Annotated in this window: 55 protein-coding genes and 1 riboswitch (2 of these 56 cut by a window edge); of the genes, 25 read left to right on the top strand and 30 right to left on the bottom strand. The window is 66.7% G+C overall.

Annotated features, from left to right (window positions below):
• The 3 genes from istA to MLP_RS07480 form a co-directional block, all read right to left on the bottom strand.
• Positions 1–1,583, bottom strand: partial view of an IS21 family transposase gene (istA, locus tag MLP_RS07490; RefSeq protein ID WP_041791596.1) — the 5' portion only. The gene continues 37 nt to the left of window position 1, outside the view; the window shows 1,583 of its 1,620 coding nt (coding positions 1–1,583); the start codon lies at positions 1,581–1,583; its stop codon lies off the left edge, out of view.
• Positions 1,584–2,005: 422 nt separating this feature from the next.
• Positions 2,006–2,851 carry an aminoglycoside adenylyltransferase domain-containing protein gene (locus MLP_RS07485; RefSeq protein WP_013862438.1) on the bottom strand — a complete coding sequence of 282 codons (846 nt, stop codon included), beginning with the start codon at positions 2,849–2,851 and terminating at the stop codon, positions 2,006–2,008.
• A 28-nt stretch (positions 2,852–2,879) separates the two neighbouring features.
• Entirely contained in the window at positions 2,880–3,731 is an 852-nt protein-coding gene (locus MLP_RS07480; protein WP_013862437.1) for a serine/threonine-protein kinase, read from the bottom strand.
• A gap of 32 nt (positions 3,732–3,763) precedes the next feature.
• Between MLP_RS07480 and MLP_RS07475 the strand changes: the two genes are divergently transcribed.
• Both MLP_RS07475 and MLP_RS07470 read left to right on the top strand, forming a co-directional pair.
• On the top strand, positions 3,764–4,627 hold the full coding sequence (locus MLP_RS07475) for an alpha/beta fold hydrolase (protein WP_013862436.1): 864 nt from the start codon (positions 3,764–3,766) through the stop codon (positions 4,625–4,627).
• Between the two features lie 102 nt (positions 4,628–4,729).
• Positions 4,730–5,440 carry a DUF899 domain-containing protein gene (locus tag MLP_RS07470; RefSeq protein ID WP_013862435.1) on the top strand — a complete coding sequence of 237 codons (711 nt, stop codon included), beginning with the start codon at positions 4,730–4,732 and terminating at the stop codon, positions 5,438–5,440.
• Positions 5,441–5,492: 52 nt separating this feature from the next.
• Here MLP_RS07470 and MLP_RS07465 read toward each other — a convergent pair whose 3' ends face one another.
• The 5 genes from MLP_RS07465 to dxr form a co-directional block, all read right to left on the bottom strand.
• Positions 5,493–6,590: an aminotransferase class V-fold PLP-dependent enzyme gene (locus tag MLP_RS07465; RefSeq protein WP_013862434.1), complete on the bottom strand. Its 1,098-nt coding sequence runs from the start codon at positions 6,588–6,590 to the stop codon at positions 5,493–5,495.
• A gap of 47 nt (positions 6,591–6,637) precedes the next feature.
• The gene (locus MLP_RS07460; RefSeq protein ID WP_013862433.1) at positions 6,638–8,473 is read right to left on the bottom strand and encodes a CAP domain-containing protein; all 1,836 of its coding nucleotides are present in this window, start codon (positions 8,471–8,473) and stop codon (positions 6,638–6,640) included.
• A gap of 127 nt (positions 8,474–8,600) precedes the next feature.
• Positions 8,601–8,723 carry a type II toxin-antitoxin system VapC family toxin gene (locus MLP_RS27910; RefSeq protein WP_156821078.1) on the bottom strand — a complete coding sequence of 41 codons (123 nt, stop codon included), beginning with the start codon at positions 8,721–8,723 and terminating at the stop codon, positions 8,601–8,603.
• Positions 8,724–8,890: 167 nt separating this feature from the next.
• Complete coding sequence (locus tag MLP_RS07455) at positions 8,891–10,189, bottom strand: M50 family metallopeptidase (RefSeq protein WP_013862431.1); 1,299 nt, start codon at positions 10,187–10,189, stop codon at positions 8,891–8,893.
• Positions 10,189–11,430, bottom strand: coding sequence for a 1-deoxy-D-xylulose-5-phosphate reductoisomerase (dxr, locus tag MLP_RS07450; protein ID WP_197536517.1), 1,242 nt, complete (start codon positions 11,428–11,430; stop codon positions 10,189–10,191). Before dxr ends, MLP_RS07455 begins: the two co-directional genes overlap by 1 nt.
• Positions 11,431–11,494: 64 nt before the next feature.
• On the opposite strand from dxr, the gene MLP_RS07445 reads away from it, so the two are divergent.
• On the top strand, positions 11,495–12,943 hold the full coding sequence (locus tag MLP_RS07445; protein ID WP_013862429.1) for a serine hydrolase domain-containing protein: 1,449 nt from the start codon (positions 11,495–11,497) through the stop codon (positions 12,941–12,943).
• Between the two features lie 2 nt (positions 12,944–12,945).
• Here the strand turns inward: MLP_RS07445 and ribH are convergent, their stop codons facing one another.
• The 5 genes from ribH to MLP_RS07420 all read right to left on the bottom strand — a co-directional run bounded on the left by ribH (position 12,946) and on the right by MLP_RS07420 (position 17,087).
• Positions 12,946–13,428 carry a 6,7-dimethyl-8-ribityllumazine synthase gene (ribH, locus tag MLP_RS07440; protein ID WP_013862428.1) on the bottom strand — a complete coding sequence of 161 codons (483 nt, stop codon included), beginning with the start codon at positions 13,426–13,428 and terminating at the stop codon, positions 12,946–12,948.
• Entirely contained in the window at positions 13,428–14,093 is a 666-nt protein-coding gene (ribB, locus tag MLP_RS07435; RefSeq protein WP_013862427.1) for a 3,4-dihydroxy-2-butanone-4-phosphate synthase, read from the bottom strand. Before ribB ends, ribH begins: the two co-directional genes overlap by 1 nt.
• Positions 14,086–14,688, bottom strand: coding sequence for a riboflavin synthase (locus MLP_RS07430; RefSeq protein ID WP_013862426.1), 603 nt, complete (start codon positions 14,686–14,688; stop codon positions 14,086–14,088). Before MLP_RS07430 ends, ribB begins: the two co-directional genes overlap by 8 nt.
• A gap of 10 nt (positions 14,689–14,698) precedes the next feature.
• On the bottom strand, positions 14,699–15,748 hold the full coding sequence (gene ribD, locus MLP_RS07425; RefSeq protein ID WP_013862425.1) for a bifunctional diaminohydroxyphosphoribosylaminopyrimidine deaminase/5-amino-6-(5-phosphoribosylamino)uracil reductase RibD: 1,050 nt from the start codon (positions 15,746–15,748) through the stop codon (positions 14,699–14,701).
• Positions 15,749–15,883: 135 nt separating this feature from the next.
• A riboswitch (FMN riboswitch) is annotated at positions 15,884–16,013 on the bottom strand.
• A gap of 75 nt (positions 16,014–16,088) precedes the next feature.
• Positions 16,089–17,087: a cation diffusion facilitator family transporter gene (locus MLP_RS07420; protein ID WP_013862424.1), complete on the bottom strand. Its 999-nt coding sequence runs from the start codon at positions 17,085–17,087 to the stop codon at positions 16,089–16,091.
• Between the two features lie 131 nt (positions 17,088–17,218).
• Between MLP_RS07420 and MLP_RS07415 the strand changes: the two genes are divergently transcribed.
• A complete protein-coding gene (locus tag MLP_RS07415) occupies positions 17,219–17,803 on the top strand; it encodes a hypothetical protein (protein WP_013862423.1) in 585 nt (194 codons plus the stop codon).
• A gap of 22 nt (positions 17,804–17,825) precedes the next feature.
• On the opposite strand, the gene malQ is transcribed toward MLP_RS07415, so the two are convergent.
• On the bottom strand, positions 17,826–19,925 hold the full coding sequence (gene malQ / locus MLP_RS07410; protein ID WP_013862422.1) for a 4-alpha-glucanotransferase: 2,100 nt from the start codon (positions 19,923–19,925) through the stop codon (positions 17,826–17,828).
• Between the two features lie 154 nt (positions 19,926–20,079).
• Positions 20,080–20,457: a hypothetical protein gene (locus MLP_RS07405; RefSeq protein WP_013862421.1), complete on the bottom strand. Its 378-nt coding sequence runs from the start codon at positions 20,455–20,457 to the stop codon at positions 20,080–20,082.
• Between the two features lie 153 nt (positions 20,458–20,610).
• Between MLP_RS07405 and MLP_RS26175 the strand changes: the two genes are divergently transcribed.
• Complete coding sequence (locus MLP_RS26175; RefSeq protein WP_013862419.1) at positions 20,611–21,324, top strand: GNAT family N-acetyltransferase; 714 nt, start codon at positions 20,611–20,613, stop codon at positions 21,322–21,324.
• Between the two features lie 42 nt (positions 21,325–21,366).
• Here MLP_RS26175 and MLP_RS07395 read toward each other — a convergent pair whose 3' ends face one another.
• Positions 21,367–22,479 (bottom strand): LacI family DNA-binding transcriptional regulator, encoded by a 1,113-nt coding sequence (locus tag MLP_RS07395; RefSeq protein WP_013862418.1) that lies wholly within the window; start codon positions 22,477–22,479, stop codon positions 21,367–21,369.
• A gap of 105 nt (positions 22,480–22,584) precedes the next feature.
• On the opposite strand from MLP_RS07395, the gene MLP_RS07390 reads away from it, so the two are divergent.
• The 9 genes from MLP_RS07390 (at position 22,585) to MLP_RS07355 (ending at position 33,525) form a co-directional block, all read left to right on the top strand.
• Positions 22,585–24,771, top strand: a complete 2,187-nt coding sequence (locus MLP_RS07390) for an alpha-galactosidase (RefSeq protein ID WP_049804490.1) — start codon at positions 22,585–22,587, stop codon at positions 24,769–24,771.
• Positions 24,772–24,823: 52 nt separating this feature from the next.
• Positions 24,824–26,092: an ABC transporter substrate-binding protein gene (locus tag MLP_RS07385; protein ID WP_013862416.1), complete on the top strand. Its 1,269-nt coding sequence runs from the start codon at positions 24,824–24,826 to the stop codon at positions 26,090–26,092.
• Positions 26,093–26,125: 33 nt separating this feature from the next.
• Positions 26,126–27,067 carry a carbohydrate ABC transporter permease gene (locus MLP_RS07380; protein ID WP_013862415.1) on the top strand — a complete coding sequence of 314 codons (942 nt, stop codon included), beginning with the start codon at positions 26,126–26,128 and terminating at the stop codon, positions 27,065–27,067.
• A gap of 4 nt (positions 27,068–27,071) precedes the next feature.
• Positions 27,072–27,914, top strand: a complete 843-nt coding sequence (locus tag MLP_RS07375) for a carbohydrate ABC transporter permease (protein ID WP_070100462.1) — start codon at positions 27,072–27,074, stop codon at positions 27,912–27,914.
• Positions 27,911–28,246, top strand: a complete 336-nt coding sequence (locus MLP_RS29435) for a GntR family transcriptional regulator (protein WP_013862413.1) — start codon at positions 27,911–27,913, stop codon at positions 28,244–28,246. The genes MLP_RS07375 and MLP_RS29435 overlap by 4 nt, the downstream gene beginning before the upstream one ends.
• A 38-nt stretch (positions 28,247–28,284) precedes the next feature.
• Positions 28,285–28,977 carry an L-ribulose-5-phosphate 4-epimerase gene (locus tag MLP_RS07370; RefSeq protein WP_013862412.1) on the top strand — a complete coding sequence of 231 codons (693 nt, stop codon included), beginning with the start codon at positions 28,285–28,287 and terminating at the stop codon, positions 28,975–28,977.
• Positions 28,974–30,473, top strand: coding sequence for an L-arabinose isomerase (araA, locus tag MLP_RS07365; RefSeq protein WP_013862411.1), 1,500 nt, complete (start codon positions 28,974–28,976; stop codon positions 30,471–30,473). The genes MLP_RS07370 and araA overlap by 4 nt, the downstream gene beginning before the upstream one ends.
• Positions 30,474–30,476: 3 nt before the next feature.
• Positions 30,477–32,063, top strand: coding sequence for a xylulokinase (locus tag MLP_RS07360; protein WP_013862410.1), 1,587 nt, complete (start codon positions 30,477–30,479; stop codon positions 32,061–32,063).
• Positions 32,064–32,232: 169 nt separating this feature from the next.
• Positions 32,233–33,525, top strand: a complete 1,293-nt coding sequence (locus tag MLP_RS07355; RefSeq protein WP_013862409.1) for an HNH endonuclease signature motif containing protein — start codon at positions 32,233–32,235, stop codon at positions 33,523–33,525.
• 29 nt (positions 33,526–33,554) lie between these two features.
• On the opposite strand, the gene MLP_RS07350 is transcribed toward MLP_RS07355, so the two are convergent.
• The gene (locus MLP_RS07350) at positions 33,555–35,684 is read right to left on the bottom strand and encodes a glycoside hydrolase family 36 protein (RefSeq protein WP_013862408.1); all 2,130 of its coding nucleotides are present in this window, start codon (positions 35,682–35,684) and stop codon (positions 33,555–33,557) included.
• Positions 35,681–36,730, bottom strand: coding sequence for a LacI family DNA-binding transcriptional regulator (locus MLP_RS07345; RefSeq protein ID WP_013862407.1), 1,050 nt, complete (start codon positions 36,728–36,730; stop codon positions 35,681–35,683). The genes MLP_RS07350 and MLP_RS07345 overlap by 4 nt, the downstream gene beginning before the upstream one ends.
• A gap of 226 nt (positions 36,731–36,956) precedes the next feature.
• Between MLP_RS07345 and MLP_RS07340 the strand changes: the two genes are divergently transcribed.
• A complete protein-coding gene (locus tag MLP_RS07340) occupies positions 36,957–38,300 on the top strand; it encodes an extracellular solute-binding protein (RefSeq protein ID WP_013862406.1) in 1,344 nt (447 codons plus the stop codon).
• Between the two features lie 198 nt (positions 38,301–38,498).
• Positions 38,499–40,016, top strand: a complete 1,518-nt coding sequence (locus tag MLP_RS07335; protein ID WP_013862405.1) for an alpha-amylase family protein — start codon at positions 38,499–38,501, stop codon at positions 40,014–40,016.
• 618 nt (positions 40,017–40,634) lie between these two features.
• Here the strand turns inward: MLP_RS07335 and rlmN are convergent.
• The 6 genes from rlmN to rpsB form a co-directional block, all read right to left on the bottom strand.
• Positions 40,635–41,735: a 23S rRNA (adenine(2503)-C(2))-methyltransferase RlmN gene (rlmN, locus tag MLP_RS07330; RefSeq protein WP_013862403.1), complete on the bottom strand. Its 1,101-nt coding sequence runs from the start codon at positions 41,733–41,735 to the stop codon at positions 40,635–40,637.
• Complete coding sequence (locus tag MLP_RS07325; RefSeq protein WP_013862402.1) at positions 41,732–42,619, bottom strand: phosphatidate cytidylyltransferase; 888 nt, start codon at positions 42,617–42,619, stop codon at positions 41,732–41,734. The genes rlmN and MLP_RS07325 overlap by 4 nt, the downstream gene beginning before the upstream one ends.
• A complete protein-coding gene (frr, locus tag MLP_RS07320) occupies positions 42,619–43,140 on the bottom strand; it encodes a ribosome recycling factor (RefSeq protein ID WP_407939009.1) in 522 nt (173 codons plus the stop codon). The genes MLP_RS07325 and frr overlap by 1 nt, the downstream gene beginning before the upstream one ends.
• A gap of 71 nt (positions 43,141–43,211) precedes the next feature.
• Complete coding sequence (pyrH, locus tag MLP_RS07315; RefSeq protein WP_013862400.1) at positions 43,212–43,931, bottom strand: UMP kinase; 720 nt, start codon at positions 43,929–43,931, stop codon at positions 43,212–43,214.
• 46 nt (positions 43,932–43,977) lie between these two features.
• Complete coding sequence (gene tsf, locus MLP_RS07310; RefSeq protein ID WP_013862399.1) at positions 43,978–44,796, bottom strand: translation elongation factor Ts; 819 nt, start codon at positions 44,794–44,796, stop codon at positions 43,978–43,980.
• A gap of 87 nt (positions 44,797–44,883) precedes the next feature.
• Positions 44,884–45,816, bottom strand: coding sequence for a 30S ribosomal protein S2 (rpsB, locus tag MLP_RS07305; protein WP_013862398.1), 933 nt, complete (start codon positions 45,814–45,816; stop codon positions 44,884–44,886).
• Between the two features lie 325 nt (positions 45,817–46,141).
• Here rpsB and MLP_RS26170 point away from each other — a divergent pair, with 325 nt between their 5' ends.
• Both MLP_RS26170 and MLP_RS07295 read left to right on the top strand, forming a co-directional pair.
• Positions 46,142–47,140 carry a M23 family metallopeptidase gene (locus MLP_RS26170; protein WP_013862397.1) on the top strand — a complete coding sequence of 333 codons (999 nt, stop codon included), beginning with the start codon at positions 46,142–46,144 and terminating at the stop codon, positions 47,138–47,140.
• A 69-nt stretch (positions 47,141–47,209) separates the two neighbouring features.
• Positions 47,210–47,758: a hypothetical protein gene (locus MLP_RS07295; RefSeq protein WP_156821075.1), complete on the top strand. Its 549-nt coding sequence runs from the start codon at positions 47,210–47,212 to the stop codon at positions 47,756–47,758.
• A 23-nt stretch (positions 47,759–47,781) separates the two neighbouring features.
• Here the strand turns inward: MLP_RS07295 and MLP_RS07290 are convergent, their stop codons facing one another.
• Entirely contained in the window at positions 47,782–48,708 is a 927-nt protein-coding gene (locus MLP_RS07290) for a tyrosine recombinase XerC (protein ID WP_013862395.1), read from the bottom strand.
• 49 nt (positions 48,709–48,757) lie between these two features.
• Between MLP_RS07290 and MLP_RS07285 the strand changes: the two genes are divergently transcribed.
• Together MLP_RS07285 and def are read left to right on the top strand one after the other, a co-directional pair.
• The gene (locus MLP_RS07285) at positions 48,758–49,822 is read left to right on the top strand and encodes a lactonase family protein (protein WP_013862394.1); all 1,065 of its coding nucleotides are present in this window, start codon (positions 48,758–48,760) and stop codon (positions 49,820–49,822) included.
• A gap of 2 nt (positions 49,823–49,824) precedes the next feature.
• Complete coding sequence (gene def / locus MLP_RS07280) at positions 49,825–50,427, top strand: peptide deformylase (RefSeq protein ID WP_041789827.1); 603 nt, start codon at positions 49,825–49,827, stop codon at positions 50,425–50,427.
• Positions 50,428–50,604: 177 nt separating this feature from the next.
• On the opposite strand, the gene MLP_RS07275 is transcribed toward def, so the two are convergent.
• Entirely contained in the window at positions 50,605–51,453 is an 849-nt protein-coding gene (locus tag MLP_RS07275; protein ID WP_013862392.1) for a TrmH family RNA methyltransferase, read from the bottom strand.
• A 75-nt stretch (positions 51,454–51,528) separates the two neighbouring features.
• On the opposite strand from MLP_RS07275, the gene MLP_RS07270 reads away from it, so the two are divergent.
• Positions 51,529–51,843 (top strand): GNAT family N-acetyltransferase, encoded by a 315-nt coding sequence (locus MLP_RS07270; RefSeq protein ID WP_013862391.1) that lies wholly within the window; start codon positions 51,529–51,531, stop codon positions 51,841–51,843.
• A gap of 195 nt (positions 51,844–52,038) precedes the next feature.
• Here the strand turns inward: MLP_RS07270 and MLP_RS07265 are convergent, their stop codons facing one another.
• The 3 genes from MLP_RS07265 to MLP_RS07255 form a co-directional block, all read right to left on the bottom strand.
• A complete protein-coding gene (locus MLP_RS07265) occupies positions 52,039–52,998 on the bottom strand; it encodes a phosphotransferase enzyme family protein (protein WP_156821073.1) in 960 nt (319 codons plus the stop codon).
• Positions 52,995–53,969, bottom strand: coding sequence for an acyltransferase domain-containing protein (locus MLP_RS07260; RefSeq protein ID WP_156821072.1), 975 nt, complete (start codon positions 53,967–53,969; stop codon positions 52,995–52,997). Before MLP_RS07260 ends, MLP_RS07265 begins: the two co-directional genes overlap by 4 nt.
• Before the next feature lie 154 nt (positions 53,970–54,123).
• Positions 54,124–54,783 (bottom strand): nucleoside/nucleotide kinase family protein, encoded by a 660-nt coding sequence (locus MLP_RS07255; RefSeq protein ID WP_013862388.1) that lies wholly within the window; start codon positions 54,781–54,783, stop codon positions 54,124–54,126.
• Between the two features lie 149 nt (positions 54,784–54,932).
• Here MLP_RS07255 and MLP_RS07250 point away from each other — a divergent pair, with 149 nt between their 5' ends.
• Positions 54,933–55,793 (top strand): phosphotransferase family protein, encoded by an 861-nt coding sequence (locus MLP_RS07250; protein ID WP_013862387.1) that lies wholly within the window; start codon positions 54,933–54,935, stop codon positions 55,791–55,793.
• A 269-nt stretch (positions 55,794–56,062) separates the two neighbouring features.
• Here MLP_RS07250 and MLP_RS07245 read toward each other — a convergent pair whose 3' ends face one another.
• Positions 56,063–56,272 (bottom strand): hypothetical protein, encoded by a 210-nt coding sequence (locus tag MLP_RS07245; protein WP_156821071.1) that lies wholly within the window; start codon positions 56,270–56,272, stop codon positions 56,063–56,065.
• Between the two features lie 138 nt (positions 56,273–56,410).
• Between MLP_RS07245 and MLP_RS27905 the strand changes: the two genes are divergently transcribed.
• The 3 genes in view from MLP_RS27905 to MLP_RS07230 are tightly spaced (at most 27 nt apart) and all read left to right on the top strand, a layout consistent with a single transcriptional unit that may run on beyond the window.
• Positions 56,411–56,803: a hypothetical protein gene (locus MLP_RS27905; RefSeq protein ID WP_156821070.1), complete on the top strand. Its 393-nt coding sequence runs from the start codon at positions 56,411–56,413 to the stop codon at positions 56,801–56,803.
• Positions 56,804–56,830: 27 nt separating this feature from the next.
• Positions 56,831–57,448, top strand: a complete 618-nt coding sequence (locus MLP_RS07235) for a SatD family protein (protein ID WP_013862383.1) — start codon at positions 56,831–56,833, stop codon at positions 57,446–57,448.
• Positions 57,445–57,451, top strand: the start of a protein-coding gene (locus tag MLP_RS07230) for a hypothetical protein (RefSeq protein ID WP_013862382.1). 560 nt of this gene lie beyond the right edge of the window; 7 of the gene's 567 nt are visible here — the first part of the coding sequence; its start codon is at positions 57,445–57,447; the stop codon falls past the right edge of the window. Before MLP_RS07235 ends, MLP_RS07230 begins: the two co-directional genes overlap by 4 nt.

The following is a 57,451-nucleotide window of genomic DNA, read 5'->3' as shown; positions in this document are numbered from 1 at the left end:
CTGGTCATCACCTGGCTGTTGGTGACGGGTTGGCCGAGTTGTGCCCAGCTGAGGGTGCCCTGGGCCAGGGAGTGCTGGTCGCCGGCACGACGCGCCGCCGACGGCTGGTCGGGTCGGGGGTGGCGGGCGTGGTGGTCGAGGATGGAGGCCAGGTCGGCCTCGGCGAACCGGCCGTGGACGGCGGCGTGGCCGAGTGCCCAGTCCACGTCGCGGGCGTCGAACAGGCGGGACAGATCGACGGCCTGGGCCATCTTGACCCGCATCTTGCCCGTGCCGGCAGCTGCTGCCTCGCGCAGCCACAGCACCGCCCCGTCGCCGAGGGCGAGGAACGCTGACTCCGCCGGGTTCTTCGCTTTCGGGGCCCGGTCCAGCGGCCCGGCCGGGGCGGGCGGGAAATGGCTGTCGTCGACCCGGGGGCTGCCGGGACGGGTGCGGTCGTGCCGGGCGATCTCGACCGGCCCCCGGGCCGGGTCGACATAGGTGATCACGACCTGCTCATCGACTCCGCCGACCCCATAGCCGCGGACCCACACCGTCTTGCCCAGCAGGCTGGTCCCGCCGAAAGGCTCCCCATCGGGGCCGGCCAGCCGGTAAGGCACCGAGTACTGGCCGCCCTCGAAAGTGACCATCGGCGTGTTCGCCGGCACGATCCGGGTCGTGCCGAACGCCACCGTGTAAGGGACAGCGGCGACCGGATGCAGCCGGGCCCGTTCCTCGGCCAACATCTCCACCGGTGGCCGCCGGGTGATCCGGTGCGGGCGGGCGTTGACTCCGGTCTGGAACACTCCACAGGCCTTCCGCAGCTCAGCGAACGAGGCGTACTCGGGCAGCAGGTTCGCCTCCGTCGGCACCAGATCAGCCTTGCTGACCCGCACACTGGCCTCGCTGCCACCCTTCGACGCCGGATCCGCCGGCACACAGGTGTGCACGGTCACCGCGTAATGAGCCGCCCACGCGACCAGCTGCGCGTTACGGACCGGGATCCCGGCGATGTGGTCGGTGGTGACGGTCTTCTCATTGTCGGTCAGCACATAGGTCGGCACCCCACCCACCAGCCGGAACGTCTGGTCCAACGCGGCGAACACGCTCGGCAGCGTCTTGTCCCGCAACGCCAGCACGACCCGGAAACGGGACCAGGCCAGCCACGCGCAGAACAACACCGTGGCGACCCCGGCGACCATCGGGCCCTGCCCATAGTCGTACTGCAGCCACATCCCCGGCTCCGGGACCCATGGCCGGTGGACCCGTAACCGGCCATCACGGTAGGCCTGCTTCGCCTCCGCGACCGCGCGTCGGGTGGTCCGTTCCGACCCGGCATAGCCCATCGCGACCAGCTTGTCATGGGCCACATCCGCGCGGACCTTCCCGCGGGAACGCTCGACCAGCTCCTCCAGCTTCGGCAAAAACTCATCAATCAGCTGCGGCCGAACCACACCGTCGGCGACCGCACCACCCGCGGCGCGGGCCTCCACATAGCGTTTCACCGTGTTCGGCGAACACCCCGCCAGCTCGGCGGCATCACGCAACGACCTGGTCAGGTCGTAGGCATCCAAAATCTTCATGATCTCCTCGGCAGACTTCAACTCATCCCTTCCTCGGGTAGCGATCGGGCGCATCAGCACCGCTCATCGCACCCGAGGAAGGAGCCCAAACCCGGCAACCCGGGCAGGCAGACGACATCGTGTCGGGCAGATCCCATGACCGTCAGCGTTCAGTTCTCATGGCCGCCAACGATCAACTTCTTGGCCGTCTCCGTTCAGTTTCTCGTGGCCGCTGACAACGATCGAAAGAACCGATCCCGAGGCAGATCACTACTGGGGGGCGATCCACTGGCAGTCCGATCACGTCGAACGTGGTCGCTCGCTCGAAGAGCAACCCGCCGATCCGGTGACGATCATCACGCCCAGACGCATCCTCTACACCGAGCATTGGCTGCGTCGGACCGGCTTCGCTCCGCGCCAGACCTGGCGTAGCTCCGACGCCTCAACCCCGCAAGACCCGATCGTCAGCCGAGGTTGAGCTGGGTCCGTGCGAAGTCACGGAAACTCATCAACTCATCCTCGGGCCAGTCGAGGCCAGCAGTCCGCCTCGATGACGGCTCGACCTCGCCGTTCGACCGGTAGGCCGCCCAGGCCAGCCGGACGAGATCGTGGTGGGCAGTCGGGAGGCTGCAAAGTGCCCAGCGGGCGGCCTCGTCCTTGCTGTGCACCTGGTGGTGCTTCTGCTGGCGCAATTGAAGCACCCGACAGATATTGAGGACACCGTAGAAAGGCGACTCCAAGAGATTGCTGTCAGCCAGCACCCACGCAGCATCCTCATCAACCGCAGCCAGGAAGGCGTCCCAAGCAACCTCACCAAAGGCGTCCTCGATAGGCGCACCGAGCAGACCGATCCCACGTTGACGTACGTGGGTCAGGTGGGCAGCGAGATCGGGATCGGTGCCGTTCGCCGCGAAGTCGACCTGATCGGCCAGAATCGCTTCTTCCCAGACGCCAGAGACATGGAGTTCGTACGGCAACGGAGCCTCCGGTGTACGGGCCGTGTCTGCCGTGATCACGCTCAACTCGAGATTGCCCACGGTCGGCCGGGTCCGCATGTGGCGCACCAGCGCCCCCGCCAAGTCCCGGCGGCTCTCGACCGGCAGCGGCTGACCGTTCACAACCAGCAGATCGAGATCACTCTTGGGACGGAAGTACGACCCCATCGCGAGCGATCCATGCAGGTAGACGCCGACAAGATCGTCGCCCAACTCGGCCGCGAGCAGGGCAACAGTGGAACGAACGAACCCGGCGATGTCCTCGTCACAGGTCGGCCAGTCCTGAGCTCTGCCCGGGGGCTCCTCGATCGGCATCCGCGTACCGTAACAAGCTGGCTAGGGCTCAGCGTCGCGCCGCTCGCCACGCCGCGGCAAAGTCAGCGACCGAGTCGAAGCGCTTGTCCGGTTCGACCTCCAGCGCTTGCTCGAGCACGACTCGAAGGGGATCCGGCCCGCAAAACTGTTCGGCCTGTTCGGTGAGCCGGGTGCCGAAGTGCCAGGCGAGCCGACCCAGGGTGAACACGGTCGTGCGCTCATCGATGGGGGCGGCGAGCTCGAACTCCTCCGGGGCCATGAACCGGGTCGAGCCGAACATGCGTCCCATCACGTTGATGCTCGCTCCGCGGTGATAGCTGTCGAGATCGATGACCGTAAGTCGACCGGTGCTGAAGTCCAGGATCAAGCAGCCGTCGTTGAGATCCCCAGCGACCCAGCCCTCCTGAGCGAGGGTGCGATGAAGGTCGAGCAAGTCATCGAAGACCGGGATCAGACCATCCGATGGCAGATGCGCCAAGCGCTGGTAGGCGGTTTGCGGGTCGTCGCGGTCCGCACTCGCAGTGCCGATAAGCTCCCCGGGCGCACGGTCGTAGACGAGCATCGGACCCGATGGGGAATCGATGACGTTGCGGAGACGTGCCAGGCAGGGATGATCACACGACCGCGAGAGCTCCACCGCATTGCGCAGCAGTCGAACTCGATCGCCATGATCGAGGTATGGCATGGACACATCCGGAGGCTGCGGCCCCGGCGTTCCAGCTGTCTTGACGAACAGGTCACCATGATCGGTCCTGACGAGCCACGACACGTTGCCGGAGTCCTGCGAGTGATGATCGAAAGTCGCTAATACGGTCCCGGACCGCACGACCAGGCGTACTGGGTCCACCTCAGTCGATGCCAGCTTCAACAGGTCATTCACATCGGCAGGCTATGCCTGGGGAGAATGACCCGATGAAGTCCGACCAGCAGTTCCTGGAGATGGACGATGGCGTCCGGTTGCGAACCTGGTCCGGTGGCCGAGCAGTCGCCGATACGACGCCGTTGGTGTTGATCCATGGTGGTCCTGGTCTGCCCGACTATCTGGAACCGGTTGCGGAGATGGCGGCCGATTTGCATCGGGTCCATCGTTATGACCAACGAGGTACGGGCGGATCGCCGTGGGGCGGCGACCACACCATCGCCCGCCAGGTGCGCGACCTCGAGCTGTTGCTCGGCGCGTGGGGCTACGAGCGGGTCGTCTTGGTGGGGCATTCCTTCGGTGCCGACCTCGCCTGCTTCTTCCTCCTCGCTCACCCCGACCGGGTAGCCGGCGTCATCTTCCTGTCAGGCCCATTCCTGGGCCCGTGGCGCGAACCTACCCGGGCCGTCGAACGCTCCCGGCGATCGCCACGGCAGCAAGCGCGGCTCGACGAGCTGGCAGGCACCACAGCCCGCTCCGACGCCGAGGAGGTCGAATTCTTGACGCTGTCGTGGTTCACCGACCATGCCGATCCGGTCCATGGCTGGGCATGGGCTTCCGCCGCGGCGCAGACACGACAGCCGATCAACTACGAGATGAACGCCCAGCTCAACGCGGACAAGCGGGTCGCGCCGCTGGAGTCTCAGATCGATCAGCTTCGGACGCTCCTGCCGTCAAGCACGGTGATCATCGGCGGTGCGGGCGATCCGAGACCGGCATCGTTTCTTCGCCCGCTCGGCAAGCGTCTCGGCTGTGACGTCACGGTCATCCCGGACGCCGGCCACGAACCATGGTCGGAGAAGCCCGCGGAGTTCGCGACAGCATTCAGAGCGGCGATCCAACAGCTGCCTGGCTAAGGCGAAAGCGTGAGTGGGCGTCGCCGGATCTGACCGGCGAGGAGCAAGCAGCAGGCGACATCGACCGCCCGGGTGCTACCGGTGCGGCGTAGCTTGTCAAGCATGACGACTACACCTGACGCCCCGGCGCGGCCTCCGATCGTCGACGCGGACACCTGGCGCCGTGAACTGGACGAGCTACGTGTGCGGGAGAAGGCGGCCACCCGCGAGCTGGATGCCATCGCCGCGCAACGTCGACGGCTGCCGATGGTCGCGCTGCCGGACTACACGCTGGACAGCGCCGAAGGTCCGGTGCGACTGGTCGATGTCTTCGACGGCCGGACCCAGCTGATCACCTACCACCACATGTGGTCGCCGGGGGCCGAATGGCAGTGCGGCGGCTGCACCGGATTCACCTCCCAGTTCACCCGACTGGACTTCCTCGACGCCTACGACGCGCGGTTCGTGATCGTCACTCAGGGAGAGATCGGCGAAGCACTGGCCTACCGAGACAAGGTCGGCAACCAGATGGCGTGGTACTCCACGGCACACAGCCCGTTTGGGGCCGACGTCGATGCTCCACCTGGCGGTGGATTTGGCGTCAACGTGTTCCTGCGTCACGGCGACCAGGTCTTTCGCACCTGGCACACGAATGGACGCGGGACCGAGCAGCTGAGCCACACCTTCCCGCTGATCGACCTGCTCCCGTATGGCCGCCGCGAGTCCTGGCAGGACTCCCCGGACGGCTGGCCGCAGACCGACACCTATGACGGCTGGCTGGACTCACCCGATATCGCCCGGTTGTACGGCCCTGATGCAGGAAATCAGCCCTGACCGGGCGAATAAGGGCACGACACGCCGAGGGTGGCGACAGTCGGGGCGAGTTTCACGCACTTCCGGCCGGTGCGCAGGCAGAAACCAGCTCGTCGGCATCGGCGAGGGTGTTGTGCAGATGGAACGAGACCCGGGTGCGCCCGGCTCGCTGGGCACAGGCGATCCCCGCCTGACGTAGTCGCTCGGCGGCATCCTCAGTGGTCTCCAGGCTCACGATGGCCGAACCGGAGACGGGCAGACCCGCCCGGGTCTCGAACTCGGCGGCGAGTCGAGTGGCATGCCGATGCAAGTGGGACCTGCCGATACCGACAAGAAGCTCGAGCGACCGAGCCTGACCGACCCAGGAGAACCAGGCCGGTGAGACGTCGAACCGTCGGGCGTCATCGGCGAGCCGAAGCGGAGTCCCGTAGATGCTGTTCCACACCTCGTCACCGGCATACCAACCGGCAGTGTGTGGAATGACAGGGTGCTCGACCTCGGTCGTCGTGGCGAAGCAGGTGCCGCGCGGGGCCAGCAGGAACTTGTAGCCGCTGCACACCGTCCAGGTGAAGGATGCCGCGTCGATTGGCAGCCACCCGACAGCTTGGGTCGTGTCGAGGTAGACGCGGGTCCCGTTGGCAACAGCCCTAGCCAGCCCGTCAAGATCAGCGATCTCGCCGCTACCGGATTGGACGGCTGACACCGCAACCAAGTAGGTCTCCGGCCGAATAGCGCCGACGAGGTCGCCGAGCTCGACCTCTCTGACTCGTACGCCACGATCGGCCTGAGCGAGGAACGGAAACAGCACGCTGGTGAAGTCACCGCTGGCGACCAGGATCTCGGCGCCATCCGGCACCGAAGCCGCCACCAGGCCCGCGTACACACTGGCCTGACTGCCGACGCTGACCTGACGAGGCGCGATGTTGACCAGCTGGGCATAGAGCTCCCGGGAGCGTGCCACGTCGGCGTCGAAGGTCGATGGAATGCTCTGGCCCTGTTGCCAGTCGTCGAGTGCTGCCCGGACCGCATCCACCGTCCGTCGCGGCGGCAAGCCAACGGTGGCGGAGTTGAGATAGACGTTGGCGGGGCTGAACTCCTGTTGGACGGCAGCGATCCGCGCGGCGGTCTCGTCCTCGACGTTGGCAACGAGATTCCCGACTGGCCCGTTCATTCGCACCAACCTATCGGTCGACCCATCCGCGACCTGGAAGCGTTCGACTATTTCACCTTGACCTTCGCGGCAGCAGACGTGCCGGCGACGCGAGCGTTGCCGGTCCAGCTGACGGTGTAGGTGTGGTTCCCACGTTTGACCTTGGTGAGCTTGGCAGTGGCTCGGCCGGAGGTGACGGTGAGCTTCTTCACCGTCTTCCTTCCTTCTTTGAGCCTGGCGCGGCCCGTCATGGCCGGTTCACCATCAGAACTGACGCTGAAGCTGAGTTTCACCGTACGCCCGCTGACCTTGCCGGAGAGTCGGCTGGTGGCAGTCTTCTTGGCAACCCGAGCGCTGGGCTGTGAGAGGCTCTCGCCATTGAAGCAGTACAGTTTCGTGCCCGTGACTTCCACGGTCATCCGGTGGCCGACATCGCCTGCGGTGAGCCGATAGCTGGGCTTGGTCGCTCCATGGATCCGATCGCTACCGCGATACCACTGATAGTGCGAAGCCGTGCCTTCGACCGACCAAGCCGGTGGCTTGGCCGTGAGGACGGAGCCGACGCGAGGGAAACCGTCGAGCGAAGCGCGGCTGGTGGCGGTGATCGAGAGACGAGGGTCGAAAATCTTCACCGTGTACGTATGGTCCGGCTGATATCGCCCTCGATAGCGCATGTTGCTGATGGTCACGCGGTACTCCGCCGTCTCGCTGCCGATGACGCCGGGCACCGAAGGCATCTCCCAGACCAATGGGTGGGACGCGCTCGCGACATGCGTCTGCGGAGTGAAGGTCTGAGGCTTGGCACCGAGTCTGGTGACCGTCACCTTGGCCTGTTCGAAGTTGTAGGACATGTGGGGGGCGTCGAAGGACCACCGATCGTAGGGAGTCAACTGAGTCGGGAACCAACCGGCTGCCGGCCAGTTGACGAATCTGGGGGTAACCGTGGTCCTGCCCGACTCGTACGCATAGACCGGCGGTCCGGGATAGAGGGCGCTCACGTTGCGGTAGGAGCCATATCCGAAGGTCTCGAGCTGAGGATCGAGGATGTAATCGCGGTTGACGACGAGGTCGGGCCTCTCGTTGAAGTGTGGGTCGTCGCGGGCCGCCAAGCCATCCACGACGGCGAGGGCACCGACACGCCGAGACTGGATTGCCGCATGGGCCTGGCCGTACTTCTCCAGGTCCCAGCACCGCCACTCTTCGGGCGGGGATGGGTAAGGACTGAGACGGTCGTTGAGCTGCATCAAGAGGGCCACGTCGCGCGTCTTGGCCGAGATCTCGCGATCCCATGACACGTGTGGGAGACCGGCGAGACTACGGACGAAGTTCAGCGCCTCCAGGGTCGCCGTCTCCTCTGCCTGGTCACCAACGCCCGCCTGACAATCGCGGATCTCCTGAGCGGTCGGGAGCGGCGCCGTCAGATCGAAGTGACGCTGAAACCGGTCCCGATAGGCCTGCGCGACGCTGTCCCGGTCGCCGGTGTCGAGCGCAGTCGAGGCTCGTTCATTGCTGAAGGCTGAGCGCAACTCCACGTCGCGAGTGAGCGTCTCGGCAGCTCGGAGCTCAACCGCTTCCGCTTGCGAGCGATCGGTCGTGCCGGGATAGAAATGAGGCGGGAACTCGCCGAAGTAGGCGCGGTCATCTGTCCACAGCAGGTACGAGCCGGGCACGATCTCGAAGGAGTAGTAGCCGTCGGCGTCCGTCGACGTCATGTGTGGCGAGAACTCGAGGTTGGCGTCGGTGAACTTGTTAAGTCGGACGCGGATTCGATGGAGGCCGTTGCCGTCTTCGTCCACGATTCGCCCAGCAATGTGACCCGTGGCGTCGGCATGCGCGGGCGGAGCGACCAGCAGACCGAGCGCCAGCGCGAGTGCGAGGATGCCGGCCGGCAGCCATCGTGGCATGGATTGACTCCTTCGTCGCGGCCGCGCGGGCCATCTTGAGGCCTATGGACACTACCCGACCCGCTCCCACGTCGGGGTGAAAGACTGACCGGGCGCTCCGCTCAGCACCGGGACCTCGAAGCGCGGCTCAGCCGATCACTCGGATGGTGCAGCGCGGGCCGGAGGCGTTCGCCAGGCGTCGATCCGCGGTCACCAGTTCACTCTCCAGAGCCTCGGCCAGCGCCACATAGCACGCGTCGTATGGAGTCACGTTGCTACGTAGCTCGAAGGCCCGGGGCATCAGCCGCAGGTCTCGATCTCATCGAGCTCAGCCGCCTTTGCCGAGCAGCAGCAGATCAGCGAAATTCCAGGCTTCGAGCACCCAGTGTCACGACCTCGACCGCGAGATCGAGCCGTGCGCCACCTGCGCTGCTGCCATCAGAACAGCTTGATCGGGTCGATCAGGTCGGCCAGGATCAGCACGACACCGGAGATCAGGATCAGTCCACCGACCGCGTACGCGACCGGCAGCATCTTCGCCGTGTCGACATAGCCGGGATCGGGGCGACCACGCACCCGTGCCCAGGCCTTCTTCAGTCCTTCATACAGCGCGCCTGCGATGTGACCGCCGTCCAGGGGCAGCAGCGGAATGAAGTTGAACAGCGCCACGAACAGATTCACCGAGCCGAGCAGCATGAACATGGTCGCGACTTTGTCGGCCGCCTCGATCCGGTCCGTCGAGGCCACCTCCCCCGCCGCCCGGCTGGCGCCGACGATGCTCATCGGCCCGTAGATGTCCCGCGGCTTGCCGGTGATCAGGTTTGCGGCCGTGTAGTAGACCTTCGCCGGGAATGCGGCCAGGGCATGCACCGTCTGTTCGGTCATCGTCCACATGTCATCGAGCACGACCAGCGGCCCGCCGCGCTCCCGTTCGACCACCGGCTCGATGCCGAAGAACCCGGCGGCTACCCGCTTGCCCGGGTCCCACCGGTCCGCGACCCCGGTGATCACAGTGTCGACCTGCTTGAGTTGCACGGTCTGCCCGTCGCGCAGCACGGTGACCACCACCGGCTGGTCGAGATTGCCCCGGATCAGCTCCGACATCTGGTCCCAGTCGCTCACCGGCTGACCGTTGAAGGCGACGATCGTGTCCCCGCCCTTGATCCCCGACTCGTACGCCGGCGTCTTCGGCTTGCCGACGCAGTCGTTGGTCGCCTCCCCAACCGCGACCATGCACTCCTGCACCCGATTGACGGTGAGCTGGCTGCGATAGGTGCCGTACGTGGCCGTGACCCCGAGCAGGATCAGGAACGCGAGCAGCAGATTCATCGTCGGCCCGCTGGCCATGATGATCAGCTTCTGCCAAACCTTCTTCTGATAGAAGAGCCGGCCATTGTCGGCCGGCTGGATGGTCTCCCACTCCGCGGCCCGTGCCGAGTCGGCCAGTGACTGGAAGATCCCGGTCCGGGCGGCCCGGATCTGGTCCGGCCGGTCCTCGGCCGGCGGATACATGCCGACGAACCGTACGTAGCCGCCGAGCGGGATGGCCTTGAAGCCGTACTCGGTCTCCCCCACTCGCTTCGACCACACGGTCTTGCCGAAGCCGACGAAATACTGCGTGGTCTTGACGCCGAAGAGCTTGCCCGGCACCAGATGCCCGACCTCGTGCAGCGCGATGGAGGCCATCACCAGCACGAAGAACACCACGGCGCCGAGGCCGTAGATCACGTACTCCACTAGCGTGCGCTCTCCCTCTCCGCCATCGCGGACGCGACCTGGACGGCTCGCTGCCGTGCCCAGGCATCGGCCGCCAGGACGCGCTCGAGGCTGAGCTCGTCATCGGACGACCAGTTCGAGCGTACGTCGTCCACCGACTCGCCGACATGCTCGGCGAGCACCGCGGCCACCACGTCGACGATGCCGAGGAAGGGCAGTGTCCCGGCGTGGAATGCCTCGACCGCCTCCTCGTTGGCAGCGTTGTAGACGGCAGGGGCGGTGCCCGCCACGCGTCCTGCTCGGCGGGCCAGCTCGACCGCGGGGAACGCCTCGTCGTCCAGCGGCTCGAAGGTCCAGGCGGTCGCGGTCGACCAGTCGCACGGCCGCGCGGCACCGGGGACCCGCTCCGGCCAGCCCAGACCGAGCGCGATCGGCAGCTTCATGTCCGGCGGCGAGCACTGGGCCAAGGTGGATCCGTCGACGAACTGGACCATCGAGTGCACCACCGACTGGGGATGGACGACGACGTCGATCCGGTCAAGGTCCACGCCATAGAGCAGGTGCGCCTCCAACAGCTCCAGGCCCTTGTTCACCAGGGTGGCGCTGTTGGTGGTGATCACCCGGCCCATCGCCCAGGTGGGGTGCGCAAGTGCCTGCTCGGGGGTCACGTCGCGCATCTGCTCGCGACTCCGGCCGCGGAACGGCCCACCGCTGGCGGTCAGGATCAGCCGGTCGACCTCGGCGGCGGTGCCGCCGCACAGCGCCTGCGCCAGGGCCGAGTGTTCGGAGTCGACGGCGACGATCTGATCCGGTCTCGCCGCGGAAGTGACCAGCCGCCCGCCGACCACCAACGACTCCTTGTTGGCCAGGGCGAGGATGCGTCCGGTCTGCAGAGCGGCCAAGGTCGGACGCAGACCGGCCGAGCCGGTGATCCCGTTCAGCACCACGTCGCAGGGCGCCGCCGCGAGCTCGGTGGCGGCATCCGGGCCGGCCAGGATCCGCGGCAGCTTCGCCTTGCCGCTGGACCAGCCGCGTCGCGACGCCTCGGCATAGAACGCCAGCTGGAGATCCTGGACGACGGTGGCCCTGGTGACCGCGACCGTGTCCACGCCGAAGTCGAGGGCCTGCCGCGCCAGCAGTTCGACCTGTCCTCCGCCGGCGCCCAGGCCGACCACCTGGAACCGGTCCGGAGCGGCGGCAATCACCTCCAGCGCCTGCGTACCGATGGAGCCGGTGCTGCCCAGAATCACCACGTCGCGCACCGCGACAGTCTTGCAGGCCATCGAATATGGTCGCACCCACTTCGGTCTGCATAGGCTCGACGTCATGGCCTACACCGTGTTCCCGCGCAGCACCCCGTCCTCGCAAGGGGTCGACGCCGCCGGAGTCGAGTCCTTCCTCGACGCCATGGAGACCCACCCCGAGGTGGAACTGCACTCGCTGATGCTGCTGCGCAACGGCCATGTGGTGACCGAGGGCTGGTGGGCGCCGTACGCGCCTGATCGGGTGCACCTGCTCTATTCGCTGAGCAAGAGCTACACCTCGACGGCCGCCGGCTTCGCGGTGGCGGAGGGACTGCTCGATCTGGACCGTACGGTGCTGTCCTACTTCCCCGAACTCGACGCCGACATCACCGATCCGCGCAGCCGCTCGATGCTGGTCCGGCATATCGCCGCGATGGCCAGCGGCCACCACGACGAGTGCATCGAAAGGGTCTGGGACAGCGATCCGGGCGATCTGATCCGCGGCTTCCTGCGCATCCCACCTGACGAGGAACCCGGTACGTGGTTCGCCTACAACCAGCCGTGCACGTACACACTGGCCGCGATCGTGCAACGCGAGTCCGGACAGAGCCTGGTCGACTACCTGCGGCCGCGGCTTTTCGATCCATTGGGCATCGGCCCGGTGGGCTGGCAGCAGCACCCACCAGGTCAGGCGTTGGGCTTCACCGGACTGCACGCCACGACCGACGCGATCGCCAAGCTCGGCCAGCTCTACTTGCAGCGTGGCTGGTGGGGTGACCGCCAACTGCTGCCCGCCGAATGGGTCGCGCAGGCCACGAGCATCCAGATCGACACGCCGCTGAAGGAGAACCCGGACTGGCAACAGGGATACGGCTTCCAGTTCTGGCTGGCTCGACATGGCTATCGCGGCGACGGCGCGTACGGCCAGTACTGCGTCGTATTGCCCGAGCAGCATGTCGTGGTGGCGATCACCAGCGCCACGCTCGACATGCAGGTCGTCCTGGACGGCCTGTGGACCCATCTGTTGCCGGCACTCAGCGATGATCATCGCGCCAGCCCGGATCGGACCGCCGCCGACCTGCACCTGGCCCGTCGGATGCGCCAGCTCGCGCTGGCTCCTGCCACCGGTAAGCCAGATCCCGGTCAGGACGCAGATCGTTGGGACGGCGCCCGGTTCACCCCGCGGGACGGTCGCTGCGAGCAGCAGCCGACCCTGGTCGAAGTCGAGTTGGACCGAACGGATGGCGGGTGGCGGATCACGCTGGTCGAGGACGCCGGCCCGGTGACCGGGACGCTGTCCGAGGCCGGCTGGAGCGTCGGCGACGAACCCGGCAACGAGGGTGACAGTGCGCCGATCGCTCTCTCCGGCGGCTGGCAGGACGGCGACCAGCTTGCGGTCGACGTGGTGTTCTTGGAGACCCCGCACCGGCTGACCGTCACCTGCTCACTGGCCGACGGTGCTTTCGAGGCGAACTGGGGCACAGTCCCGCTCCGTACAGGCAGGTTGCACGACCTACGGATGCCCGGCTGACCTCAGTCGCGGACCAAGGCACGGGCCAATTCGACAGCGGTGGCGATCGCCGCGGTCGCGGCCTCGTAGCCCTTGTCCTCCGTCGAGTCGGGCAGTCCGGCCCGGTCGAGTGCCTGTTGCTCGGTGTCGCAGGTCAGCACACCGAACCCGACCGGGACCGCATGGTCGACGCTCACCCGGGTCAGGCCCTCGGTGGCCGCCTGGCAGACATAGTCGAAGTGCGGTGTCCCACCCCGGATCACCACGCCGAGGGCGACCAACGCGTCGAATCCGCCCGATCGGGCCAACCGCGCAGCGGCCACCGGCAGCTCGAACGAGCCTGGCACTCGCACCACGACCGGCTCCACACCGAAGGACTGACAGCCGCGTACGGCTCCGTCCAACAGCCCGGTCATCACCTGCTGGTGCCAGCTGGCAGCAATCACCGCCACCCGCACCTCGCCCGCTGGCGTTGGCTCGAGCGTCGGCGCACCATGACCGGCCATCAGCCCACCAGCCCCATGGCCAGCTCGGTCTTGATCCGGTGCTCCACCAGCTGACCGATCGAGATCAGCGGCAGATCGTGATCGTCGGCGAGCTGCCGCAGCCCAGGCGCCCGCATCATCGACCCGTCGTCGTTGACCACCTCGGCGATGACCCCGACCGGTCGCAGCCCGGCGGCCCGAGCCAGGTCCACGGCTGCCTCGGTGTGGCCCGGCCTCGCCAGCACCCCTCCCCTGCGGGCGCGCAGCGGAAAGACGTGCCCGGGCAGGGTGAAGTCACCGGGAACGGCTGCCGGATCGGCCAGCACCCGAGCCGTGCGTGCCCGATCCGCCGCCGAGATCCCGGTGCTGACACCGATCGCCGCATCGACGGTGACCGTGTAGGCGGTGCGCAGCGGATCGGTGTTCCGCGTCGTCATCATCGGGATCCTCAGCCGGTCGAGGTCAGCGGCTTCCATCGGCACGCAGACCATGCCCGAGCTGTGCCGGATGACAAAGCCGAGGAGGTCCGGCGTCGCGAGCTCGGCAGCCAGGATGAAATCGCCCTCGTTCTCGCGATCCTCGTCGTCGACCACGATGACGACCTGGCCCGCTTTGAGCGCGGTGAGAGCGTCATCGATGCTGTCCAGTCGGACGGCGGGTCCGTCGGCCGGCGTGTGCTCAGCCACGATCGATCACCAGCATCCGCTCGACGTACTTGGCGATCACGTCGACCTCGAGGTTGACTCGCTCCCCCGGCGCCCGGATCCCGAGCGTGGTCCGGCCCAGCGTCTCCGGGATGAGCGAGATCGTCAGTGTCGCCTCCTGATCATCGACCTCGACCACGGTCAGCGACACCCCGTCGACGGCCACAGAGCCCTTGGGCGCCAGGTAGCGCAACAACGGCCTGGGCACCTCGATCGTGATCACCTCCCAATGGGTCGAGGGCTGCCGGCCAACCAGTCGTCCGGTGCCGTCGACGTGCCCCTGCACGATGTGTCCGTCAAGTCGGTCGCCGGCGCGGACAGCACGCTCGATATTGACCCGGGTGCCGGCCTCGGCGTCACCGAGGGAGGTCTTTGCCAAGGTCTCGGCCATCACGTCGGCGACGAACCAGTCGGTGCCCCGCTCGACCACGGTGAGGCAGCAGCCGTTCACGGCGATCGACCCGCCGATAGGTACGCCGTCGACCCCGATGCCCGTCTGCACGATCAGGCGGGCGGCATCGTCGCTCGGGGCAAGCTCGAGCACGGTGCCGAGGTCCTCCACGATTCCGGTGAACATGATCAAACTCCTAGTTGTTGCTGGGGACGGGCGAGATGACTGGGCGGGCGGTGATCCGTACGTTGGCGTCGACATCCTGGCCGATCACGTCGATGGCGACGACGTCGAGTCGCTGGGCGCCGGCCATCGTCGCGACGCCGAGATCAGCGACGGACGACGGTCCGGAGCCGAGCAGCACGGGTGCCAGATAGGCGACCACCTCATCGACCAGACCCGCCCGCCAGAAGGCGGCGGCGACGGTCGGGCCACCCTCCAGCAGCACGTCGTGGACGCCACGCGCGGACAAGGCCGCCAGCACTTCGGCGGGATCGTGGGTCGGGATCCGCAACGTCGGGGCGGCGTCATCGCGGATCCGCGCCCCGACCGGGGGTTGGCGGTGGCCGATCACCACGCGGAGAGGCTGGTCGGCATATCTGATCGGCTCGCCCGCGTCACCGCGGGCGGCCAGCTGCGCGTTGTCGACCAGCACACTGCCGATACCGGCGAGCACCGCGCCGGCACGGGCACGAAGCCGATGTGCGTCAGCCCGAGCGGCGGCCGAACTGATCCACCGGCTGCTGCCGTCAGCGGCGGCACTGCGACCGTCGAGACTGCCGGCGAACTTCCAGGTGACGTACGGCCGACCAGATCGATGCGCGAAGATCCAGCTGCGGTTGAGCTGATCGGCATCCGCGGCCAGCAGCCCGGCCGCCGTGTCGATACCGGCCAGGCGCAGACGCTCGCCGCCACCTGCGGCGATCGGGTTGGGGTCGGTTGAGGCCCAGACGACCCGCCGAACCCCGGCAGCGATCAGGGCATCGACGCACGGGCCCGTCCGACCGGTGTGGCTGCAGGGCTCCAGGGTGACCACCGCGGTCGAGCCACGGGCTCGCGCGCCGGCGTCGGCGATCGCGGCGACCTCGGCGTGGGGATGGCCCGCGCCTGCGTGCCAGCCTTCGCCGACGGGGGCTCCAGTGTTGTCGATGAGCACGCAGCCGACCCGTGGGTTGGGTCCTTTGACGAAGCCGGGGCTGGCGGCGAGCCGTAGCGCACGGCGCATGGCGGCGGTTTCCGACACCATCCATCCCTTCCTCTCGGGCCGCGAGCCCGGAGGATGGCGATAGGAAGGGCTGGTGAACGACTGCGTCGGCTCAGACGACGGGCAGGTCGAGGACCGCACCCGCACGGGTCTGCTGACCGCGACAGGTCGAACCGCCAGCGTGCGCTTCCCATCCGGACTTTCACCGTCGGTCCAGGAGTTTCACCTGGTCAACCGATAGCTGGCTGCCATCGGGTCGCGGACTGTCACCGCCGGTTCGGAATTGCACCGACCCCAGAGCACGCAGAGTTCTCTTGCCGAAGGATTCTGCCATCGACCCTCGAGTGCTGCATACCCGGGGCCACATGCCGAACTCGAAGGCTCAGAGCAACCGGCTCGGTGGAGAGGCCGGATCGGGCTGCAGACTCGGCTCGTCGCGGGTGGCCAGCGTCAGCACGGCCTCCACGATCGACGGCCGGGCCTCCAGTTCGCGCTCGATCCGCCGCAGCCTGGTCGCCACGTCGTGCTCGCGCAGATCCCCGATCAAATCGACCGCAGCGACCAGATAGAGCCGCTCCGGTCCGACGAACTCCAGGTGCAGGTAGGTGACCCGCTCGATGTCGGGGACGGCGAGCAGCGCCACCAACGCGGTGTTGCGGATGTCGGGCTGCACCTGCTGACCGACCAGAAACCGTCGGTTGCGGTTGATCAGCACCACGGCGAGCACGCCCAGCAGCAGCCCGACCAGGATCGACCCGATCGCATCCGGGATCGGTGACCCCGTGTACTGGTGCAAGGCGATGCCGGCGAACGCGATCAGCAACCCGACCAGCGCGGCGGCATCCTCGAAGAACACCGCCCGCAGCGTCGGGTTGGAGGTGTTCAGCACGTAGGACAGGTGACCGCGTCGCAGCCAGCCAGCCTTCCGGCGGGTCTGCCGGAACGCCTGGCTGAACGAGATCCCCTCCAGGACGAACGAGATGGCCAATACGATGTACGCGATCGCGTAGTCGGTCGCCGGCTCGGGGTTGCGGAGTTCGTTGATGCCGTGGCTGATCGAGACCACCGCACCGGCGGTGAACAGACCGAAGGCGGCGAACATCGACCAGACGTACGCCTCCTTGCCGTATCCCATCGGGTGACGCGAGTCCCGAGCGCGGTCTGAACGCCGCTCGGCGATCAGCAGGAAGACCTCGTTGCCGGTGTCGGCCCAGGAGTGCGCTGCCTCGGCCAGCATCGACGCCGACCCGGTGATCGTCGCAGCGACGGACTTGGCGATGGCGATCACCAGATTCGCGGCGAACGCGATGATCACCGTGAGCAGGCTCTCGCCGCCGTGTCCATCCGTGGCATCACTGTCGCTCGGACTCGAGTCGTTCACGCGTACCTCCTCGGGAGCGATCCTGCCACCGACTCACAGCCAGTGACAGTCTCTTGACAGACGGTTGCCAGTCCGGCCCCAGCGCGGCCGCGGAGTGTCGTTCTCGATCTCATCCCAAAAGGAGTCTTCCTGTGTCCCGAACCACCAAGGTCGTCGTCGCCTCGACTGCCGCCGGTGTCCTCGCGCTCGGCGTTGGTGTCGGCATCGCCGGGCTGGCATCGGCCGATCCGACCAGCTCGCCATCATCGAAGCCGTCAGCCTCATCCACGACCGGCCCGGGCCGCGGTGGTCCTGGCCACGGACACCGCGGCGGACCGGGCCGCGGCGCCTTCGACGGAGACCTCGCCAAGCAGCTCGCCGAGAAGCTCGGCGTCGACCAGGCCAAGGTCACCGACGCGCTGAAGGCCATCCGGGAGGCCAACCGGCCAACCGCACGCCCCTCGGCGGATCCGAGCGCCAGTCCGTCCGCACGACCGAGCCGTCCCGACCCGGCGAAGCGCGACGCGCAGCTGGCCAAGCAGCTCGCTGAGAAGCTCGGCCTCGACGAGGCCAAGGTCACCAAGGCGTTCGAGGAGATCCGGGCCGAGCGCCAGGCCGACCGTGCCGCAGTACTGAAGAGCCGGTTGGATGCCGCCGTCAAGGCTGGGACGCTCACCCAGGCGGAAGCCGACGCGGTCACCAAGGCCGTCGAGAAGGGCGTGATCAGCGGCCGCTGACGACCTTCATCAGGTCGCGGGCTCACCGGTCGGTCAGCACGTCCTCCAGCCAGACCGGCTGGCCGTCCGGTCCGCTCAACGGCACCCGCCAGTTCGGGTACTCGTTCACCGTGCCCGGCTGGTTCTGCACCCGGTGGTCCCCGATCGCGTCGCCGAGGGCCACGTTGAGCAGCCGCGAGCGGGTCCAGGTCAGATAGCGATAGAGCGCAGCGACCGTCGCCTCCTCGTCCGCGTCGTCGGCCAGCCCACGGCGGGCCCGCAGGTTGTCCAACCAGGCCTTCCGCTCGGCCTCGTCGACCGCGAGCTCCTCGGCCAGCGGCCGGGTCAGCACTCCCAGCTGGTCACGCAGTCGTACGTGGTCGCCGGCCAGATAGCCGGCGGTCGGCGGCAGGTCGTGGGTGGTCACCGAGGCGAGGCAGTATTCCCGCCATTTCTCCGGCGCCAGCGGTGATCCGTCACCATGGAAGTCGAACTCGAACCACAGGATCGAGGTGCCGAGAATGCCGCGCTCTCGGAGATAGTCCCGCACCCACGGCTCCACCGTGCCAAGGTCCTCGCCGACCACCACCGCGCCCGCGCGATGCGCCTCCAGCGCCAGGATGCCGACCATCGCCTCATGGTCGTTGCGCACATAGGTGCCCTTGGTCGGCCCCGCGCCCTCGGGGATCCACCACAACCGGAACAGGCCGATCACATGGTCGACCCGGATCCCTCCGGCGTGGCGGAGGATGGTGCGCACCATCTCCCGGTACGGCGCGTACGCCTGCTCGGCCAACCGGTCGGGACGCCAGGGCGGCTGGCTCCAGTTCTGCCCGTTCTGGTTGTACGGATCCGGCGGTGCACCGACCGAGATCCCTTGCGCGTAGGTGTCCTTGAGCGCCCAGGCATCGGCGCCGTGCGGATGCACACCCACCGCCAGGTCATGCATGATGCCGAGTGCCATGCCGGCCTGCTCACTGGCGCTCTGCGCACTGGCCAGCTGCTCGTCCATCACCCACTGCAGCCAGCACACGAAGTCGATCTCATGGCCGTGGGTGGCGGTGAACTCCGCCACCTGGGCCGTCCTGGGATGCTGCAGCTCGGCCGGCCACTCATCGAAATGCGGACCGTGCTGCTCGCTCAACACCGCCCACTGCGCGAACCGCTCCAGTCCTTCACCGGCCCGGCGGCGGAATGCGGTGAAGGCCAATTGCCGGCCGGCGGAGCGGGGCACCTCGAAAATGATCTTCAAGGCAGCCCGCTTGGCCGTCCAGGCGGCATTGCGATCGATGGACTGCCACGCCTCCGGAGTGTCGACCTCGGACCGGAGCGCCTCGACCGCGGCCCGCTGGTCGGGAGTCAGCTCGACATACTCGGGGATCCGCTCGGGGCGGAGATAGAGCGGGTTGAAGAACCGGCGGGTGCTCGGCAGATACGGCGACGGCTCCATCGGCGGCACCGGCTCGGCCGCATGCAACGGATTGATCAAGATGTAGTCGGCGCCGTGCTCCGCGCCCGACCAGACCGCGAGGTCGGTCAGATCGGTAAGGTCACCCACTCCGCCCCAGGATCCGTGCGAGCGCACGCTGTAGAGCTGGGTCGCCAGGCCCCAAGCCCGCCGATCCCCCAGCCGCGCCGGCAGACCGAGCCAGGCCGGGGTGATGATCAGCGGCATCGACGCTTCCTGACCACCGCCGTGCCCACCGCTGCGAGCCCGGACCGTGTGATAACCGAGCGGCAGATCGCCCGGGATCTCGAAGCTGGCCTCGCCGACCCAGCGACCGTCGATCTCCCGTGCCGGGTTCCAGTTCTCCAGCTGCCGCAGTCCTCGCCCGCCACCGGTCTCCAGCTCGACCCAGACGTCCACCGGATCGCCGGCCGTGACGTGCACCCAGATCGAGACCGCGTGCCCTTGCCGGGTGGCCAGACAACGCGGCAGCATCCTCGTCCACGGCTCCCGGTGATGCTGCTGCAGCGCCTGCCAGGCCTTCTCCGGGGTCGATGCGTCGACATCCAGACCGGCCAACACGGCGATCACGGTCTCGGCCTCGACCGAGACGTGCTGCCCCTGCCAATCCCAGTACTCGGTGGCGATCCCGTACGCCTGCGCGAGTTCTCGGAGCGGTTCATTCAGCTCGGTCACGGGCAGAGCCTCTCACGAGTGCAGGAGCGGTTTGGGGCGACATGTTCTTCGTCGTCTGAAACCGCGACGAACGAGTGAGACCTCGCGGAGCCCGTGACCGCGGAGCGCGAAGCGCGACCATCGAGCAGGGTCACGGAGGACATCCTGCCGTAGCTCAGGCCGGCTTGCGACGCCTCCGGGCCTCGACGAAGGAGTAGACGCCGGCGGCGACGTAGTTCACGCAGAGCAGGAACATGATCACGCTGGTGGCGATGGCCGCCGGGCGCTCTGCCGTGCCGGTGATCAGCTGGCCGATCTTCACCACGTTCATCAACGACCCGAGGGCGCCGATCAAGGCGATGACCAGCGCCGTATGGATGGCATGACGGTAGAGGTTGGGCCGGCGGCTGATCAGGGCGCAGATCAACATCGGCACCCCGATGAATGCCGGGATGAGCGCAGTCACACTGCTCGTTCCGGTCACCAGATAGGCCGTCACACCGGTCAGCACCAGCAGCGCACCGGTGACGATGGTCAGCTTGCTTACGTTCATGGTCGAGCGGCCTGTCCGTCTAGAGATCGAAACCCGGAACGTACCCGACGGCTCCGACATTGATGTCGTCGGTCCAGCCGTTGGCCTCCCGAGGCAGTGTCGGAGCGATCACGTACTGTGCTCGGAAAGCCAGAAAGAGCTGGGAGAACGAACATGAGCATGACCGTCCGGGTAGCCACTCCCGCCGACCGGAGGCCCGCCTTCGACAACGTGCTCGCACCCAGCTTCGTGTTCGACGAGCTGGAGCCGTTCGAGGAGTTCGAAGCCAAGCTCGAGGAGAACACCACGACGCTGCTGGTTGGGGTGGACGGCACCGACGATATCGTTGCCGCGGCAGTCTTCGTCAATGTCCGCGCGGCGAGTGCGGTCGTGCTGCGGCAGATGGCGACCCGGCAGGATCTTCGCGGCACGGGTCTCGGCAGCGAGCTGTATCGCGCCTTCATCCAGACGCTGGAGGACACCGAGCAGCCGAGTCTGGTGCTGGCCGAAGTCCAGCACCCCGACTATCACGAGGCCCACCCCCACCACGGCGATCCGCTGTCCCGGCTCCGCTTCTACGGCAGATTCGATGCGCGAATCATCGACGTGCCCTACTACCAGCCGGCCCTCGCCGAAGGCCTGAAACCGGTGTACGGGCTGTTGCTGCTTGCGCTCTATGTGCGACCCGATCTGATCAATCCGGCCCGGACCTATCTGGATCCGCCCGAGAACCTGCTGTACGCCCTCCGCAGCCTGCTGTACGCCGACGGTGATCCGGACGAGGCGGCCGCCTCGAAATTGCTGGCTGCGGCCTCGGTCTCCCGGGTCCGCCTGCTGCCGACCGACGCGTACGCCGAAGTAACCCCGGGTCTGCCTGCGGCCGCCTGACCTCTGCCCTTGCCAGGCGGGCCGATCCGACCCGGCAGGTCGTCACCGTGGCGGGCGCGTACTCTCCCGGACAACCAGGCCCGACCTGGGATTGCCGGCCCTTTGGGCACCCTCGGCCGGGTCGATGAGCAGCTCGAGGGCGGCCTGTCCCGCCCAGTCGAAGTCGAGCCGGTAGGTGGTGAGGCTGGGCACCCAGATGCTGGCAAGCGGTTCGTCGTCCAGTCCGGCGACACTGACATCGGCTGGCACCTGCCGGCCGGCCTCGTGCATGCTGCGCATGGTTGCGAAGGCGAGCTCGTCGTTGCTGCAGAACACCGCTGTGACGGTCGGGTCGGCCGCCAGCGCCGCCCCTGCGGCCACACCGGACGCGATCGACCAATCGGTGCGTTGAACTGCTGGGACCGGCGCGCCGGCCGCTTCGAGCGCTTCCCGCCAGCCTCGCTCGCGAGCGTGCGAGCCCTGGTTGGCCTGTTGCCCCGGAACAGCGATGTGGTGCACCGTCTGGTGGCCGAGTGACAGCAGATGCCGGGTGGTCTCTCGCGCGGCCTCGTAGTCGTCGACGAGGACGTGGGCGACATCGACGGGACTCTCGCCGCCGTGGATCACGGTGGCAATGGGAATCGAGCCGAGCCGTCGCTGCAGTTTGACCGGGTCATAGGTGTGGTAGTCGAGCACCACCACGCCGACGATCGGTTGCGCCAAGAGGACATCCAGCGCGCCTCCGGCGGTGTCGAACTCCTCCGGATCCACGACCGTGATCGCCACCAGATAGCCGTGCAACTTGGCTCTGGCTTCGATGTTGAGCAGCATCCGGGCGTAGCCATGACGAGTGGTGTCTCTGGTGATCACGCCGACGATCGGCTGCTGCCCCTGGACCAGGGCTCGGGCCGCACCATTGGGCCGGTAGCCCAGTTCACGCATCGCCTCGAGGACCCGCTTGCGAGTGGCTTCTCGCACCGGCACCGCGCCGGTGAGCACCCGGGAGACCGTCGGCAGGGACACCTGGGCCAGCGATGCGACATCACGGATGGTCGGCTGGCGCTCCCGTTGCCGGAAGGATGTCGGCGACCCACCGGCGGGCCCTGCTGAGACGCTCGCATCCCCATCCGAAACCAGATCCGGCGGGGTACTTGCGCCGCCACTATGACTGGACATATAGTCCCACCCAATCCTGATCAACGTTTTCATCAGGTTACCGCAGGTCCGTTCTGATCAACGTTTTCATACACGCGCTTTGTCTCATCTGAGGTGATGCTCCGCATGTCCATGCCGGCTCTGATCGATGATCCGCTCGCCAGTTGCGAGCGAGACTCCGGTGGCGAGGCGCTGCTGACCTGGTCCGCCGGTCTTCAGCTGCTCCTCGACATCCGCCCCGACCGGCCGGTCACCGTCATCGGGATCGCGGGCGACGACCCACTCACTCCGTCGACCGCCAGTCAGCCGCTGGTCGAGCTGATGATCACGGGCGAAGGACGCGCTCGGACGACGACACAGTTCACCAACACCGGGGTCGGCACCCGGCTGCGGTACGCCGGCCACCGGATCTCCCGGGATGATCACGGGCAGACTCTGGAAGTCGTCCAAGCCGAGCCCCGGGACGGACTGGTCGTGACGACCACCTTTCGCGGCTCCGTCGACGCCCAGGCAGCGCGGGTGACCACCACCGTGCGCAACACCGGTTCGACGCCGGTCGTGGTCGAGGCGATCTCGTCCCTGGCCGTCGGAGCGGTCCTGGTGCAGGGCGAGTCAACCCATGACCTGGTGCTGTACCGCGGGACCGGAGAACAGCTGGCCGAGAACCGATGGAGCGCCACGCCGCTGTGGAGCCAGACCGGCTTGGCCGATTTCAACTCCGCCCATCACAACCAACCAGGGCGGGGTGGTGTGACCGCCGTCAGCACGTCGACCTGGTCCACAGCTCGGGCCCTCCCGACCGCGGCACTCGTGAATCCCGTCACCGGCCGATCACTGGCCTGGCAGATCGAGCACAACGGAGGCTGGCGTTGGGAGATCGACAACGTCCGCGACGGCGAGGAATCGGTCTCGGTGATCTTGCTGGGGCCGGAGGACCTCGACCACCAGTGGAGCCTGGAGCTGAAGCCTGGTGAGGAGTTCACCACCGTGCCGGTCTCCATCGCCGTCGCGGACAACGGATTCGAGGACGCGCTCGCGCAGCTCACCGCGCACCGACGCTGGCTACGCCGCGAGAATTCCACCCCCGCTCGCTCCTCCTTGCTGGTCTTCAACGACTACATGAACACCCTCAACGGCAACCCCACGACCGCTCGGCTGCTGCCGCTCATCGAAGCGGCGGCCGCGGTGGGCGCCGAGTGCTTCTGCATCGACGCCGGTTGGTACGACGACAGTGAGCAGGGTGACTGGTGGACGACCGTTGGCGAGTGGATACCCTCCGCCCGGCGATTCCCCGATGGTGGTCTGGGCCGGGTCATCACCGCGATCCGCGCCGCCGGGATGAAGGTCGGTCTGTGGCTCGAGCCGGAAGTCGTCGGCACCCACAGCGATCTCGCCCGTGCCCTGCCTGACGAGGCCTTCCTGCAGCGGCACGGCCGCCGGATCGCCGAGCACGGACGCTACTTCCTCGATCTGCGCCATCCCGCTGCGCGTGCGCAACTGGATGCGGCGTTCGACCGGCTGATCACCAGCCTCGGGATCGACTTCTTCAAGCTCGACTACAACGTGACCCCGGGCCCGGGCACGGATCTTGCCGCATTCTCGGTCGGCGCCGGACTCCTCGGTCACAACCGCGCCCACTTGCAATGGTTCGCCGAACTGCGCCGACGCTACCCACGGGTGATCTTCGAGAACTGCAGTTCGGGCGCCATGCGGGCCGACTTCGCGATGTTGGAGCTCTTCGACCTGCAGTCGACCTCCGACCAGGAGGACTTCCGGCTGTACCCGGCGATCGCGGCCGGCGCGCCGGCGCAACTGCTGCCCGAGCAGGCCGGCAACTGGGCCTACCCGCAGCCGTGGATGTCTGATGAAGAGATCGCGTACACGATGGTCACCGGTCTCAGCGGCCGACTCTATCTGTCCGGCTTCCTCGACCGGATGACCGAGGCACAACGTCGACTGGTCGCCGCGGCTGTGAGCCTGTCTAAGCACGATGTGCGCGATCACGTCGCGGCCGCCGCACCCCGCTGGCCCGCCGGGCTTCCGGACTGGTACGCCGACCACGTCGCCCTCGGCCTGGTCGGCCCCGACCGCACCCTGCTGTACGTGTGGCATCGCGGCGATGCCGACAGCCGCATCTCACTCCACCTCGGATCGCTCCCCGACGGATCGCCGGTGACACCTGGCGATCTGACCGAGCTCTACCCCCGACAACTCCGCCCATGGTCCGTCACGAGCGGGCCCGCCGACACGGTCGTGCTCCAACCCGGAGTCACCGAGTGCTCGGCACGCGTCTACGAGATCCAGCACCGCTGATCACCCGAACACCACCGATCACCCGAGTCACAACCATCAGCAAGGAGAGGCAATGAAGCACCTACGAGCAGGGCGATGGGCCAAGACGGCCGCCATCGCCGCAGTCACCGCGATGCTCGCGGTCACCGGCTGCAGCCGCGCCCCGTCGGGCGGCGGCGGGGACACCTTGGAGTTCTTCCTGAACATGGGCGCGGACACCCCGCAGCACAAGGTGATGACCGAATTGATCGACACCTATGAGCAGCAGAAGGGCGTCACGATCAACGTCACCCAGGCGTCGACCGACTACGAGGACCAGATGAAGGTCCGGCTTGCCGCAGGCAATGTCCCCGACCTCTTCTCCACCCACGGCTGGTCGCTGTTGCGCTACAGCAAATTCCTCGAGCCGCTCACCGATCAGCCCTGGGCCAAGGATGTCAATCCCGCCTTGGACTCCGCCATGCGGGATGCCGACGGGAACATCTTCGCCTTCCCGGGCGAGACAGATGTCGCCGGTCTTCTGTACAACGCCGACGTGCTGTCCGGCGCCGGGGTCGACCCGTCCAAGGTGACCACCTGGGACGACTTCGATGCCGCGGCAAAGGCAGTCGCGGACAAGGGCAAGACGCCGATCTACTCGAGCGGGAAGTCCCAGGGTCCAGCCGGGCACATCGCCGACTACCTGGCCATCGACGCCTACACCCGACCCGAACTCGACCAGCTCAAGGCCGGCACCTTCGTCACCGAGCCGTACACCGGACTGCTCACCCGGGTCGAGACCTGGCGCAAGAACGGCTGGTTCAACAAGGACTACACCTCGGCCTCCCAGGACGACATGGCCCGCGCTTTGGCCGACGGCGCCACTGGCTTCGAGTTCATGCAGACATCGGTGCTCAGCCAAGCGCTGACCTACAACCCGGACGCCAAGATCGGGTTCCTGCCACTGCCACCCACCACCGGTGACAAGCCCTATCTGGTCGGCGGTGAGGGCATCGACTCCTTCGGGGTCTCCAAGACCAGCACCCACAAGCAGCAGGCGCTCGACTTCCTCACCTTCTTGTCCCAACAGGACAACGCGGCCAAGCTGGCTGAGGCCACTGCCTCGGCACCCGGACTGAAGTCGGTCAAGGTGGACTTCGGGCCGCTGGCATCCAGCTTCGAGACCTACGTCACCCCCGGCACCACTCCGGTCCAGGCCTACTTCGACCGGGTCTACCTGCCCAACGGCATGTGGAACACCATGGTCGCCACCACCGATTCGGTGATCTCCGGCCAGGGCAGCGTCAACGCTGCCGTCGATCAGATGAAGCGTCAGTTCGAGACGCTCTTCGGCCAGCAGTAAGCCCCACCAGCGCCTTCGAGGAAGAAGTCTGCGATGACCAGTGCTCTGCAGCGGTCGGCTGCGCAACCACCGACCGCACCTCCTGCCCCAGCCACCGCCGGCCGCGCCCGACGGTCGGGGAGCTACATCAATCTCATGTACATCCCCGCCATTGTCTTGTTCGCGGTCTTTGTGCTCTATCCACTGATCCAAGGCATCGGGCTGGCCTTCACCAACTGGGACGGCTACTCCCCTGACAAGAAGTTCGTCGGTCTGGACAACTTCGCCCGGCTGTTCACCGACACGACCTTCCTCACCGCGCTGCGCAACACGCTGCTGTACGGGTTCGGTTGCACCGTACTGCAGCAGATCCTCGGACTGGCGCTCGCCCTCGCGCTCGACGGCGGCGGTCGGCTGCGCACCGGCGCCCGAGCCATCATCTATCTCCCCGTTCTGGTGTCCCCGGTCGTCATGGGCATGATGTACTCCTTTCTCTTCCAGTACGACCGGGGCGCTCTGAACGACATCCTTGTGTCCATCGGCGTCCCCCGGGTCGCCTGGCTGAGCAGCGGCGCGGGCGCGGTCGCGATCATCATCTTGATCAACACCCTCCAGTTCGTCGGCTTGTCGATGGTGATCTATCTGGCCGGACTGCAGAGCATCGGCACCGAGGTGTACGAGGCAGCTGAGATCGATGGGGCCCGTGGCTGGAAGCTGTTGACGACGATCACCATCCCGTTGCTCCGGGCGTCGTTCATCTCCAGCATGATCATCAACCTGATCGGCGGCCTCAAGTTGTTCGACGTCATCCAAGTCCTGACCGGCGGCGGCCCCGGCTACGCCTCACACTCGGTCTCCACGCTCATCGGTCGCACCTACTTCGGTCAGCAGGCGGCCGGATACGCCTCGGCGATGGGCGTCGCGCTCTTCATCCTGATCGCGCTGGTGTCGGTCTTCCTCGTCGCTCGGATGGATCGCTCCGGAAGGGATGCCTGAAACCATGACCAGCCAACGCATCGCGCGTACCTCATCCGCGCTGACCTCGACCAAATGGGTCTTCCTCGCGATCGTCGTCGTCGTCCAGTTGACGCCCTTCTATCTGGCCGTCACCACGGCATTCAAATCGATCACCGATCGGTCCTCACTGTGGATTCCCCCGATCGGCGATGCCACCCTGGACAACTTCCGCACCGCGATGACCGAGGGGCACCTGGTCTGGGCCATCGAGAACGGGCTCGTCGTCACGATCATCGGCACCCTGCTGACCTGCGTCGTCGGCGCGATGGCGGCCTATCCGCTGGCTCGCCGGACGTCCAAGCTGAACAGCGTCGTGGGATTGGCCATGCTCGGCATGCTGATGGTGCCACCCCTGAGCATCCTGGTGCCGCTGTACACGATGCTCGCCCGAGTCGGTCTGCTCAACACCTTCGGCGGCATCATCTTGGTGCTGACCACTCTCCAGCTGCCGTTGGCGATCTTCTTGTTCACCCAGTTCATGCGGGGTCTGCCCAACTCCTTGGAGGAGGCGGCATCGATCGATGGCGCCGGATTGTTCACCACCTTCGTGCTGGTGGTGCTGCCCTCCCTCAAGCCGGTGATCGCGACTGTCACGATCCTGACCGCGACCAACGTCTGGAACGAGTTCGCGTTGAGCTCCTACATCTTGACCACCCCGGAGATGCGCACCCTGGCCCCAGCAGCCGCCAGCTTCTTCTCCGCCCAGGGCAACAACTTTGGCGCCGCGGCTGCCGCCGCCCTGGTCGGGCTGCTGCCGATCCTGATCGCGTACCTGTTCTTGCAGAAGTACTTCGTCAAGGGCGCCCTCGCCGGGGCCGAGAAATGAGGACCGCTCAGCTGAGCAGCCATCGGCGCCCCGACTGGTGTCTGCCGCTCGATCACGCCAGTCCGGTTCCGCTGTGGGCCCAGATCGAGTCCCGACTGGCCGGCGCCATCCGCGAACACCGACTGACAGCAGGAGAGCGACTGCCGGCGGAGCCGGACCTGGCACGCGCGCTCGGGATTTCGCGTAATACCCTTCGGCAAGGACTGCGCCGACTCAGCACGTGCGGCGTCTTGGTTCGGGCCCCCGGCTTCGGTACTCGGGTATGCGCACAGCCCACCGAAGTCCTGCAAGGCCTACCGATACCCGACCTCACCCCGACAGCGAACTGGTAGCCGTCGGCGAAATCTCCTCGGAAAGGAGTCAAAGCACGGTGACTCTCACCTCAGACCTGGCCGACACCGTCGCCACAATCCGCGCAGAGGTCGCCCACCTGCACGCCGAACTCCCCCGCTGGGGTCTGGTGGTGTGGACCGCCGGGAACGTCTCGGCCCGGGTGCCAGGTCACGACCTGCTGGTCATCAAGCCCTCTGGTGTCGGCTACGACGAGCTGACCCCGGAAGCGATGGTGGTCTGCGACCTGGACGGCAATCTGGTCGACGGCGACCACTCCCCGTCATCCGATACCGCCGCGCATGCGTACGTGTACAAGCATTTGCCGGAGGTGGGTGGCGTGGTGCACACGCATTCCACGTACGCCACCGCGTGGGCGGCACGCGGTGAGCCGATCCCGTGTGTGCTGACGATGATGGGCGATGAGTTCGGGGGCGAGATCCCGATCGGCCCGTTCGCGCTGATCGGCGACGACTCCATCGGCCACGGGATCGTCGAGACCCTGCGCAACCACCGTTCGTCGGCGGTGTTGATGCAGAACCACGGGCCGTTCACCATCGGCCCGACCGCCAAGGCTGCGGTCAAGGCCGCGGTGATGTGTGAGGAGGTCGCCCGCACTGTCCACATCGCCCGCCAGCTCGGGGAGCCGATCCCCATCGATCCCGACAAGATCGTCGCCCTGTATGAGCGGTACCAGAACGTCTACGGCCAACCGGAGGTAACTGACCGATGAGCACCAACCCGACCTGCTGGTTCCTCACCGGAAGTCAGGGACTGTACGGTCCGGAGACCCTCGCTCAGGTCGAGCAGCAGTCCCGAGCACTGGTCGACCAGCTCAACGACGCCGGCACGCTGCCGCTGCCGATGCAGTGGCAGCCGGTCCTCACCGACGCCGCCGCGATCCAGCGGATCATCCTGGCCGCCAACGCCGACCCCGACTGCGTCGGGCTGATCGCCTGGATGCACACCTTCTCGCCCGCGAAGATGTGGATCAGCGGACTGGCTGCCCTGGCCACGCCGTTCCTGCATCTGCACACCCAGGCGAATGTCGGCCTGCCGTGGGCCGAGATCGACATGGACTTCATGAACTTGAACCAGGCCGCGCACGGCGACCGCGAGTTCGGGTTCATCACCGCCCGTCTCGGGGTCCGGCGGACCATCGTCGCCGGTCACGTCAGCGACCCGACCACGCAGGCCCGGATCGCCGGCTGGCAGCGGGCCGCCCGCGGCATCGCCGCCGTACGCAGCCTGAAGCTGGCCCGTTTCGGGGACAACATGCGCAACGTCGCAGTGACCGAAGGCGACAAGGTCGAAGCCGAGCTCCGGTTCGGGGTCTCGGTCAACACCTACGGCGTCAACGACCTCGTCGAGCATGTCGAGGCGGCCGGACCGAGCGAGGTCGACGAGTTGATCGAGCAGTACGCCGCCGCGTACGACATCGCACCCGAACTGCAACCCGGCGGGGACCGGCACCAGTCGCTGCGCGACGGCGCCCAGATCGAGGCCGGGCTGCGGTCCTTCCTCACCGACGGCGGCTTCGGTGCGTTCACCACCAACTTCGAGGACCTGGGCGGGCTGCGTCAGCTTCCGGGTCTGGCCGTGCAGCGGCTGATGGCGGACGGGTACGGCTTCGGCGGCGAGGGCGACTGGAAGACCTCGGTGATGCTGCACACCGTCAAGGCCATCGGCGCCGGCGCGCCGGGCGGCACCTCGTTCATGGAGGACTACACCTACCACCTGGGCCCGGGCACCCCGAAGATCCTCGGCGCGCACATGCTGGAGGTCTGCCCCAGCATCGCCGCCGACCGCCCCCGGATCGAGGTCCACCCCCTCGGCATCGGCAACCGGGACGACCCCGTGCGTCTCGTCTTCGACGCCGCGCCCGGTCCGGCCACCATCCTCGGGATCTGCGACCTCGGCGACCGTTTCCGGCTCGTCGTCAACGAGGTGACTGTCGTGCCGCCCGACGAGCCACTGCCCAAACTGCCGGTCGCTCGCGCCGTCTGGGAGCCGCACCCGGATCTGGCCACCTCGGCCGAGTCCTGGATCGCCGCCGGTGCGCCGCACCACACGGTGCTCTCCACCGCCGTCGACACCGACCAATTGATCGAGTTCGCCAACCAGCTCGGTATCGAGCTACTGGTCATCGATGGTTCCACCACGCGACGTGACTTCGCCGACCGGATCCGCTGGAACCAGGCCTACTACCGCCTCGCGCAAGGACTGTGACACGTGGCAGCTAATGTGATCGCAGGCGGCCAGACCGCCCTGGGTATCGAGCTCGGCTCGACCCGGATCAAGGCCGTCCTGATCGGCCCCGATCACCAAGTGCTGGCGACCGGCAGTCACGCTTGGGAGAACCAGTTCGTCGACCGGCTGTGGACCTACTCCTTGGGGTCGGTGTGGACAGGAGTCCAGGACTGCTACGCCGCCCTGGCCGCCGACGTCCGCGACACGTACGGCCTGGAGCTGACCACCGTCGGCTCCCTCGGGATCTCGGCGATGATGCACGGCTATCTCGCCTTCGACGCCGACGGCGAACTGCTGGTCCCGTTCCGGACCTGGCGCAACACCAACACCGGACCCGCGGTCGACGCGCTCAGCGCGGCATTCGAGCACAACATCCCGCACCGCTGGAGCATCGCCCACCTCTACCAGGCCGTGCTCGATAGCGAGCCGCACCTCGAGTCGGTGGCACACCTCACCACCCTGGCCGGATACGTGCACTGGCAGCTCACCGGCGAACAGGTCCTCGGCGTCGGCGACGCCAGCGGCATGTTCCCGATCGACACCGAGGCCGGCACGTACGACGCCGCCATGATCGCCACCTTCGACACTCTGGTCGCCGACCGCGGGTACGACTGGCGGCTGGCCGACCTGCTCCCCACCATCCGGATCGCCGGCGACCAGGCCGGCACGCTGACCCAGACCGGCGCCCGGCTGCTGGACCCGACCGCCACGCTGCAAGCCGGTGTCCCCCTGTGCCCACCCGAAGGCGACGCCGGCACCGGCATGGTCGCCACCAACGCCGTCGCCCCACGCACCGGCAACGTCAGCGCCGGCACCAGCATCTTCGCCATGGTCGTCCTCGAACACCCACTGAGCCGGGTCCACCACGAGCTCGACCTGGTCACCACCCCCGCCGGAGACCTCGTCGCGATGGTCCACTGCAACAACGGCGCCAGCGAGCTCAACGCCTGGGCCAGGCTGTTCGCCGAGTTCGCCACCGCCATCGGCGCCGAGATCGACGCCAGCACGGTGTTCGAGACCCTGTTCCGGGCCAGCCTGGACGGGGCATCCGACGGAGGCGGACTGCTCGCGTACAACTATCTGTCCGGCGAGCCGATCACCGGGCTCGCCGAGGGCCGGCCCCTATTCGTCCGCACCCCCGACAGCCGCTTCGACCTGGCCACCTTCATCCGCACCCACCTGTGCGCCGCACTCGCCACCCTCCGGATCGGCATGGACGTCCTGCAATCCGACGAGCACGTGGCCTTGGACACCATGTTCGCCCACGGCGGCCTGTTCGCGACCGAAGGTGTCGCCCAGCGCTACCTGGCCGCCGCCATCGACACCCCCGTCTCGGTCGGCGACACCGCCTCCGAGGGTGGCGCCTGGGGCATCGCCGTGCTCGCCGCCTACCTCACCCGGAAGCTGCCCGGCCAAACCCTGGCCGACTATCTGGCCGACGAGGTGTTCAGCGGCGCGGAACTGCTCACCCTGGACCCCGACCCGGCCGACCGCGCAGGTTTCGACACCTTCCTCCAGCGCTATCTCGCCGCGCTGCCCGTCCAGCAAGCCGCCGTCGAACACACCTGACGACGCGAGAAAGAGCAGGCTCATCGAGAAGGAGCTGGCCTCATCGAGAAGGAGCAGTTACATCCCGATTCTCGATCTTGGGATGTAACTGCTCCTTCTCGAGGTGGTTCAGGCTTCGGGGGTCCATCACACGTTCGAAAGTGTCAGTGGTCTGCTTTAGCGTGGAGACATGTCAGCAGCACAGGTGTTCGAGTCGATCGAGGTGGTCGACGACACGGTGCTGCGCCTGCGCGAAACCGGCGCTTGGCTGGTCGCGCTGGTGGAGGGACGCGACACCGGCGAGCCGGTGAGCGAGGCGGTACGGATCGATCGGATCGCGGCCCTCGAACGGCTCCAAGCCAGTCTGGAGGCGGCGAAGAGTGTGGAGATGGTGGCGTTCGCACGGTCGCGAGCGATCCGGCAGGTCACTCAAGGCATCCATCCGAAGAAGTCCGAGCGCGGCATCGCCGACGAGATCGCGCTAGCCTGTCGGGTCTCCCCGACCGAGGGGTCTCGCCGTCTCCATGCGGCCCGGGATCTCGTTCTCGATATGCCCGCGACGCTCGATCTGCTTGCTCACGGCCAGATCAACGCGGGCACCGCCCGTCGAGTCACCGAACAGCTGTCCCACCTCGACCGGAGCGCTCGCAGCCAAGTCGATGCCGCCCTCGCCAAGCAGCACCTGGACCGCAAATCCCCGAAGGAGGCCGCCGCCGCGGCCCAACGCGCCGCGTATCGGGCCGACCCGGTCGGATCGACAGCCCGTGCCGCCAAGGCGCGGAAGGACCGCCGGGTCACCCTCCGGCCAGCACCCGACACAATGAGCCTGCTCACCGGGCTGCTGCCCGTCGAACAGGGCGTCGCTTGCCTCGCGGCCCTCAACGAGGCAGTCCGCCAAGCCAAAGCCACCGGCGACGATCGCACCAGGGGCCAGATCATGGCCGACACCATGGTCGCTCGCCTCACCGGGCAGGAATCCGCCGAGGACACCAAGGCGGAGGTCGGCATCGTGATGCCGCTCGGATCGCTACTGGATCCTGACGACCCCACGCCCGCCGATATCCCCGGCTATGGCCCGATTCCGGCGGGGCTCGCTCGGGAGCTGATCGAGAACGCCAAGGCTCGCGGCTGGTGGCGGCGACTCTTCACCCGACCCACTCGTGATGGCGGGCAGCTGGTTGTGGACCTGGACCAGCGGCGACGCCGGTTCACCGGCTGGCTGGCCGAACTCATCCGGTGGCGGGATTGGACCTGCCGCGATCCCTACTGCGACGCGCCGATCCGGCACCTCGATCACATCCGGCGACACTCCGATGGCGGCCCCACCAGCGGAACGAATGGCCGTGGCGTGTGCGAACGCGGGAACTACGTCCGAGAACTCCCCGACTGGACCGTACGCGTTCTCGACTCGGACACGCACACGGTCGAAACCACCACACCCACCGGGCACACGTACGTCTCCAACCCGCCCGAACCGCCGTGACTCAAGACGCGCGCCACGGACCGGTGCGGCTAACGAATCTCGTAGACCCGGGCACTCGGGCCAGGCTGGCCGGGAGTCGCCCGCGCCACGCCGCCAGGCGCGGTCTGGAGTGACCAGGGTCTCAGCCGAAGCGGATACCGTTCGATCAAGTCGACCGAGCCGGGCTCTCGACCCAGATCCAGCTCGAACGTGTCCGTGGCACCGCCACGATGCCACACGAACAGGTAGCGGTGCTCGGGCGAGTTCAACTGGAGCGCCAGGTGGATTGCGTCCCACGCCGGTAAGCCGGCCGGCCAGCGTGGCACCGAGCGCGCGGTCGAGCCACGGATGCGCTTGAACAGCGCGACCGCGTCGGCGACCAGCCCGAACTGCGGGGCTGACATGCGGTCGAGAAAGCCGGACAGATAGAGGCGACCGCTGAGCCCGGTGACCATCGTGTACGCGATCGACTCGTCGTCCATCCAGGCCTGCGGGTACGCCCAGTTGCCGGCCTGCTCGGGCAGCAGCTGCACCGGCGCCCCGGCGGCGATCGCCGGGTATTCGCGGTAGTTCTCGTTGTCCGAGGTCGATTGCAGATCGAAGTGTTCGAGCATGCCGAAGTCGGCGCGCATGGCTCCGCCGCTGCAGTTCTCGAACAGCACGCTGGGATGCCGGCTGCGCAGTGCAGTGAACCAGGCCAGGTACGCACGGTGGTGGGCGAGCAGGCCGGCGCCGACCGACGGAGCGTCGACATCGGTGCCGGGGCCGGGCTGCACGTTGAAGTCGAGCTTGAAGTACTGCACTCGAAGCCCGCGGATCAGGCGATCGAAGGTGGCGTCGAGATACGCCCTGGCCACCGGGCTGCGCAGATCGAGGAAATAGCGCCCGTTGTCGACGACACGTTGGCCGCCCAGTCGCAGGAACGCCTCGTCGGGCAATCGTGAAGCGGTCGGGCTGTTGATCCCGACGACCTCGGGCTCGAGCCACAGACCGGGCTGCATGCCGGCCGCCTTGATGGCGGTCATCACGCGCTCGATCCCACCGTTGGGGAACCGGTGGGCCGACGGCAGCCACTCACCGACCGTGTCCCACCAAACCGGCGGGGAGTCGAGGGTGGCGACACGAGTGACGTTGTCATCGTCGTACCAGCCGGCGTCGATGCAGAAATACTCGGCCCCCGCTCGTCCGGCTGCGGCGATCAACGGCAGCAGCCGTGCTGTGGTGGGATCCCCGTTGAGGGTGGTCATGTAGTCGTTGAAGATCAGCGCCGGCGGTTGATCGGCGGCTGTGACCCGGCGCAGCCATCGCCGGTGACGGGTCAGGATGGCGATCGCTCCCTCGAAGCCATCTCGGGAGAAGGCGAGCGACGCATGGACCGATCGGAACTGATCACCCGGCTCGAGGGGCAACTCCCATTCGTGGTCCCGCTTCTCCGGGCCCAGCAGGACGAGTCCGGCGGTCCCGGCTGGCGCCTCGCCGAGCCGATCGAGCTCCCAGCGCCAGGCGCCGTTGTGCTCGAGCTGCCAGGCGACGGATTCTCCGGTGAGGCTGTTGACGAGCACGCCGGTGGGCAGGTTCAGCTGGGTCGAGCGGCTCGATGTGCTCACGGCCTCGTAGCCGGAAACCGTCTCGCCAGGGACATAGGACGCGGGGGTGAACTCGTGGTCGCTGTCGTCCCACAGCTGGCGACGGGTCCAGCGGTTCTCGTGCAGCGACGCACCGGATCCGGAATAGAGGGCCAGATCGGCGTCGCCGTCAGCCGCGGCGATCGGTACGCCGGCGAAGGTCGACAGTGCCTGGACCACCACGGTGCGTGGCCCGGGATTGACCACGGTCGTCCAGGTCCGGAAAGCGTCGAGGTGTGGTGCCGACTGCAGATGAGACACCACGACCAGCCCGGACTCCGCATCGATCTGCTCGATCTCGAGCTTCGCACCGTCCTCGGACGGGCCTACCCGGTGATCGCGATACCTCAGCCGTTGGCCGGCGGTCGTGCGGACGAATTTGGCCCTGGCCGGTGAGTCGCCGGCCAGCACCAGCTCGACGAGGGGCAGTTCGAGGTCGCGCGAGCCACCAGAGCGGAACACCGACACCGGCCGGCTGTCCTCGGTGGTGAAGTGGAGAGTGCAGGTGCCGGCGGCCCACTCGACGTAACCGGACGACACGTCGGAAGCTGTCATGGTCGCGGCGCCGTGCTGGATCGAACGACGAGTTCGGGTTTGATGCGAACGTGCTGCGGCACGGCCGGCGCATCGATCAGAAGCTGGATCAAGGTGGTGGCGATTTGTTCGGAATGCTGACGAATCGAGGTGATACCCGTGGCGCCGAACGAGGTGAGCGGAGAGTCGTCGAATCCGGTGACGGCGACGTCGTGGCCGGGGGTGAGTGCCAAGTCACGTACCGCGAGCACCGTGCCGGCCGCGACCGCGTCGTCCGCGCAGACGATCGCGGTCGGCGGTGAGGTCGAGGTCAGCAGCCGGTGGGCGGCGGCAGCACCGAAGGGAATGTCCACCTGGGTCGCGATGATCCGCGAGCCGGCCAGCGATCGGTCGAGGCCATGCCGCGCGCAGGCAGCGCGATAGCCCATCAGGCGTTCCTGGGTGACGACATCGTCGTTGTCGCAGCCGATATAGGCGAGTTCGGTGTGACCGGCCGCGACGACATGGTCGACGGCCAGTTCGACACCGGCGGCGGCGTCCCCGTCGACCCAGCTCCAGGGGACATCCGGTCCGGCGGCGGTCTGACCGTAGCTGACGAACGGGATGGTCCGGTTGGCCAGTTCCTCGGGCCGTACGTCGTCGGTGGACATGTTGGCGATGACGAAGCCCGCGACCGAGCGACCATAGTAGAGATCCTCGTAGGCATCCAGATTGTCCTCATCGGCCTTCTCCGCCAACAGGGTGAGATTGCGATCCCGGGCCTGGCAGGCCAAGGCGAGATCGTGCAGGAACTCCCCCATGTACTGGCTACTCGGATCCGAGTGGGACGAGAGCGAGTACCCGATCTGCCGGGGCTCGGTCAGGCGGAGACTCCGTGCCACCAGGTTGTTGCGGTAGTTCAGGTCCCGCATCGCCTTGCGGACCTTGAGCCGGGTCGGCTCGGCGACCATCTCGGGTCGGTTGATGACGTTCGACACCGTCATCGTCGAGACGCCTGCCCGGGCCGCGACATCGGTCATGTTCGCCAGCCGCTTGGCCGTGGCCCCGCGCGCCGCAGACTCGCTCATCCGAGACTGTCTCCTCGTATACGGCTGGTGCAAGCCCAGCGCCGATGGGAAATCCAGATCTTGTCTTGACAAGCTCCGCTACTCGATTTTAGCCTTACAACTGCTGTCTTTTAACCTTATAAAGGCGAGATCGACACCGCAAGAGTTGCGATCGGGCAGCGCCAGACCTCACAGCAGCAGTCGTCGCAGGTCAGTCTCGGCCTGTGTCCGGAATCAAGGAGGATCCGTGAGCGGAGCGTTCGATCGGTCGCTGACCAGGCGCAACATCTTGAGGGGCACGGCACTGGCCGGGCTCGCGGTCGGCGGCGGGGGCCTCTTGTCGGCCTGTGGCAGCGGCTCGAGTGGTACGCCCGGTGCCGAGAACGAGAGTGCCGGCACGGTCGGCACCGGCGGGACCGTCACCTGGGCGTCGTGGGCCAACCCGGGCGAGGCCGAGCGGTTCAAGCAGATCAGCAAGGAGTACGAGGCCAAGTACCAGACCAAGGTCACCTGGCAGCTGGTGGTCGGTGACTACATGACGAAGCTGTTGACCCAGCTGGCCGGCGGCGCGGCGCCAGACGTCTTCTACGTCCCCGACAACGGCATGGCGAAGTTGATCGAGTCCAAGACTGTGGTCGACCTCACCGAGTTCGTCAACAAGCCGGACTCGCCACTGAAGCTCTCCGACACGTACGAGAGTCTGATGAACTGGGTGAAGCCGCTCGACGGAGACGGGATCTATGGTCTGCTCCCCGACTGCAACCCGTTGGTCTTCTGGTTCAACAAGGACCTCGTCGCAGAGGCCGGACTGAGCAAGACCCCCGCGGAGCACTTCGAGGCAGGCACCTGGACTCGCGACGCCGCCGACGAGTTCTTGACCAAGATGAAGACCACCGGCAAGCGCGGCATGGTGCTCGAGGCCGGCGCGTTCAGCCCGATGAGCAGCTGGATCACCAGCCTCGGCGGCACCGCCTTCGACGAGGACAACAAGGCGGTCTTCAACGAGGACCCGAAGGCGCTGGAGACACTGGAGTGGCTGTGGGAGGGGATGGCCGCCGACAAGATCACCTTCGGCGGCACGCTGCCGAAGGGACAGGGCATCGACGCGCTGTTCTACGGCCAGCAGTTGGCGAGCTGCCAGATGGGTCGCTGGATCCTGCCCAACCTGCGCAAACTCAAGTTCGGCTACGACATCGCCCCGTTCCCCTCTGCCGACGGCAAGAGCTTCGGACCATCCCTGGTGGCGATGGCGGCAGTCGGGGTGAACAGCAAGGCGAAAGATCCCGAGGCGGCCATGTGGTTCGCGACCCGGTTCTGCAACAAGGACGGGCAGCAGGCACGACTGAGCGGCGGTGGCAACGCCGTCGCTTCGGTCACCGGTCTGGACGAGATCGTCACCGAGGGTGGTCCCGACCACGGCTCCTGGTTCAACGACGTCGCCAAGGCTGGCTACGGCATCCCGCTCGTCATCGCGTCGAAGCCTGCCGTCTCGGCCAATCTCGCCACCGAGATCGACAAGTCGATCAAGGCCGGCGACAGCGCCAAGAAGTTCGCCGACAAGATCGCCGCCTATATCAACAGCGGCGGCTGACACCAGGCCCCGGTGGCCAGTCAGGGCAGAATCGGCACGTGAGCATCACCACCGCACCGACGACAGCACCCAGCCTCGAGATCGAGGTTCGAGAGCCGGATCTGATGCTGGCGCAACGAGAGCCGTACGGAGGCTGGGAGCGGCCCGAGTCCGCCGGTGCCGACATCACACTCACGCAGGTCGGCGCAGGGTTGAGGGTTGAGGGTCGAGGTCGAAGCGCCGGGCGGCCTCGCGCGGATCGGGCTGCGATGGAAGCAGCCGCTGCCGGCCGGCGCAATGGTCGTCGGCGATGCCTGGGAGCGGACCTACGGCGACCTGGAATGGCGTGGTGTCAGACCTGAGCGCCCGTTGCCATGGCTGTATCTGGCTCACGATCGTGCGACCGGCCAGACGTCCGGTGCGGGGGTCGAGGTCCGCGGCGGGACGTTCGCGTTCTGGACCGTCGACACCCAGGGCGTCTCGTTGTGGCTCGACCTCCGGGCCGGTGACAGTCCGGTGCAGCTCGGTGGGAGGCGACTGCACGCGGCGACGATCCGGGCAGTTCGCGGCGTCGAGCGGCCGTTCGCCGTCCAGAGCGCGCTGACCGGGCTGTTGTGCTCGGATCCGCTGCTGCCTGACACCCCGTTGGTCGGCGCCAACAACTACTACTACGCCTATGGCAAGGGCTTCGATGCCACCGCGGTGCTGCGGGATGCCCGTACGATCGCCGAACTCGTCGGCGATCACCAGGTGCGGCCGTTCGGCGTGGTCGACGAGGGGTGGGGTCAGGGCGGGGCGGCGGACGGTCGCATCGTGTCGGCGGGGCCGTGGCATCGGCCGCGTCGACCGCAGTTCGGTGAGATGTCCGAGCTCGCCGATGGTGTTCGCGCCGAGGGCGTACGACCCGGCATCTGGTATCGCCCTCTCGCCCTGGAGTCGCCTCCTGCCCGCGGCGCCAGCACACCCCGCGACGACGCGTACGCCCTCGATCCCTCTCACCCCGCGACCGTCGACCAAGTCAGCGAGGACATCGGCCGGTTCGTCGAGTGGGGCTTCGAGCTGATCAAGCACGACTTCTCGACCTACGACGCCTTCGGCCGATGGGGGTCGGCGATGGGTCCCTCGATCACCGGTCGTCCCTGGCTCCCCGCCAGTGAGTCCGCACCGCTACGCGGCTGGGCACCGGCAGACGACAAGCTCACCAACGCAGAGGTACTGGTCCGCCTGTACGACACCATCCGCGCCGCGGCCGGGGACGCGGTCCTGCTCGGCTGCAACGTGGTCGGTCATCTCGCCGCCGGGCTCACCCACGCTCAGCGGATCGGCGACGACACCTCCGGTCTGATCTGGGAACGCACCCGTCGCGTAGGGATCAACACACTGGCCTTCCGCCTCGCCCAGCACAACCGGTTCTTCACCGTCGACGCCGACTGCGTGCCCAGCACGTTGCACACCGATTGGCACAAGAACCGCCAGTTCCTCGATCTCGTCGCTCGCTCGGGCACCGCCTTGTTCGTGTCCGTCGACCCCGCGTCTCGGACCACTCAGGTCGACGACGATCTGTCATCAGCGTTGCGACTGGCGCTCGACGGCGGCAATCCCGGCGGCGTGGAACCACTCGACTGGCTGCACACCACCACCCCCGAGCAATGGCGCTGCGGCAGCGACATCCTCACCTATGACTGGCTTGCCGAGATCGGTGCCGATCCCTTCGAGTGGGCCGAGAACAACACCTGACGAGTGTCGGACCTCCACGGCATGCTCTGTGAGGTGGGCGCCCAGTTCTTCATTGATGAGACCAAGGCCAAGAGCTACGTGGTCGATCGTTGAACTTGCGGCGCAGAAACACGCCACCAATCTCGTCCTTGACCTCGACGAGACCCTCGTCGCGCGAGACGCCCGCGCCATCTCTGCAACAGCGCGAGCACTCAAGGAGACCTCGATTACCTACAGCCACCAGTCGCTTGCTTCACAACCATGCTGGCAATCCCTGATGTGATCGCCTGGTGCTGGGCACGCGGCGGAGACTGGCGGCACCGTATCGCTCCGATCGTCACCGCCACCATCAGAGTCTGACAAACGCGAAACCCGAGCGCCACGTCCGTCCGGACGGGTCTCGGGCTCACTTCCTGACGTCGAATGCGCCAGACAAGACCAGTATGGACCCTGCTGCTGACGCCGCCAAGTGGGCATGCCGATGAGGACACGTCAGGTCGTGGCTGCGCCACAAGAACTGGTCTCGGCCAACGCGGTCGTCATCGTGCTGATCGTTTGCGGCCTATGGGCTCCCGACACGCTCAACCGCCGGTCGTCTGTATCTCATGGGCGCAAGACGTCCGGCCGGGCCGCTGGGGCTCAGCTCTCGTGGGCGGCCAGCTGACCGCAGGCACCGTCGATCTCACGTCCACGGGTGTCGCGGACGGTGACGGGCACGCCCTTGTCGCGCAGCCGACGGACGAACTCCTCCTCGTCGCGGCGTCGCGAGGCGGTCCAGCGCGAGCCGGGAGTGGGATTCATCGGAATCAGGTTCACGTGCACCCAGCCCCAGTTGCCGCGACGCTTCAACACCTTGGCCAGCAGATCGGCCCGGAATGCCTGGTCGTTCACGTCACGGATCAGGATGTACTCGATCGAGACCCGGCGCTTGGTCTGCCGCGCGTACTCCCAAGCGGCGTTGATCACCTCGTCGACATTCCACCGGGTGTTGATCGGCACCAGCTCGTCGCGCAGCTCGTCGTCGGGAGCATGCAGCGACAACGCCAAGGTGACGGGAATCCCCTCGGTGGCCAGCTGCTGCATCCGAGGCACCAGCCCGACGGTCGACACCGTGACGCCGCGCGCGCTCATCCCCAGACCGTCCGGATTCGGTGCGACGAGCTGCCGGACCGCACCGATCACGGCCTTGTAGTTGGCCATCGGCTCGCCCATGCCCATGAACACGACATTGTTGACGCGGTCGCCGTCGGCCTTGAGCCGCCGCGATCCGTCGATCACCTGCTCGACGATCTCGGCCTGACTGAGGTTACGCTGCAGACCGCCCTGGCCAGTGGCACAGAACGGGCAGGCCATGCCGCAGCCTGCCTGACTGGACACGCACATGGTGACCCGGTCCGGATAGCGCATCAGCACGCTCTCGACCATGGCGTTGTCGAACATCCGCCACAGGGTCTTGACCGTGTCGCCGTCGTCGGCGGTCTGAGTGCGTACCTCACGCAACAGCTGCGGCATGAACGCCTCAGCCAGCGATGCGCGGACCGTCTCGGGCAGATCGGTCCACTCGGCCGGGTCGGTCCGCAAACCCTCAAAGTAGTGCGCCGACAGCTGCCGGGCGCGGAACGCCCGGTGGCCGGCCGCCTCGATGGACTCCCGGCGCTGAGCCGGGGTCAGATCGGCCCAGTGTTTCGGCGGCTGACCCCGCCGGGGCGATTCCAAGATCAGCGGAAGCGGCTTGCTCATCCGCCGGGCACCAATAGATACATGATCAACCAGGCTACTGGCGCCGCAACCAGCAGCGAGTCCAGACGATCCATCACCCCACCGTGACCGGGGAGGATCGAGCTCATGTCCTTGATCCCGAGGTCACGCTTGATCAACGACTCGATCAGGTCACCCATCACGCCGACGCCGACCAGGCAGACGCCCAGGATCAGACCGACCCACCAGGGCTGGTGCAACGCGAAGACCAGCATCAAGATCCCGGACACGATGCCGAACAGCATCGAGCCGGCGAAGCCCTCCCAGGACTTCTTCGGGCTGATCCTCGGTGCCATCGGGTGCTTCCCGAAGAGCACCCCGAGCACGTACCCGCCGGTGTCGCCCATCACCACCACGAGCATGTACGTCACCATCCGGGCCACGCCGTGCTCCCCGGCCAGCATCAAGGCGGCGAAGGAGCCGAGCATCGGCACGTACGCGATCACGAACAAGCTGGCGGCGGCGTCGTTGACATAGCCCTTGGAACCGCCGGGGATCCGCCAGATCAACGCGGCAAGCACGGTCAACGCCAGGGCCGCCAACAGCACACTCGTGGTGGAGAAGACCACCGGTTGCTGCCGGCCGGCAAGATAGGAGCCGATCGAGATGGCCAAGGTGCCAACGATGATCGGCTGGATGGCGGCATTCATGCCGTGCCGCTTCAAGGCGTGATACAGCTCTAGTGAGCCCATCGACAGCGCGACGGCGACGAGCAGCACGAACGCCGGCTTGAAGAAGATCAGGCTGAGGACGACGTACGCGCCCAGCACCACACCCAGCCCGATGGCGGCCGGCAGATTGCGGCCGGCTCTGCCGTGGCCCTGGCCGGCCGGCGGGGCGGGCGAGGGGTTGTCGCTCGCAGACATCAGACCTCGAGGAGCTCGGCTTCCTTGTTCTTGAGCACCTCGTCGATCTGGTCGACATAGGTCTTGGTGATCTGGTCCAACTGCTTCTCGGCGCGGTTGACCTCGTCCTCGCCGGCTTCCTTGTCCTTGACCAGCTTGTCGAGGGCATCCTTGGCCCAGCGGCGATGGTTGCGGATCGAGATCCGCGCCTCCTCCGCCTTGTGCCGGGCCAGCTTGATGTACTCCTTGCGGCGCTCCTCGGTCAGCTGGGGCAGCGTGACCCGGATGACGTGGCCGTCGTTGGACGGGTTCACACCGAGATCGGAGTCGCGGATCGACTTCTCGATCGCGTTCATCGACGAGCGGTCGTACGGGGAGATGAGCACCATCCGGGCGTCCGGCACCTGGAAGCTCGCCAGCTGCTGGAGGGGGGTGGGGGCGCCGTAGTACTCCGCGGTGAGCTTGGCGAACATGGCCGGATGCGCCCGTCCGGTCCGGATCGCGGCGAACTCCTCCTTGGCGTACTCGACGGCGCTGTCCATCTTGAGCTCGGCCTCGGTCAGGATGTCGGGGATCACAAAAACTGCTCCTCAGTAAGCATGGACGCCTTCGGTCAGGCGTGAACGGTCGTCCCGATCTTCTCACCCGCGACAACAGAGACGATGGAGCCGGGGGTGTCCAGGCTGAAGAAGATCATCGGCAGCGCATAGTCGCGGGCCATGCTGATCGCGGTCGCGTCGGCGACCTTGAGGTCCCGGGCCAGGTACTCGTCGTAGCTGAGGTGATCGAACTTGATCGCCTCGGGGTGGGTCTTGGGGTCGGCGTCGTACACGCCGTCGACGCCCTGCTTGCCCATCAGCAGCACCTCGGCACTGATCTCCAGTGCTCGCTGCGCAGCGACCGTGTCGGTCGAGAAGTACGGCATCCCGGAGCCGGCGCCGAAGATGACGACCCGGCCCTTCTCCAGATGCCGCTCAGCGCGCCGCGGAATGTAGGGCTCGGCCACCTGACCCATCGTGATAGCGGTCTGCACCCGGGTCTGCACCCCGGCCTTCTCCAAGAAGTCCTGCAGGGCCAGGCAGTTCATCACCGTGCCGAGCATGCCCATGTAGTCGGCCCGGTCGCGTTCCATACCGCGCTCATGCAGTTCGGCACCACGGAAGAAGTTGCCGCCGCCGACCACCACCGCCACCTGAACGCCGCCGGCGACCACTTGGGCGATCTGCTGCGCCAGACCGGCGACCACGTCCGGATCGACTCCGACGTGGCCGCCGCCGAACACCTCCCCGGAGAGCTTGAGCAGAACTCGCTGGTAGGAACGGGTCTCAGTCACGAGCTCTCCTGGGGTGATGGACGGACAGGTGCTGGTGGAGGATCGGTCAGGCCGCGGCTTCGAACCGGACGAACCGGGTGACCTTCACACCAGCATTGTCCAGCAGGTTCTGCACCGGCGTCTTGTTGTCGGTGACCGACGGCTGGTTGAGCAGACAGACGTCCTTGAGGAACGCGTTCACCCGGCCCTCGACGATCCGCGGGACGGCGCGCTCGGGCTTGCCCTCCTCTTTGGCGGTGGCCTCGGCAATCCGCCGCTCGTTGTCGAGCAGTTCGGCCGGCACCTCGTCGGCGGACAGGTACTGCGGGCGCATGGCGGCCACCTGCATCGCGGTGGTGCGGGCGATCGAGGAGTCGTCGCCCTCGTACTGCACAACCACACCCACCTGCGGCGGCAGGTCCGAGGACCGCCGGTGCAGGTAGACCGCGGTCTGCCCGTCGAAGTACGCCGCATTGGCGACCTCGAGCTTCTCGCCGATGGTGGCGGCCAGCTCGCTGACGGCCTCGGCCACGGTCTTGCCGGACTCGAGGGCGGCCGCGTTGGCCTCTTCGACCGAATTGGCCTTGGCCGCAGCGGCAGCCTTCACGACCTCGTCGGCCAACGCCTGGAACTCGGCGTTCTTGGCGACGAAGTCGGTCTCCGCGCCGAGCTGGACCAGCGCTCCGTCGGCGAAGACGACCAGACCGTTGGTGGCCGAACGCTCGGCGCCACGCTTGGCGGCCTTGGCCTGCCCGGCCACCCGGAGCAGCTCGATCGCCTTGTCGAAGTCGCCGTCGGCCTCGGTCAACGCCTTCTTCGCATCCATCATCCCGGCGCCAGTGGCGTCCCGGAGCTTCTTCACATCAATTGCGGCGAATCCCGCCATCAGTTCTCGTTCCTCAAGTTAGTCAGTTCGTTGCGTTCACGCGGACGTGAACGGTGGACATGTGTGCCTTGGCGGCTGAGCGGAAGCTCAGGCCTCGCCGCGGTGCTCGCTCTGCTCGGTCGGCAGCGTCTCATCGTCGGCCTCGGCGGCCACGACCGCAGGGATCTCGTCGGACGGCACCGGCGCGGCATCGGGAGCCGCGGCGACTGCCTCGGCCTCTTCGGCCACGGTCTGCACCGCAGGCGTCTCGTCCTGAGCACCCAGCAGCTCGCGCTCCCAATCGGGCATCGGCTCGGCCTCGGTGCCGGTCGCGACACCGGTGTTGCCGCCTGAGCGGGACACCAGACCGTCTGCGACGGCGTCGGCGATCACCCGGGTCAGCAGCGCGACCGAACGAATGGCGTCGTCGTTGCCCGGCACCGCGAAGTCGACCTCGTCGGGATCGCAGTTGGTGTCCAGGATGCCAATGACGGGGATCCGCAGCTTGCGGGCCTCGTCGACGGCCAGGTGCTCCTTCTTGGTGTCGACGATCCAGACCGCCTGCGGGGTCTTGGGCATGTCGCGGATGCCGCCGAGGGTCTTCTCCAGCTTCTCCTTCTCACGACGGAGACCGAGGAGCTCCTTCTTGGTCAGACCGGAGGCCGCGACGTCGTCGAAGTCCATGCCCTCCAGCTCCTTGAGGCGCTGGATCCGCTTGATCACGGTGTGGAAGTTGGTCAGCATGCCACCCAGCCAGCGCTGGTTCACGTACGGCATGCCCACCCGGGTCGCCTGCTCGGCGATGGCCTCCTGGGCCTGCTTCTTGGTGCCGACGAAGAGCACCTGGCCGCCACGGGCGACGGTGTCCTTGACGAACGCGTACGCGCGGTCGATGTAGGTGAGCGACTGCTGCAGGTCGATGATGTAGATGCCGTTGCGCTCGGTGAAGATGAACCGCTTCATCTTCGGGTTCCAACGACGGGTCTGATGCCCGAAGTGAACGCCGCTCTCGAGCAGCTGGCGCGTGGTTACGACGGCCATGGCCGTGGTCCTTCCTTACCGGCACCCTGTGCCGGCGTACGGTTGCTCGGCACCGAGCCGTTCGGTGCCGCCTGATGCCCACGCGACGCGGCTCTCGACTCGGTGACTGCTCACCGTGCTGAGACCGTGCCCCGCCGCCCCGAAGTAGACCCCGGGAGTGTGGACATGCGAAGTCAGCCCCGATGGCGGGGCCGCTGGATCAGTCTAGCCGATCCCGCGAGCCGGTCCGGCACAGTTATCCACAGGCTCTGTGGCGTCTCGAGCGTCATCCACAGATTGCCGAAGGGGCCGTACGAAACAGTGCCGACGTACGCATTGTCTGGGTGTGAAGCTCCCTCTGAATCTGACGTTCTGGCGGCTGGCGGTCCTCACGATGGCGCTGACCGCGCTGCTCCTGGCCTCGACCCCGACGCCTGCGGTCGCCGAGGCCGTTCCGCGCGGGCAATGGCCACTGACGGGTGCCGTGCGAGTGATCGAGGGTTTCGATCCACCGGCGCAACGCTGGCTGGCCGGGCATCGGGGAGTCGATCTGGCCGCACACCGTGGGGCTGCCGTGCTGGCGGCAGCGGGCGGTCGGGTGACCTATGCGGGTCGACTGGCCGGGCGCGGAGTGGTGGTCGTGGACCACGGATCGGTGCGCACGACGTATGAGCCGGTGGAGCCCTTGGCTGCGGTCGGCGACCAGGTCAAAGCGGGTGCGGTGATCGGCCGGATCGGCAGCGGCGGCCATTGCAGCGGGCACTGTCTGCACTGGGGTCTCAAGCGCGGCGACACGTATCTCAATCCGCTGTTGATGATCGGTGGCGAATCCGTGCTGCGACTGCTGCCGGCCGATCAAACCCCGACAGCGACCCGGCGAGCGGCTGGGCGCGCAGTCGAGGCCCGGGTCGCCGAGCAGGAGGTGAGTACGTTCGTCAGTCTTCCGACCACGCGGGGAGGCTTGTCCCGACCCGTGCCCGGTGGGATCACGTCGCCGTTCGGGATGCGGTTCCACCCGGTGCTGCACGTCTGGAAGCTGCACGACGGGACCGACTTCGGCGCCGCCTGCGGCACCCCGATCCGCGCTCCCGCCGACGGCCGGGTGGCCAGCGTCTACTACAACTCCGCTTACGGGCATCGGCTGATGCTGGACCACAAGATCAACGGTCGGCAGATCCGGACCGGCTACAACCATGCGACGCGCTATGTCGTGTCCCGCGGCACCGTGGTCAAGCGTGGGCAGCTGCTCGGGTACGTCGGCACCACGGGCTATTCCACCGGCTGTCACCTGCACCTGATGCTCTGGGTCAACGGCCGCCTCGCCAACCCCATGACGATGTTCTGAGTACCCTGACGAAGGAGCGGTGAAGGGATGCCCGAGATGAACGACGAGGAGTTCGCGGCGCGGCTACGGGTGCTCGACGAGCACCACGAGCAGTTTCTCGTGGAGTTGGAGAAGGCGGACCAGCGGCTCGCTGAGACGAGGCGGGAGTTCGACGCCAAGCTTGCCGAGTCCGAACGCACATCCGACAAGAAGCTCGCCAAGACCGAGCGCGAGTTCGATGAGCAGCTTGCCGAGCGCAGGAGAGAGTTCGACGCCAAGCTCGCCGAATCCGGACGCGAGTTCGATGAACGGTTTGCCGAGCGCGACCGAAAGTTCGAAAAGTCAGTGCGCGAGTTCGACGCTCAGCTCCAGGCTTACGACCGACAGCGCAAGCAGTCCGCCAAGCAGTTCAACGAGCGGCTGGACGATAGCGACCGACGCTGGCAAGAACTCGATCGGAAGTGGAGGGCGTCGGACAAGTACATCCAGGAGCGCCTCGAACTCTTCGACCAACACCACGTCGCCTTCGTCCAACGGATGGAGCGTCTGGGCGTGGAAACCCAGGTCTTCTCCGCTCATTCCGGGCAGATCGCCGACGATCTGGTCGAGCACAAACGCGATCCCGACGCTCACAGCTGACGTCGAGCCATCGCACACCAGGTTCAGGCGCGGGGATGGGCTTGCTGGAAGGCGGCGCGCAGCCGGGCATCGGAGACGTGGGTATAGATCTGCGTCGTGGCCAGAGATGCGTGGCCGAGGAGTTCCTGAACACTGCGCAGGTCGGCACCGCCCTCGAGCAGATGGGTAGCCATCGCATGCCGCAACCCGTGCGGCCCCAGGTCGGGTGCACCATCGACCACCCGCAGGGCGCGATGGACGATCCGGCGTACCACCCGCTGATCGATCCGCTTGCCACGATCCCCGACGAAGACCGCCGCGCCAGCCTCAGGCACCGCCAGCTGACCGCGTACCGCCAGCCAGGCATTCAAGGCCCGGGCGGCCGGGTTCCCGTACGGCACGGTGCGTTGTTTGTTGCCCTTGCCAAGCACCCGTACCGTCTGTCGTCCCTCAGCCAGATCGCCCAGATCGAGACCGCACAGCTCGGAGACCCGGATACCGGTGGCATAGAGCAACTCGAGGATCGCCACGTCACGGTCCGCGCTGGGGCCGCCCCCCTCGGCGGCAACGGTCAATGCCTCGGCCAGCATCGCCGCCGCATCAGCACTCTCCAGCGTCGGCGGCAGCGAACGAACCCGCTTCGGCGACCGGAGGCCGGCAGCAGGATCCTCGGTCAGGCGACCGGTCTGCACCGCCCAGCGACCGAACACCCGGACGGCGGCGGTCCGCCGCTGCAGGGTGCCGCGCGCCCGCCCGCGAGTCTGCTGATTAGCGAGCCAGGATCGCAGCGATCGGACCGTCAGACCGGACAAATCGTCTGCACCGAGTCGCTGCAGGTGAGCAAAGAGATCGAACAGGTCGCCGCGGTAGGCCCGCACGGTGTGCTCGGATACGTCTCGGTCGCGGGTCAGATGATCGACGTAGTCGTCCAGCGTCTGCCGCAGCACCGGCGGCAGGACATCAGATTCCACCTGTCCACTGTGCGGCCCGCAGTCGGTGCCGTGTGATATCCAAGACGGCGTGTCCTCCACATCTGGTCTGCGTCACGTTTTCGTCGGCGGCTATACGGCTGAAGCCGGTGGCACCGCTACCGGCGTCACCTCGCTGCTGAACGTCGGATCCGGGCGCCAGGTGCAGCTCGACCCGGTCGCCGTCGCGGAGCTTCGCTCCCCCACCTGGCTCGTCCGCCACCCCAATCTGCCGGTGTTGCTGGCCGCCGGGGAGACCAACCCCGGCACACTCAGCAGCCTGCGCTGGAATGGCGACGGCTCGCTGACACTTCTTTCGACCGTCGAAGTCGCCGGCGACGGGGCCTGCCACTTCGCGATCACCAAAGACGGCCGGCACGCGATAGTGGCGAGCTACGTGTCCGGGATCGTGTCGGTGGTCGCGATCGCCGCGAACGGCACGCTCGCCAAGCTCGGCGACCACCTCGGGCTGGTCGGGAGCGGTCCAGTGACCGATCGGCAGGAAGGCCCGCACGCACACCAGATCGTGATGGTCGGCGACGAGATCCTGTGCTGTGACCTCGGCGGCGACCAGATCCACCGGCTGCGTCTGACCTCCGAGGGAGTGCTCTATCCGGCCCACGATCCGATCCGGCTTCCGGCGGGCTCCGGTCCACGGCATCTGGTGGTCGCCCAGGATCACCTGGTGGTCGCACTGGAGCTCAGCGGACAGCTGTGGCTCGGGAAACGGCACGGGAACGACTGGGTGCAGGCCGATGTCGTGCCGACCTCGACCAGAGACGGGCATGTGCAGCCCTCGGGCATCGACACCGACGGCAGCCGGATCTATGTGGCGAGCCGCGGCGTCGACACCGTCGCCGCCTTCGATCTGGACCCCATCGAGAGCACGCTGACACCGGTCGCGGAGTTCGACTGTGGCGGGGTCTGGCCGCGGGCGATCACCCTCGACGGCGGGCTGCTGTGGGTGTCCAACGAGAGCAGCCATACGGTGGCGGTCTTCGAGGTCTCCCCACTGCCGCCCGACGCTCCGGCAACCGTGCTCGACCTGCCGAGCCCCACCGGAGTCGTCCTCGTCCACGAGGACAGCGCACACCAGGGCGAGAGGATGGACCAGTGAGCATGTCCGATCTCCGTACCGGCGGTAGCGTGCTGCCGATCACTCGGTGGGGTACGCCGGTGATGCACGCGAAGACTCGCCCTGTCACGTCCTTCGACAACCAGCTTCATCAGCTCGTCAAGGACATGTTCGCCACGATGGCCGCAGCCGAGGGAGTCGGTTTGGCCGCGACCCAGGTGGGCATCGACCTGGCGATCTTCGTCTACGACTGCCCCGATGCCGACCACCAGCGGCATGTCGGTGTGGTCTGCAACCCGGTGGTCACGTTGCCGGAGGGCAAGGACCGCCACCTGGACAAAGCCGATGAGGGCTGTCTCTCTTTGCCGGGCGCATACGAGGCACTGGCCCGACCCGACAATGCAATCTGCCGGGGCGTCGATGCGTACGGTGACGAGGTCGAGGTGATCGGCACCGGTCTGCTGGCCCGCTGTCTGCAACACGAGACCGACCATCTGAATGGCACCGTCTTCGGTGATCGGCTGCCCGCCCGCTCTCGCAAGAAGCTCTATCGCCAGCACGAAGAACTCGCGGACCTCTATCCCGACGACTGGCCCGTGTCACCCCGGCTGCCCGACGAAGACGACTCGGACGACTCGGACGACTGAGCGTTCGTCGGACGTCTGAACGTCACTCCGACGGCGCGACGTACTCGTTCTGCAGGTCGCTCAATCAGCTCAGGGTCCAGGTCGACGCTGGTCATTGCCATGATGCGCCACTCCCTATATGGACGACCATATGAGTCGACCGCGGAGACGGAGGTCGACTCCCGCATACGCCACTCGCTACCGAGTTGCGTAGAACGCCACCGCCGAGGATGCGGCGACATTCAGCGAGTCGATGCCTCCTGCCATCGGAATCCGCACTCGAACATCGACCACAGCAGCCGTGCGAGCCGTCAGACCGTGACCCTCGGTACCGAATGCCAAAGCCAGCATCGGGTGATCCCGAGCAACCAACTCGTCGAGAGTGATCGAATCCTCCGCCAACGTCATGCCCGCGATGACATAGCCGTGGTGCCGGAGTTCGGCCAAGCCCACTGGCCAGTTCTTCACGCGCGCCCATGGGATCTGGAGTACGGCACCCATCGACACCTTCACCGCGCGCCGATAGAGCGGATCGGCACATCGTGGCGACAGCAGCACGAAGTCCACACCGAGAGCCGCCGCATTCCGAAACGCGGCGCCGACATTCGCATGGTCGACAAGATCTTCCAACACCGCGACCCGCGACCGGGATGGGGCGCCTAGCTGCTCGCGGTTGGCCAACAGCTCACCCACGGTGGGCCGGATCTCTCGATGCAACGAGGCGAGTGCTCCTCGGTGCACGTGGAATCCCGTGACCTCCTCCGCCACTTCCTCGCTCACGACATAGACCGGTACGTCCGGCCAGCGCCGCAGCACATCAGTCAGCCCAGCCAGCCACCGCTCCGCCAGCAGAAAGGACCGCGGCCGAAAGCCACTCTCGACCGCCCGCCGGATGACCTTCTCCCCCTCGGCGATGAACAGTCCGTGCTCGGACTCGAGGTGGCGCCGCAACGAGGTCTCGCGTAGCCGTACGTAGTCGGCCAGTCGTACGTCGTTGGGGTCGTCGACCGCTATCCACGAGCTCGGCACATTCGAGTCCACTCGCACATGCTGCCCGATCTGGACCCGGGGCACGACAATCGAGGGGTTCCAGCTCACCGTCCTCACCCGGATAGTTCGGTTGTGCATCTGGTCATCAGGACATTTCGTGCTGACGATGTCGACCCACTTTCCAGCGCGTTCGCGAGCTGGCCGAAGCCGCACCAGCTGTTCAAGACCTATGCTCGGCGCGCTGCCGAGGGAGTGCTCGACATGCTTGTCGCGACCGTCGATTCGCAGGTTGCGGGTTACCTGCTGATCGAGCCGAGGTCGTCATATCCGCCCTTCGCCGCCGCCCACATCCCAGAGATCGCCGACTTCAACGTGCTGCACAGCTACCGCCGGGCGGGAGTCGGAACTGCTCTGATGGACGAGGCAGACCGGGTCGCTTGCCGCTGACCGACTCTCACACGGGCACGATCCGCCGCCCCGAGGTCACACATAGCCGTCACCACCTACACGCACATCTGTGTTGCTAGCCGGAGCACCGAGAAGGAGATTTGACACCTCAGACCGCAAGAAATCGGTGCAAAAACTCCTTCTCGTGACACTCGGCGCCCTCGCGAGGACTCTTCGAGCTTGGTGCTGCAGGCGTTACTGCCGGGCCTGGATCGAAACCGTCAGTTCATCTAGCCGAGCGATGAGCCACTCGATGGATGCCTTGCTCCGCCGATAGTTCGCAAGGTTGGGCTCCCAACCGTAGAGTGACCAGTGAGCTCCGCCGATCTCCGCGACGAGCATCAGCGGGACGATCGCGGCGATTTCCTGCTCGCTGAGCTGTTGAACGCGCCGATAGCCGGCTACGTAACTCGGGACTGCAGTGATCAGGGCACAGGTGGTGAGCATGGCTGTCTGCGGACTGCCCAGGTGCCGCCGTAGTCGACTCGTCAGATAGTAGGCAAGATCGCGGACTCGCGGGCCAACGGGCAAATGATCAATGTCGATGAAGCTGACCCGCCCCTTGGAGTTAATCAGCACATTACCGTCATTGCAGTCACCGTGGGTCAACTGAATCGGGAGACCCCCGCATACCTCGACCAGCCGTCCAGCGTACGGTCGCGCGAGCCTAATCACCTCGTCGGGAAGTTGCGGCAGCGCCTCGTCAAGCACTTTGACGGGATCATCAACGAATGACGCTACGCCGTACGGGTAGTCCGCCAATGCTTGGCTGAGGTGCCCAATAGCAGCACCGATCAGGAAAGTCGTCTCGCCAGCATCGGGTCCGAGCTCGTGGTTCTCGGTCTGATGCGGCAGGTGCGGCAACAGTGACCAGGCCAGATCGCCGATACTGGCAACGATCTGTCCGGTGTCGGTAACGATCGGCAGCGCAACGGAGACACCTGAACCTTGTAGGTGGGACAACACTCGGTATTCGACCACCGGCTCAACTCCCGCCGGATACTCCGGCAGTTGCTTCAGCACCAATGCCGGCTGATCGCAGACCTCGATCCGCCATACTGGATTCGTCACGTTCGGCATCGCGGTGATGACGGGGTCGTCACCAACGATCGAGGCCCAGGCGCTCAGGGCCACACGCGCGGCATCTGCTGTCATCGATCCAGCCAGACAATGCCGGTCCGCTTGTGCCAATGACCCCCACTGCGCAAGTGGGACACGAACGCCCGATGCAGGGTGGTATCGGCAGGCACCCGGCGCAGATCATCCTCGGTAAGGGGACCATCGGCCGGCACCTGAAGCTGTAATCCCAAACGCATCATCTCCCGATCTCCCTCACTTACATCATCGAGCGGAACGTGTGGTAGAAGCCGGAATCGGCGTTGAAACCGGAGCAGATTGGACTCGGGCGAGAGGTAGCCGCCGAGCTGAGGGTCGAGGATCCATGACTTGCACACCAGCGCCGAGACCGGGTGATCGGGATAGTGCTTGGCAAAGAACTCGAGGACCTGAGAGATCGAGGTGATCGATTCTGCTTCATCCAGCCGCCCGCTCGGCGGAATGTGGACTTGTAGCGCATATCCGGCAACGCCATCACCGAAACCGATCTCGGCCCGGGTGAAATCGTGCCGTCCAATGGTGAGGTCAACCCCACACATTCGTTGCGGCGGTCCCCACAGCGGAAACAAGCCGACTCCTCGAATGCCGCACGACTCAGCATGCGCGGTCATCACCAGGCCAAGGGCAGCGACTGTGTCGCGGGTGACCGCCTCAGGAATGCCACGACGCTGATGGACATCGAGGAGGTTCGGAACGACAGCGAGCAAGGCCCAGACGTAGACGAACATGCCCACCGGCCCAGCCTGACCGGGAATCAATGGCCAAGCCACATATCCGCCCGAGGGCAGCGGCTTGTCCATCCGCGCCCGCAGTTCAGCGACACAGCCGCTCAAGAGAGACCACCAGTCAGGATCGCGGTCAGGGTCGGGGCGCGCCTCCAGCATGGCCACTTGGTCCTCCGGTGCGATGGAGCAGAACTCCATCAGATCACGTGCCGCGAAATCATCGACTAGGCGTGGATCTATCGGTGATGGCAGTTGCTGTAGCCGCTGGTTGGCCAGAGCATCCATCCCCAATCGGAGACCAAGATCAGCGGGAAGTGCTGGGACGTTCGGTTCGGTACTCACGACACAACCCCAGCACAATCGCAGTCAGTCACGCACGACTTGTGTGTCTCAAATCACATCTGGACGAGATCCATCAGGGCTCACGCCGAATCGGAGATCAGCCGAGCATCGCGCTCACCTGGCACGGATCGATGACGCGTGGCACGTTGCTGGTGTTGTCGACAACCAGCGTCGCGCGTTCCCATGGTCGGGCGGCTGCGTAGTAGATCCGCTGGCCGCCGACATAGCGACGCATCGAGGCATGGTCAGGGTCCGAGTGCGAGCCGTCGCGAATCGCCATCCTGCGCGCGGTCTCGGCAAAGGGCACATCGAGGAAGACCGAGGCATCCCATCGACGGACGAGTTCGTCACGGTGAAGGAAGAGCCCCTCGACGAGAACAACGGCGTCTGACGGAGCCAGCACCGGATCAACCAGATGCTCGGTGTCGTTTGCTGAGTCATAGCAAGACGGCCGATACCAAGCCACGCCTTCGCAACTGAGCGGGTCGAGGACGTGAGTGCGAAGAGCGTCGTAGTTGTAGGAGTCCAGCCAGAAACCCTCCGGCGACGAACGTCCCCGCGCATACCGCAACTTGGAAGGGTTCAGGAAGTCATCGACGTGTACGACGATCGTCGGACGCCGGTCGAACTGCCTGGCGAGCCGATGGGCGAAGGTCGTCTTTCCGCTTCCGTCCGGGCCGTCGATCGCCACGAGCACGCGTGATGACGAAAGCTCCCGAGAGAGCCGCAACGCGATCTCCTCAATGCCGGAAGTCATGGGCCCAGCATCCCCGATCAGGCCGAGCCAACCTGCGGAGGACTCGTACGTGGCTACGGCCAGAGCAACCGAGTCGGCCTGTCTTGACGTCTACCCGCCGTTGGCTGATAGTCGTCCAGTGCGGGACTACTGATCGGAGCAGATTCGGGGTGCCTGAGCACGCGTACGGCTGGATCGTCGCGCAGATCGGCAGTGGCGCAAAGGTGATGGCGGCGCGCTCACTGCACGGCGGTGAGAGCCCCTGGTGGATCGACCTCATGACCAGTGGCGGATCGGCGGTCACCGTGGTGTTCCGGTCGCTGAGCAGCCGGATCAATCCCGAAATGATCGCCACGAATGCGGCCGCGCTTGCCATTGCCGAGCAGTACGACCTACCGGCTCCTCGCCTGTTGGGCGCTGACCTCACCGGTCAATCAGTCGGCGCACCGGCGACCTTGGAGACTGTCGTGCCAGGCACCGGGTGGCCGGTCGAATGCTCGGCCGAGCTGCTGCGAGCTGCTGGCGCGGCCATGGCCCGAGTCCACGCGATCAGGATGAAGCCAAGTCCTGTCCTTCCTTTTCGGCCTCGCCCGATTGTGATCGATGACTTCGCCACTGAACGCCGACTCGGACGGATGCCGACCACACCACTGCTCACTCACGCCGATGAACGGCTTCGAGCCGAACCAGTGCCGACTGCCGTGTCGGACGTGTTCGTTCATGGGGATCTCTGGCCTGGCAACACCGTGGTGGCGGGGAAGAGCGTCCGTGGCCTGATCGACTGGAAGCTTGCTGGCGTCGGGAGCCCGGGCGTGGATCTCGGCGAGCTCAGAAAGCAGGTGGCGATCGTCTACGGCCAGGATGCCCCGAGATTCGTGCTCGAGGGCTGGGAACGAGCCACTGACACCCGGGCGCTCGACATCTCCTACTGGGATGCCACCGCCGCGTTGAACACCAGCACCGAGTACAACGGTCCGGAAAGTGCCGCCCGCCGAGACGAGTTCCTCAGCCGCGCGATCGCCCAGCTCTGACCGCAGTCTCGACAGGCTGGTTGGGATTCCTGCACGATCGAGCTACCACCGGACCTGGTCATCAAGTGCGGACAGCGACCCACCACGCTGCCCAGGCCGGCGTAGCGGCGCGTGAACGACCCGTGGACTGGTGTCCAGCTCGTCATCGTGAAGCGGCGTCGTCACCTGATGAACCGAACGGGCATCGACCCGCGTACACCTTCATTTCGGTCGGGACTGCGATTCCGAAACGTTCCCGCGGGAACGTCTACGGCAGGAAGCGACCCCACTCAGAGCGAGTGTCGTTCGAGTTCGCGGTTCACCACTTCAGCGAGATGATCGGGGTAGTCCGCACCGACGCGGACAGCCGCAGCTCGGCCGGCAGTGTCCATGGCTGCGCGAATCGCCGCGTCTGCAGCGACCAGGAGCTCCCGGTCAGCACCCACTGGTGACAGTCGGAGCATGATCGCAAGCTGCTCGGAGCTCAGCTTCGCACTCACGAGCTTGACGCCTGTAGCCGGCAGGGGCTGATTCGACTCCACGAAGACGTCGTAGAGCATTTGCCGCGCCTGCTGTACGCCCTACAGCGCACCCAGCAGGTCGCGGCGAACGTCGAGCATCATCGGGAGGATCGCCTGTTGTCTCCAGAACTCGGTGATGATCGCCGTGATGCGCCCGGCGTTGGGTCCCGGGCCGACCCGCACGGGAGGCACCTCCGCATCGAGGCCGTCACGATCGAGCACGACAGTGCGCCTCCGATGTGGGGACTCCGGGAGGTGACCGACAGCCTCGATGACTACGTCGATACGGCAGAAGTCCTCGGTCATCGCGTAGGCGATGAGTCGCGAACCAGGGATCTCTTTCGCGATGAGCATAGGCACGACGTTCTCGAACCAGTGGCTCCAACCATCGACGAACTCGTCGAAGTCGTCATCGTCGATGGCGAGGATCAGGTCGAGATCAGAGGCAGCATCGGCAGTTCCCCGAGCCGACTCCTAAACACTTTCGTCAAGTTCATAACCTTGCTCTAGCTATCAGCAAGCTTATAGTCTTGACAGATGCCGTACGTGATGACTGTCGACCAGATCTCGTCTCGACAGCGACGCGACGCCGTGCCGGCTGCGATCACCGCGATGGCGACCCGGTTCCCACACGCGAAGACGACGAGGACGGTTGGTGACGAGTTCCAGGCGCTTTTCGTCGCCGACCCGATGTCAGTGGTCGATGCCATCCTGATGCTCATGCGAGAAGGCAGTTGGCACGTGGGCATCGGCATCGGGCCGGTCGAGGAACCCGTCCCTGATGATCTCCGGGCGGCCCGAGGGCCGGCCTTCCTCGCGGCCCGACAAGCTGTCGAAGAAGCCAAGGAGCGCAGCAACCACCTCCAGCTGGTCGCCACGCCCCCGGCAGCGGAGGAAGGCGTTGACGCGGAGGTGCTGCTGGAGCTGCTGCTGACGCTCCGAGCCCGGCGCAGTGATGCCGGCTGGGCAGCGGCGGAGCTGGCCGATGCGGGCCTGACGCAGGCCGCTATCGGCACCGAGCTCGGCATCAGCCGGCAAGCAGTCAACCAGCGACTCCAGGCTGCTCAGTGGGCGTTGGACGCTCGATCGCGGCCCGTGGCTGCCCGCCTGTTGGCCCGGACCGAGCAGATCACGACCGGCGGGATCGCCCCATGACGG

It is taken from the genome of Microlunatus phosphovorus NM-1 (assembly GCF_000270245.1).
Lineage (GTDB): Bacteria > Actinomycetota > Actinomycetes > Propionibacteriales > Propionibacteriaceae > Microlunatus > Microlunatus phosphovorus.
Note: the sequence above shows the minus strand (reverse complement) of the source record. Positions and strands in the feature narration are given on the sequence as shown.

Bases quoted from the DNA above. Each gene is read 5' to 3' on its own strand.
- rlmN (WP_013862403.1), bottom strand. From the start codon at position 41,735: ATGAGCAAGCCGCTTCCGCTGATCTTGGAATCGCCCCGGCGGGGTCAG.
- MLP_RS07260 (WP_156821072.1), bottom strand. From the start codon at position 53,969: ATGGATGCTCTGGCCAACCAGCGGCTACAGCAACTGCCATCACCGATA.
- MLP_RS07485 (WP_013862438.1), bottom strand. From the start codon at position 2,851: ATGCCGATCGAGGAGCCCCCGGGCAGAGCTCAGGACTGGCCGACCTGT.
- MLP_RS07390 (WP_049804490.1), top strand. From the start codon at position 22,585: ATGTCCATGCCGGCTCTGATCGATGATCCGCTCGCCAGTTGCGAGCGA.
- MLP_RS07430 (WP_013862426.1), bottom strand. From the start codon at position 14,688: ATGTTCACCGGAATCGTGGAGGACCTCGGCACCGTGCTCGAGCTTGCC.
- ribH (WP_013862428.1), bottom strand. From the start codon at position 13,428: ATGGCCGGTCATGGTGCGCCGACGCTCGAGCCAACGCCAGCGGGCGAG.
- MLP_RS07355 (WP_013862409.1), top strand. From the start codon at position 32,233: ATGTCAGCAGCACAGGTGTTCGAGTCGATCGAGGTGGTCGACGACACG.
- MLP_RS07235 (WP_013862383.1), top strand. From the start codon at position 56,831: ATGCCGTACGTGATGACTGTCGACCAGATCTCGTCTCGACAGCGACGC.
- MLP_RS07380 (WP_013862415.1), top strand. From the start codon at position 26,126: ATGACCAGTGCTCTGCAGCGGTCGGCTGCGCAACCACCGACCGCACCT.
- MLP_RS07470 (WP_013862435.1), top strand. From the start codon at position 4,730: ATGACGACTACACCTGACGCCCCGGCGCGGCCTCCGATCGTCGACGCG.
- MLP_RS07325 (WP_013862402.1), bottom strand. From the start codon at position 42,619: ATGTCTGCGAGCGACAACCCCTCGCCCGCCCCGCCGGCCGGCCAGGGC.
- MLP_RS07395 (WP_013862418.1), bottom strand. From the start codon at position 22,479: ATGTCCAGTCATAGTGGCGGCGCAAGTACCCCGCCGGATCTGGTTTCG.
- MLP_RS07350 (WP_013862408.1), bottom strand. From the start codon at position 35,684: ATGACAGCTTCCGACGTGTCGTCCGGTTACGTCGAGTGGGCCGCCGGC.
- MLP_RS07255 (WP_013862388.1), bottom strand. From the start codon at position 54,783: ATGACTTCCGGCATTGAGGAGATCGCGTTGCGGCTCTCTCGGGAGCTT.
- MLP_RS07375 (WP_070100462.1), top strand. From the start codon at position 27,072: ATGACCAGCCAACGCATCGCGCGTACCTCATCCGCGCTGACCTCGACC.
- MLP_RS26175 (WP_013862419.1), top strand. From the start codon at position 20,611: ATGAGCATGACCGTCCGGGTAGCCACTCCCGCCGACCGGAGGCCCGCC.
- MLP_RS07265 (WP_156821073.1), bottom strand. From the start codon at position 52,998: ATGACAGCAGATGCCGCGCGTGTGGCCCTGAGCGCCTGGGCCTCGATC.
- MLP_RS07345 (WP_013862407.1), bottom strand. From the start codon at position 36,730: ATGAGCGAGTCTGCGGCGCGCGGGGCCACGGCCAAGCGGCTGGCGAAC.
- MLP_RS07445 (WP_013862429.1), top strand. From the start codon at position 11,495: ATGGCCTACACCGTGTTCCCGCGCAGCACCCCGTCCTCGCAAGGGGTC.
- tsf (WP_013862399.1), bottom strand. From the start codon at position 44,796: ATGGCGGGATTCGCCGCAATTGATGTGAAGAAGCTCCGGGACGCCACT.
- rpsB (WP_013862398.1), bottom strand. From the start codon at position 45,816: ATGGCCGTCGTAACCACGCGCCAGCTGCTCGAGAGCGGCGTTCACTTC.
- araA (WP_013862411.1), top strand. From the start codon at position 28,974: ATGAGCACCAACCCGACCTGCTGGTTCCTCACCGGAAGTCAGGGACTG.
- MLP_RS07465 (WP_013862434.1), bottom strand. From the start codon at position 6,590: ATGAACGGGCCAGTCGGGAATCTCGTTGCCAACGTCGAGGACGAGACC.
- frr (WP_407939009.1), bottom strand. From the start codon at position 43,140: ATGGACAGCGCCGTCGAGTACGCCAAGGAGGAGTTCGCCGCGATCCGG.
- MLP_RS07385 (WP_013862416.1), top strand. From the start codon at position 24,824: ATGAAGCACCTACGAGCAGGGCGATGGGCCAAGACGGCCGCCATCGCC.
- MLP_RS07460 (WP_013862433.1), bottom strand. From the start codon at position 8,473: ATGCCACGATGGCTGCCGGCCGGCATCCTCGCACTCGCGCTGGCGCTC.
- def (WP_041789827.1), top strand. From the start codon at position 49,825: ATGTCCGATCTCCGTACCGGCGGTAGCGTGCTGCCGATCACTCGGTGG.
- MLP_RS29435 (WP_013862413.1), top strand. From the start codon at position 27,911: ATGAGGACCGCTCAGCTGAGCAGCCATCGGCGCCCCGACTGGTGTCTG.
- ribD (WP_013862425.1), bottom strand. From the start codon at position 15,748: ATGGTGTCGGAAACCGCCGCCATGCGCCGTGCGCTACGGCTCGCCGCC.
- MLP_RS07405 (WP_013862421.1), bottom strand. From the start codon at position 20,457: ATGAACGTAAGCAAGCTGACCATCGTCACCGGTGCGCTGCTGGTGCTG.
- MLP_RS07475 (WP_013862436.1), top strand. From the start codon at position 3,764: ATGAAGTCCGACCAGCAGTTCCTGGAGATGGACGATGGCGTCCGGTTG.